Annotated in this window: 65 protein-coding genes (1 of these 65 running past the window's edge); 5 read left to right on the top strand and 60 right to left on the bottom strand. The window is 38.3% G+C overall.

Going from position 1 to position 57,671, the window contains the following annotated elements; translation table 11 throughout:
- A protein-coding gene (locus I592_RS20635) for a hypothetical protein (RefSeq protein WP_010782450.1) crosses the window boundary here: on the top strand, nt 1–300 show its 3' portion. The gene continues 171 nt to the left of window position 1, outside the view; only the last 300 of its 471 coding nucleotides appear in the window; its start codon lies off the left edge, out of view; the stop codon is at nt 298–300.
- Between the two features lie 455 nt (nt 301–755).
- Here the strand turns inward: I592_RS20635 and I592_RS20630 are convergent, their stop codons facing one another.
- From I592_RS20630 to I592_RS21535, 7 genes are all read right to left on the bottom strand, one after another.
- Nucleotides 756–1,334, bottom strand: a complete 579-nt coding sequence (locus tag I592_RS20630) for a recombinase family protein (RefSeq protein WP_010782451.1) — start codon at nt 1,332–1,334, stop codon at nt 756–758.
- A gap of 15 nt (nt 1,335–1,349) precedes the next feature.
- On the bottom strand, nt 1,350–1,700 hold the full coding sequence (locus tag I592_RS20625; RefSeq protein ID WP_257007185.1) for a BRCT domain-containing protein: 351 nt from the start codon (nt 1,698–1,700) through the stop codon (nt 1,350–1,352).
- 73 nt (nt 1,701–1,773) lie between these two features.
- On the bottom strand, nt 1,774–2,169 hold the full coding sequence (locus I592_RS20620) for a Spx/MgsR family RNA polymerase-binding regulatory protein (RefSeq protein ID WP_244265234.1): 396 nt from the start codon (nt 2,167–2,169) through the stop codon (nt 1,774–1,776).
- Between the two features lie 273 nt (nt 2,170–2,442).
- Nucleotides 2,443–2,742, bottom strand: a complete 300-nt coding sequence (locus tag I592_RS20615) for a hypothetical protein (RefSeq protein WP_010782454.1) — start codon at nt 2,740–2,742, stop codon at nt 2,443–2,445.
- Nucleotides 2,743–2,763: 21 nt separating this feature from the next.
- A complete protein-coding gene (locus I592_RS20610) occupies nt 2,764–2,943 on the bottom strand; it encodes a hypothetical protein (protein ID WP_010782455.1) in 180 nt (59 codons plus the stop codon).
- A gap of 326 nt (nt 2,944–3,269) precedes the next feature.
- Nucleotides 3,270–4,472 (bottom strand): AbiH family protein, encoded by a 1,203-nt coding sequence (locus I592_RS20605; RefSeq protein ID WP_010782456.1) that lies wholly within the window; start codon nt 4,470–4,472, stop codon nt 3,270–3,272.
- Nucleotides 4,473–4,565: 93 nt separating this feature from the next.
- Nucleotides 4,566–4,727 (bottom strand): hypothetical protein, encoded by a 162-nt coding sequence (locus I592_RS21535; RefSeq protein ID WP_010782457.1) that lies wholly within the window; start codon nt 4,725–4,727, stop codon nt 4,566–4,568.
- A gap of 146 nt (nt 4,728–4,873) precedes the next feature.
- On the opposite strand from I592_RS21535, the gene I592_RS20600 reads away from it, so the two are divergent.
- From I592_RS20600 to I592_RS20590, 3 genes are read left to right on the top strand one after another with little or no spacing between them, the layout of a single operon-like run.
- Nucleotides 4,874–6,241 (top strand): Y-family DNA polymerase, encoded by a 1,368-nt coding sequence (locus I592_RS20600; protein WP_010782458.1) that lies wholly within the window; start codon nt 4,874–4,876, stop codon nt 6,239–6,241.
- Nucleotides 6,234–6,764, top strand: coding sequence for a hypothetical protein (locus tag I592_RS20595; protein WP_010782459.1), 531 nt, complete (start codon nt 6,234–6,236; stop codon nt 6,762–6,764). The genes I592_RS20600 and I592_RS20595 overlap by 8 nt, the downstream gene beginning before the upstream one ends.
- Nucleotides 6,733–6,933 (top strand): hypothetical protein, encoded by a 201-nt coding sequence (locus tag I592_RS20590; protein ID WP_010782460.1) that lies wholly within the window; start codon nt 6,733–6,735, stop codon nt 6,931–6,933. Before I592_RS20595 ends, I592_RS20590 begins: the two co-directional genes overlap by 32 nt.
- Before the next feature lie 293 nt (nt 6,934–7,226).
- On the opposite strand, the gene I592_RS20585 is transcribed toward I592_RS20590, so the two are convergent.
- From I592_RS20585 to I592_RS20345, 47 genes are all read right to left on the bottom strand, one after another.
- Entirely contained in the window at nt 7,227–7,433 is a 207-nt protein-coding gene (locus I592_RS20585; RefSeq protein WP_010782461.1) for a hypothetical protein, read from the bottom strand.
- Nucleotides 7,434–7,465: 32 nt separating this feature from the next.
- Nucleotides 7,466–7,642 (bottom strand): hypothetical protein, encoded by a 177-nt coding sequence (locus I592_RS21530; protein ID WP_010782462.1) that lies wholly within the window; start codon nt 7,640–7,642, stop codon nt 7,466–7,468.
- A gap of 259 nt (nt 7,643–7,901) precedes the next feature.
- A complete protein-coding gene (locus I592_RS20575; protein WP_010782464.1) occupies nt 7,902–8,171 on the bottom strand; it encodes a hypothetical protein in 270 nt (89 codons plus the stop codon).
- Between the two features lie 503 nt (nt 8,172–8,674).
- Nucleotides 8,675–9,049, bottom strand: coding sequence for a hypothetical protein (locus tag I592_RS20565; protein ID WP_010782466.1), 375 nt, complete (start codon nt 9,047–9,049; stop codon nt 8,675–8,677).
- Nucleotides 9,050–9,069: 20 nt separating this feature from the next.
- On the bottom strand, nt 9,070–9,870 hold the full coding sequence (locus I592_RS20560; RefSeq protein ID WP_010782467.1) for a DNA adenine methylase: 801 nt from the start codon (nt 9,868–9,870) through the stop codon (nt 9,070–9,072).
- Between the two features lie 14 nt (nt 9,871–9,884).
- The gene (locus I592_RS20555; protein WP_010782468.1) at nt 9,885–10,310 is read right to left on the bottom strand and encodes a hypothetical protein; all 426 of its coding nucleotides are present in this window, start codon (nt 10,308–10,310) and stop codon (nt 9,885–9,887) included.
- Nucleotides 10,303–10,695, bottom strand: a complete 393-nt coding sequence (locus tag I592_RS20550) for a hypothetical protein (RefSeq protein WP_010782469.1) — start codon at nt 10,693–10,695, stop codon at nt 10,303–10,305. Before I592_RS20550 ends, I592_RS20555 begins: the two co-directional genes overlap by 8 nt.
- Before the next feature lie 3 nt (nt 10,696–10,698).
- The gene (locus tag I592_RS20545; RefSeq protein WP_010782470.1) at nt 10,699–10,968 is read right to left on the bottom strand and encodes a hypothetical protein; all 270 of its coding nucleotides are present in this window, start codon (nt 10,966–10,968) and stop codon (nt 10,699–10,701) included.
- A gap of 60 nt (nt 10,969–11,028) precedes the next feature.
- The gene (locus I592_RS20540; RefSeq protein WP_425268441.1) at nt 11,029–15,528 is read right to left on the bottom strand and encodes an SNF2-related protein; all 4,500 of its coding nucleotides are present in this window, start codon (nt 15,526–15,528) and stop codon (nt 11,029–11,031) included.
- 1,148 nt (nt 15,529–16,676) lie between these two features.
- Complete coding sequence (locus I592_RS22320; protein ID WP_425268440.1) at nt 16,677–16,985, bottom strand: TnpV protein; 309 nt, start codon at nt 16,983–16,985, stop codon at nt 16,677–16,679.
- Between the two features lie 832 nt (nt 16,986–17,817).
- Complete coding sequence (locus tag I592_RS20535; protein WP_244265233.1) at nt 17,818–19,452, bottom strand: DUF3991 domain-containing protein; 1,635 nt, start codon at nt 19,450–19,452, stop codon at nt 17,818–17,820.
- Between the two features lie 12 nt (nt 19,453–19,464).
- A complete protein-coding gene (locus I592_RS20530; RefSeq protein ID WP_010782473.1) occupies nt 19,465–19,899 on the bottom strand; it encodes a hypothetical protein in 435 nt (144 codons plus the stop codon).
- A 65-nt stretch (nt 19,900–19,964) separates the two neighbouring features.
- Complete coding sequence (locus I592_RS20525) at nt 19,965–21,275, bottom strand: hypothetical protein (RefSeq protein WP_010782474.1); 1,311 nt, start codon at nt 21,273–21,275, stop codon at nt 19,965–19,967.
- A 103-nt stretch (nt 21,276–21,378) separates the two neighbouring features.
- On the bottom strand, nt 21,379–21,834 hold the full coding sequence (locus I592_RS20520) for a type II toxin-antitoxin system HicB family antitoxin (protein WP_010782475.1): 456 nt from the start codon (nt 21,832–21,834) through the stop codon (nt 21,379–21,381).
- A gap of 36 nt (nt 21,835–21,870) precedes the next feature.
- Entirely contained in the window at nt 21,871–22,053 is a 183-nt protein-coding gene (locus I592_RS20515; protein WP_010782476.1) for a type II toxin-antitoxin system HicA family toxin, read from the bottom strand.
- Between the two features lie 69 nt (nt 22,054–22,122).
- A complete protein-coding gene (gene mobP2 / locus I592_RS20510) occupies nt 22,123–23,355 on the bottom strand; it encodes a MobP2 family relaxase (protein ID WP_010782477.1) in 1,233 nt (410 codons plus the stop codon).
- Complete coding sequence (locus I592_RS20505) at nt 23,352–23,870, bottom strand: hypothetical protein (protein ID WP_010782478.1); 519 nt, start codon at nt 23,868–23,870, stop codon at nt 23,352–23,354. The genes mobP2 and I592_RS20505 overlap by 4 nt, the downstream gene beginning before the upstream one ends.
- Nucleotides 23,851–24,123, bottom strand: coding sequence for a ribbon-helix-helix domain-containing protein (locus tag I592_RS20500; RefSeq protein ID WP_010782479.1), 273 nt, complete (start codon nt 24,121–24,123; stop codon nt 23,851–23,853). The genes I592_RS20505 and I592_RS20500 overlap by 20 nt, the downstream gene beginning before the upstream one ends.
- A gap of 412 nt (nt 24,124–24,535) precedes the next feature.
- Complete coding sequence (locus I592_RS20495; RefSeq protein ID WP_010782480.1) at nt 24,536–25,336, bottom strand: hypothetical protein; 801 nt, start codon at nt 25,334–25,336, stop codon at nt 24,536–24,538.
- Nucleotides 25,337–25,344: 8 nt separating this feature from the next.
- Nucleotides 25,345–25,710 carry a thioredoxin family protein gene (locus tag I592_RS20490; RefSeq protein WP_010782481.1) on the bottom strand — a complete coding sequence of 122 codons (366 nt, stop codon included), beginning with the start codon at nt 25,708–25,710 and terminating at the stop codon, nt 25,345–25,347.
- A 23-nt stretch (nt 25,711–25,733) separates the two neighbouring features.
- Nucleotides 25,734–26,342 (bottom strand): hypothetical protein, encoded by a 609-nt coding sequence (locus tag I592_RS20485; protein ID WP_044927079.1) that lies wholly within the window; start codon nt 26,340–26,342, stop codon nt 25,734–25,736.
- A gap of 5 nt (nt 26,343–26,347) precedes the next feature.
- Complete coding sequence (locus I592_RS20480; RefSeq protein WP_010782483.1) at nt 26,348–28,051, bottom strand: NlpC/P60 family protein; 1,704 nt, start codon at nt 28,049–28,051, stop codon at nt 26,348–26,350.
- Nucleotides 28,051–29,973 carry a VirB4 family type IV secretion system protein gene (locus I592_RS20475; RefSeq protein ID WP_010782484.1) on the bottom strand — a complete coding sequence of 641 codons (1,923 nt, stop codon included), beginning with the start codon at nt 29,971–29,973 and terminating at the stop codon, nt 28,051–28,053. The genes I592_RS20480 and I592_RS20475 overlap by 1 nt, the downstream gene beginning before the upstream one ends.
- Nucleotides 29,951–30,550: a hypothetical protein gene (locus tag I592_RS20470; RefSeq protein ID WP_010782485.1), complete on the bottom strand. Its 600-nt coding sequence runs from the start codon at nt 30,548–30,550 to the stop codon at nt 29,951–29,953. Before I592_RS20470 ends, I592_RS20475 begins: the two co-directional genes overlap by 23 nt.
- On the bottom strand, nt 30,540–30,842 hold the full coding sequence (locus I592_RS20465) for a hypothetical protein (protein ID WP_010782486.1): 303 nt from the start codon (nt 30,840–30,842) through the stop codon (nt 30,540–30,542). Before I592_RS20465 ends, I592_RS20470 begins: the two co-directional genes overlap by 11 nt.
- Nucleotides 30,843–30,861: 19 nt before the next feature.
- Nucleotides 30,862–32,718, bottom strand: coding sequence for a pLS20_p028 family conjugation system transmembrane protein (locus I592_RS20460; RefSeq protein ID WP_010782487.1), 1,857 nt, complete (start codon nt 32,716–32,718; stop codon nt 30,862–30,864).
- A gap of 33 nt (nt 32,719–32,751) precedes the next feature.
- Nucleotides 32,752–35,007, bottom strand: a complete 2,256-nt coding sequence (locus tag I592_RS20455) for a VirD4-like conjugal transfer protein, CD1115 family (protein ID WP_010782488.1) — start codon at nt 35,005–35,007, stop codon at nt 32,752–32,754.
- Between the two features lie 383 nt (nt 35,008–35,390).
- Nucleotides 35,391–36,383 carry a hypothetical protein gene (locus tag I592_RS20445; protein WP_010782490.1) on the bottom strand — a complete coding sequence of 331 codons (993 nt, stop codon included), beginning with the start codon at nt 36,381–36,383 and terminating at the stop codon, nt 35,391–35,393.
- A gap of 684 nt (nt 36,384–37,067) precedes the next feature.
- Nucleotides 37,068–37,496, bottom strand: a complete 429-nt coding sequence (locus I592_RS20430) for a hypothetical protein (RefSeq protein WP_010782492.1) — start codon at nt 37,494–37,496, stop codon at nt 37,068–37,070.
- Between the two features lie 52 nt (nt 37,497–37,548).
- On the bottom strand, nt 37,549–38,469 hold the full coding sequence (dcm, locus tag I592_RS20425; protein WP_010782493.1) for a DNA (cytosine-5-)-methyltransferase: 921 nt from the start codon (nt 38,467–38,469) through the stop codon (nt 37,549–37,551).
- 236 nt (nt 38,470–38,705) lie between these two features.
- Nucleotides 38,706–39,194: a hypothetical protein gene (locus I592_RS20420; protein ID WP_010782494.1), complete on the bottom strand. Its 489-nt coding sequence runs from the start codon at nt 39,192–39,194 to the stop codon at nt 38,706–38,708.
- A 373-nt stretch (nt 39,195–39,567) separates the two neighbouring features.
- A complete protein-coding gene (locus I592_RS20415; RefSeq protein ID WP_010782495.1) occupies nt 39,568–40,284 on the bottom strand; it encodes a hypothetical protein in 717 nt (238 codons plus the stop codon).
- Nucleotides 40,285–40,295: 11 nt separating this feature from the next.
- Nucleotides 40,296–41,741, bottom strand: a complete 1,446-nt coding sequence (locus I592_RS20410; RefSeq protein ID WP_010782496.1) for a hypothetical protein — start codon at nt 41,739–41,741, stop codon at nt 40,296–40,298.
- Nucleotides 41,734–42,870 carry a hypothetical protein gene (locus I592_RS20405; RefSeq protein WP_010782497.1) on the bottom strand — a complete coding sequence of 379 codons (1,137 nt, stop codon included), beginning with the start codon at nt 42,868–42,870 and terminating at the stop codon, nt 41,734–41,736. Before I592_RS20405 ends, I592_RS20410 begins: the two co-directional genes overlap by 8 nt.
- Nucleotides 42,871–42,891: 21 nt before the next feature.
- Nucleotides 42,892–43,104: a hypothetical protein gene (locus I592_RS20400; RefSeq protein ID WP_010782498.1), complete on the bottom strand. Its 213-nt coding sequence runs from the start codon at nt 43,102–43,104 to the stop codon at nt 42,892–42,894.
- Nucleotides 43,105–43,106: 2 nt separating this feature from the next.
- Complete coding sequence (locus tag I592_RS20395; protein ID WP_010782499.1) at nt 43,107–43,307, bottom strand: hypothetical protein; 201 nt, start codon at nt 43,305–43,307, stop codon at nt 43,107–43,109.
- Nucleotides 43,308–43,320: 13 nt separating this feature from the next.
- The gene (locus I592_RS20390) at nt 43,321–44,217 is read right to left on the bottom strand and encodes a hypothetical protein (RefSeq protein WP_010782500.1); all 897 of its coding nucleotides are present in this window, start codon (nt 44,215–44,217) and stop codon (nt 43,321–43,323) included.
- A gap of 83 nt (nt 44,218–44,300) precedes the next feature.
- Nucleotides 44,301–44,522, bottom strand: coding sequence for a hypothetical protein (locus I592_RS20385; protein ID WP_010782501.1), 222 nt, complete (start codon nt 44,520–44,522; stop codon nt 44,301–44,303).
- A gap of 163 nt (nt 44,523–44,685) precedes the next feature.
- The gene (locus I592_RS20380) at nt 44,686–46,089 is read right to left on the bottom strand and encodes a peptidoglycan DD-metalloendopeptidase family protein (RefSeq protein ID WP_010782502.1); all 1,404 of its coding nucleotides are present in this window, start codon (nt 46,087–46,089) and stop codon (nt 44,686–44,688) included.
- A 13-nt stretch (nt 46,090–46,102) separates the two neighbouring features.
- Nucleotides 46,103–46,240 carry a hypothetical protein gene (locus I592_RS21825; RefSeq protein ID WP_167540801.1) on the bottom strand — a complete coding sequence of 46 codons (138 nt, stop codon included), beginning with the start codon at nt 46,238–46,240 and terminating at the stop codon, nt 46,103–46,105.
- Nucleotides 46,233–46,592, bottom strand: a complete 360-nt coding sequence (locus tag I592_RS20375) for an ArsC/Spx/MgsR family protein (protein ID WP_010782503.1) — start codon at nt 46,590–46,592, stop codon at nt 46,233–46,235. The genes I592_RS21825 and I592_RS20375 overlap by 8 nt, the downstream gene beginning before the upstream one ends.
- 14 nt (nt 46,593–46,606) lie before the next feature.
- A complete protein-coding gene (locus I592_RS20370) occupies nt 46,607–46,807 on the bottom strand; it encodes a helix-turn-helix domain-containing protein (protein ID WP_010782504.1) in 201 nt (66 codons plus the stop codon).
- Between the two features lie 25 nt (nt 46,808–46,832).
- Nucleotides 46,833–47,036 carry a helix-turn-helix domain-containing protein gene (locus I592_RS20365; RefSeq protein ID WP_016250229.1) on the bottom strand — a complete coding sequence of 68 codons (204 nt, stop codon included), beginning with the start codon at nt 47,034–47,036 and terminating at the stop codon, nt 46,833–46,835.
- Between the two features lie 21 nt (nt 47,037–47,057).
- A complete protein-coding gene (locus I592_RS20360) occupies nt 47,058–48,020 on the bottom strand; it encodes a class A sortase (RefSeq protein WP_016250228.1) in 963 nt (320 codons plus the stop codon).
- A gap of 74 nt (nt 48,021–48,094) precedes the next feature.
- On the bottom strand, nt 48,095–51,358 hold the full coding sequence (locus I592_RS20355; RefSeq protein ID WP_016250227.1) for a VaFE repeat-containing surface-anchored protein: 3,264 nt from the start codon (nt 51,356–51,358) through the stop codon (nt 48,095–48,097).
- A gap of 175 nt (nt 51,359–51,533) precedes the next feature.
- Entirely contained in the window at nt 51,534–52,259 is a 726-nt protein-coding gene (locus tag I592_RS20350; RefSeq protein WP_016250226.1) for a hypothetical protein, read from the bottom strand.
- A 23-nt stretch (nt 52,260–52,282) separates the two neighbouring features.
- Entirely contained in the window at nt 52,283–53,647 is a 1,365-nt protein-coding gene (locus I592_RS20345; RefSeq protein WP_010782408.1) for a C39 family peptidase, read from the bottom strand.
- A 222-nt stretch (nt 53,648–53,869) separates the two neighbouring features.
- On the opposite strand from I592_RS20345, the gene I592_RS20340 reads away from it, so the two are divergent.
- Nucleotides 53,870–54,088 carry a ribbon-helix-helix domain-containing protein gene (locus I592_RS20340; RefSeq protein ID WP_010782407.1) on the top strand — a complete coding sequence of 73 codons (219 nt, stop codon included), beginning with the start codon at nt 53,870–53,872 and terminating at the stop codon, nt 54,086–54,088.
- 209 nt (nt 54,089–54,297) lie between these two features.
- On the opposite strand, the gene I592_RS21820 is transcribed toward I592_RS20340, so the two are convergent.
- The 6 genes from I592_RS21820 to I592_RS20305 all read right to left on the bottom strand — a co-directional run bounded on the left by I592_RS21820 (nt 54,298) and on the right by I592_RS20305 (nt 57,057).
- On the bottom strand, nt 54,298–54,471 hold the full coding sequence (locus I592_RS21820; protein WP_010782405.1) for a hypothetical protein: 174 nt from the start codon (nt 54,469–54,471) through the stop codon (nt 54,298–54,300).
- Between the two features lie 35 nt (nt 54,472–54,506).
- On the bottom strand, nt 54,507–54,716 hold the full coding sequence (locus I592_RS20330; protein ID WP_010782404.1) for a hypothetical protein: 210 nt from the start codon (nt 54,714–54,716) through the stop codon (nt 54,507–54,509).
- 98 nt (nt 54,717–54,814) lie between these two features.
- Nucleotides 54,815–55,105 (bottom strand): hypothetical protein, encoded by a 291-nt coding sequence (locus I592_RS20325; protein ID WP_010782403.1) that lies wholly within the window; start codon nt 55,103–55,105, stop codon nt 54,815–54,817.
- An 88-nt stretch (nt 55,106–55,193) separates the two neighbouring features.
- Nucleotides 55,194–55,511 carry a hypothetical protein gene (locus tag I592_RS20320; protein ID WP_016250225.1) on the bottom strand — a complete coding sequence of 106 codons (318 nt, stop codon included), beginning with the start codon at nt 55,509–55,511 and terminating at the stop codon, nt 55,194–55,196.
- Between the two features lie 181 nt (nt 55,512–55,692).
- The gene (locus I592_RS20315) at nt 55,693–56,166 is read right to left on the bottom strand and encodes a hypothetical protein (RefSeq protein ID WP_010782388.1); all 474 of its coding nucleotides are present in this window, start codon (nt 56,164–56,166) and stop codon (nt 55,693–55,695) included.
- A 630-nt stretch (nt 56,167–56,796) separates the two neighbouring features.
- Entirely contained in the window at nt 56,797–57,057 is a 261-nt protein-coding gene (locus I592_RS20305; protein ID WP_010782390.1) for a hypothetical protein, read from the bottom strand.
- Between the last annotated feature and the right edge of the window lie 614 nt (nt 57,058–57,671).

The following is a 57,671-nucleotide window of genomic DNA, read 5'->3' as shown; positions in this document are numbered from 1 at the left end:
CAAGCTCAAAAGTTTGGTTTAACGGCTGCAAAAGAAAGTGATTCAGTTGAAAGTATCAACAAGACTTACAAGCTAAATGAGTTTACTGTGAGGAAGCTAGATAGTCTGATTCATAAGGATAATAAAAATACCAAAAAGCTTGCAGGAACTAAGGGATTTCTTTCAGATTTTCTAGAGAATGCAATTTGGCAACACTTCTATCAACTAGGGCTAATTGATGAAGACGAAGCCAACGAACACATTAAGGATTACGGAAAGTACCCTCTTAATGTAGAGAACTTTAAAAATATAAAAAAATAAGTTATACGACTAAAAGTAATATATTGCATTTCTTTTAGTCGTATTTAATATTTCTAAAAATATTACTTTATATTTTTTAGATCGTAAAACTACTAATAGAATACAATAAGAAATAGAATGGTACCATATTACTAATGTAATAGTAATATACTACATGTCTATTATGATCCTTTTATATTACGTATTGTATTAGAAAGGTGTACAATGAATCGTCAAAAACGAAAAGTAAATATCGCAAGTGAGATTAGTTGTATACCATAGGTATTTAGCTTATACATTTATTGGATATAAAGAAAAGCAGCAACCCAAAAATAAATTTGGTTGCTGCTTTATTAGGCTCTACTTTACTACGAGCGCATATTTTCTAGCATTGTAGATATTTTAAAATGTAGTTCTACTTAACTCTAGTTTTCTTTGAAGCTTCAATCGTTGTTCTTTCTCACTCTTGTTCACTATCAATTATCCCCTGGTTGTCTTCTCATTTTTTTAATTCTGTAGAGTGTACTCCGACTAAAACCGGTTCTTTCTTCTACGTCCTTGTAATTCATGCCTTGCTGCATAAGCTCGTAGGCATGTTGCTTAGGGCCCGTCAGCGTTGCCTTCGGTCGTCCTTCACGATAGTTTGGATTGTTCTTCTTCGCAAAGGCTTTGCCTTCTTGTGTACGCTCAACGATCATATCGCGCTCCATTTCTGCTACGCTCAAGAGCGTTCGAACGATCATGCGTCCCATAGGAGTATTTTCGATCGTTCCTAGATTTAACACTTTAATGGTAATATCGTCATCGAGCAGCGGTTCAATAATTTCCAACGCTTCACGAGTATTTCTAGCAAATCGATCTAACTTGGTGACAACGATCATATCGCCTGAACGCAATTTGTCTAACATAGTAGTGAATGCAGGACGATTACTTTTCGTTCCAGTAAATTTATCTGAATAGATGTTTTTCTTTAGCACGCCAAATTCTAGTAACTGCTGCATTTGCTCATTGGTACTTTGAGAAAGGGTAGAGACCCTGGCATATCCATATTGCATTTCAAAAGTCCCTTTCTAATATAAATTGTTTCTAACTTTTTCCAACTGTTCGACAGCGAGCGAAAAAAACTCTTTTTCAGATAGAACAGAAATAGGGTGTCCTTCTGATTGGTATTTTTTGGCTAATGCTTCTTTTTTAGAAAGAGCGTCCGTCTCAAAAAGGGTCTGGTGGTGAACACCGACGACAAGAATATCTGTTTTTTTGGTGACGGCATGTTGCACGTCGCCATTTAGAATAGAAACTAAATGTTGCGCTTTTTCTCTAGTCATCGTTTGTAAGGTACCTGTGAAAACAATTTTCTTTTGAAAGAGTAAATTTGTTTCAGAGGGGAGGGGAGACCCTAGATTTTCGCCCAAAATAATCACCACTTTTTGACATTAGTTTCTGACACGATGTTAAAGCTAGTATAAAGCGTTTTAGGTATCGTGTCAAAAACTATTAAGTTTTTGACACGTATCGGAACTCATTTCTTTTTTTGTATCGCACGTCTTTAGGAATTAGTGTATAAACTTGATCTTTGTCATAGCCTATATAAAGTTTTTCTCCTCTAATTACAAACGGTCTTTTTATTAGGGAGGGATTTTTTACCATTAGTGCAACTAATTGTTTCACGCTAAGCGGCTCAATATCCGATTCAGTTAGGTTCAATTGATTTTTCAATGAACGAGTGCTAAGAATCTCTTCAAAGCCATTTTCTGTAAAACTCAGGATGTTCAATAGTTCTTTCTCTGATAAAGGTACTTCATCAATATAGCGTTTCTCATAGTTAACCCCTTGTTCATCAAGCCAATTCAATAATTTTTTACAGGATACATGACTTTTTTGTACAAACACTCTCAACAATTTATTTGCCCTCCCTAATTTATAGCTGTTTTGTATTTTTAGAATCCTACTTTATTGATCGTAGTAGCGTCTCCAAATTAAATATTTGTTTGACTATGGTTAGTAGGTGCAAATTGATTATATCGAACACAAGTTTTATCTGAAAGAGTGAAATTAAAAAAAAATTAGATTGTTAATGAAAATGTAATCGTTGGGAGATTAGAAAAAAGAACCTCCGCTCTCCTCGAGCAGTGGCTCTTTCTTGTACCAGCAGTGCTTATCAATTTATTTTAAAAGAGAAAAAATCTCCATAAATTCACTAAAGGTAAATAGCAAGATTCGTTTCGTACCCAGTCGAACTAGAATCATGCCATATTCAAACGTTTCATTCCCCGAAGGAAGATCAATGACGGCGCGCCCCGATTCTGTATTAATTTTACTTTTCTCAATCGAAAATGGAAGACAAAATTTCTGCACTTCTTCCCAATTGTCCCTTACATATAGAATGTAGTCTACATCAACATTGAGCTTACAGGAACCGCTGGGGTGAGAAAGTAGACTTTTTTCTGCTTCACTTAAATTCATAGAACGCCCGCTCCTTTCAGACTACATATATTTTTCAACGAAGTATTTTACAATCTGCTCGAATTCTTGCTCACTTAAATTATCATAATAGCCACCTTTGTAATAAGACAAGCCCATTGTTAAAGATTGTATAGGCGTAAATCCAGAGAATTCAAGCTGGCTCTCCATTAATTTTAAAGCAGCTTGTTGTTCTTCATTCATGGTGTATCCTCTCCTCAAATATTTTTATACCTATATAGTATCAATAATTTTTCAAAAAAACACACCTAACAGTGAAAATACAAGCCTGTCTGCTATAGTATGGAAACGCTGCTTTTCCGTTTAAAAAAACACATTTAAAAGTAACATATTTTTGAAGCTGGAAACTTGATACAAAGGACAGATCATATACCACTTATAGGTATACCCATAGGTAACGTGTATAACTTATTTTGAAATAGGTCGTATAAGGGCATACCGCGCACAGGTGAGAATTGAATAATAGAGTGCCTTATTTTTCAGGCCAATTTCAGGTTATTTAAGTAATATTAAAGCATGGGTGAAACAAGTAGTTTTCTCACACTTAATCTTTTTTCAATTATCAATTTATGAAGCAGATTATCCCCATGATCCTTATTTACCATTGTCTGACCGTATTTTTTAATCAAACGACTAACGTCTAATACTTGTTCTTGTTGGATATTTGGTCGGTAATCATTATAAAAGAAGATGAGCTCTACTCGTGATAAATAAATATCGTAATAATCGAATATTGATTGAAAGTAAGAATAATCTGCTTCACTTAATGAATGACCATAGAAAATTATTTTGTGAATATCCTCTTTATTTGGCAAAATCGTTTGCGTCTGATTAAACCAACTGTCATTTTGTAGTAATTGTCGATATGTTTTTGTAAATCTGTAAGCAACATCCTTAACATTAACTTTGTTTTGATCTATCCCGAGGATAATGTTGTTTTCTTCTAATCGACCGTGAATATTTTGCCATTGAAGATGCTTCACATTTAAAACATTAGACGTAAAAGGTCTAGTATAGTTAAAAGACAGCACACTAAGGCGAACTGGAAATTCAGGGTTGGCTTGTTTTTTTATATTTTCTAAAAGATGTTCTGCATTTTCTTTATAGCAATACATGTCGTGAGGGTCATCTAAACTGTGCAACAAGTATTCGCGAAAATTATTTTCAAACTTCTTTAATTCAGATAATAGGGTGCTCTTTGAAGTTGAAGGATCAGGTAAATTAAATAATGAAGCTACAAATATAATTAATTGTGAATAAAAGTATGATGAATATTTATTTTCTTCATCACGTATCTTATCAATTGTATATTTTGATTCTTTTATTTGTATAAAATTCGGAATTCTTCTTTTTGATTCAGAATTGTATGGCTCATAAACCAAAAAGTCTAATATTCTTGACTCTACATCATTCCATTTATCTGGAATTCCTTCTTTTCCGTAATAGATAATCAAATCCCAAATATTAATTTTTTTTGGTTTTTTATAATCGTTAAAATAATCTTTAGCCTCAGAATAAAGGGAATATCTTTCTCCTCTGTTTTCGCCCGATCGCTCACAAAATAGTACAAAAAATTCTTCGAATTCTTTCTTTAGACGATCCAAATCCAAAGTTAAATCATCACTGAATTTTGAATGGAAATATTGCTCATATTTAGAACGTAAATTACAAGTTAAATCAAAGCCATTGCCTAAAACTAATAGATTCTTCATGTTCAGAAGCTCACTCCTTCATTGTATGCTGTAGTTGATTCTTATATATTTTCTCTAGTAAGTCCACTTTAGTAATCAGGTTCATTTCCTCCTTTACTGGTGAAAGAACGTAGGGAATAATTCGTGAACAAATTCAACACTGTAAAAAGTCAAAAGTTCACGAACTGTCTCAAGTATTTGTCGTTGCAGGTGTGGCTCAATTTGTTCTTGTTTCAATAAACAGGAGACGTGCTGAAGATATTCTTCTTTACTCATACGTATTCACTTCCTAAAGTATCTTTATAGTTATCATATCAGCAATTGCTCATCAAAACATCGTTGTCAGTAAAAATAATTGACTTCTCTAAGAGACCGTGTTTAAATTATACCGAACATACGTTCTTTTGGAAAGGGGTATTTCTATGGATTGGAACGATAATCCACTATTCGACTATGAAAAAGAACCCAGTCGCGATATTTTGTGTATCGATTGTAAAAGCTTTTATAGTTCCGTTGAGTGCGTAGAACGTGGACTAAACCCTTTGACAACTAAATTGGTGGTCATGAGCTATCCCTCGGACAAACCAGACGAGCGGGGCAGTGGCCTGATTTTGGCTTCGTCACCAGCTGCGAAAAAAGCCTATGGAATTTCCAATGTTTCAAGGGCAAGAGATTTACCATTTCCGTATCCAGAGGATCTCATTATTGCAGCACCTAGAATGTCTTACTATATGAAGAAAAACATGGAGATCAATAATATCTATCGAAAGTATGCAGATGAGAACAATCATTCTGTCTTTTCCGTAGACGAATCCTTTCTTGATGTGACTGACTCCTTGAAGTTATATGGCTGTACGACAGCAGACGAACTCGCGCGGTTAATACAAATTGATGTTTGTCGATCCACAGGCATCTACACGACAGTAGGGATAGGGGACAACTGCTGGTTGGCCAAAGCTGCCCTTGATCTCTATAGTAAAGCTAGTCCGAACATGCGGGCGGAAATTCGCTATGAAGACGTTCCTGAAAAATTATGGTCGATTACGGATCTCACGGAATTTTGCGGCATTGCGAAGCGAACCAACAGAAGGCTTCAACAGATGGGCATTCGTACAGCTTATGAGTTGGCACATGCCGATTATTGGCGGCTAAAGACACAACTTGGCGTAATAGGAACCGAGCTTTACGCAAAAGCTTGGGGCATCGATCGAAGCTTTATCGGTCAGAAATACACGCCTAAATCAAAATCGATTGGCAACAGTCAAGTCTTGAATCGAGATTATACTCGTCGAGATGAAATCGAGGTCGTGATTAAGGAAATGGCGGATCAAGTCGGTACACGCTTGCGGCGAGCAGGAGCGAAAACCGAATGTGTTTCTTTATGGATCGGGTACTCGATGGGTTATATCGATCCCAACTATCCTGAAACCCGAGGGTTTCACCAACAAATGAAACTGCCATTGACGAATGCCAGTAAAGAACTTGCAGAAGCGTTGCTGATCCTTTTTGATCGTCATTATCATTTTCAAGATGTCCGTAATATTGGGGTGAATTGTTCCAAGCTCAGTTTTACGAATGCCTTGCAACTGAACCTTTTTCAAGAACCCGAAGAGCAACTCAATAATTTTAAACTTGATTTCGTCGTCGATACGATCCGTAAGAAATATGGCTTCAAATCGATTGTTCATGCTCATAGCTATATGCCTGGTTCAAGAGCGATCGCTCGCTCTACGCTGGTTGGAGGCCACGCAGGGGGTCAATCTGGAATCGAGAGTGATCCGCATGGTTAAACGAACAAAAAAAGAGTTCAAGGACTATAACGACTTTCATGATCGCGAGTTTGGCCTGAAGTGGGGAACTGCCTATGCCTTAGATGATCTCATGAAAGGTGTTCGTGCCAACGAAACTTATGCGTTAAAGACCAACGCTGCACGTCCTCAAATGACTAGAAAACAGATCGACACTGTTTTGTCAGATTCTTTCCTTAGTAATAAAGAAATTATTGTACAACTGAACTTACTGGATGAGTTTGGACGACTTCGTGACGATCTCTCCGGTTTTTTTAAAGGAGAAGCCTATCAAGACTATTTCGTCTTGAATGATCTTCCTGTTTATTGGGAAGATGTGCGTCACGTTGCCTTCAAAGAAACCACCAAATGGTTCGAAGCTGATCCGTTTAAAGAAACGAAGGCACCGAACGTGCCAAATCAAGCAGATAGCTTGCCAACGCTTGAAAAAGATGACTTTTATCAACCTTTTTATGAGGAAGAAGGGGCGAACGATGGACGATATGACCTTGATAAAGATGTATGAGTTGGGGTATCTTTCCCGTGAATTCTTCTTAGAACAACTCCTTGGTTGCGGTCAGCGAACGCTTGCAGCAGAAGGACTTGCGCGTTTTTGCTTTTACATCGAGCGATCAGCCGGCCGGATACCTTATGATTACTACATCATTCCATACAAACAACACCGCCTGCTTTAATATGCAGACGGTGTTGTTTTCTTCTTGCGGAGGGGATACCCCTCTAGCTACTTTTAGATGGATTAAAGTGTTTAGGGGAATAAGAATAGTAAGGATATCAGTTAGTCATAAAACGCATTTGCGATATTAATATTATGCTATTTCTTTTGCATTCTTGATCAATGTTCGGAAATACTTGAAGTATATTGGTTGCCAGGTACAACGATTGTACGGTATTCGTCTGATTATCCCTTACTGCAAAGAAGTAAAGATTCACTATTTATCGCTTAATAGCGAACAACCTTCTTCCATCTTTATGCTTTTTCTTTACGATTTTCCCCATTCCACGTGAAAATCGTTATTGAAGAAATATAGTTGATCTTTCGGGTTTCTATTTCATAGAGCTTTTTCCTAGCTTCGTCTTCATTTTGTGCCTCAACGACTTTTGATTGTCGCAAGTCTGAATTGAGAACTCTGTTTGGATTTTCTTCCACGCTATAGGAAACCATAAATTCTGACATGCCGCTTCTCTCCATTTCTTCTGCTATTCCCGTCACTTGCTGACGATTTCAATTTGATTGATTGGTAGATATTTAACAGTTCCTTTGTTCAAATCCCGTACTTTAACATGTGGCGTACTGCTGATGAACGAGCAATCATTGACACCATGCTGTACGTATTCAACAAATTGAAATTCTTTTCCTGTAACTAAATCCTTTACAATTTTCATGATGTACCTCCGCTGTACCGTCCGATTGTGTAGCTAAATCTTTCTAGTTTTATACGTGATATTCAACTCGACATCAGTAACGAATGATTTTTTACAACAACTACACTCGACTCCGACAGTCACTCCGTTATAACTTATTAGCCCCGTTGTTCCTAGTACCGAACTCTTCCGGTTTGCTGATTTACAATAAGGACAGATAGGTTCGTCTTTAGATTTGACCATTACTTTTCCTCCCTTCTTTTCTACTTGATAGCCCCAATTAACATACTTTTTTGATTTCATTTAAATTGATTTTTTGGAAGTGCCAAGTCTGGCTAAAATCCTTTTGTGACCAACAAACTGTTTTTTGGTCCGGACTTCCTATTTTGACTACCTTGTCAACGCTCTGTGCGTTCTCCCACTTCATTTGGCACACTTGAACCTTTTCTGCAAAGCACTTGATAGCTTTGCTCCTATCGGAAAACACGCCCAATTCCAATCCACTATTTTCTTTTTCTTCTAAGAAAACTAAATAGACCACTTCATCCATGTTATTTCCTCCATTAACCGACTATTTTAGAGTCGAATCATTTACCTTTCTTGTTAGTTATCATTGCAGCAACACTTGCGACAACCGTGAGTATGAAAACACCCATTACAAAATAATACCCAAACATTTATATCAACTCTCTTCTACATAGCCCCAGATCATGCAGATTTTACTTAAACATTCTGCTAACTGGATTTCATTGTCTTTTAAGTCTATCACTTCTTATTTCACGGAAAAGCCTATACGTAAGATTAGCCTGTATAGAAAGAATAGTAGTATTTGCTATGACCCATAATAAAATGGTCCAAAATAAACTAGTAAATCCGGATAAATAATTTAAATATAGACTACGCACAACCACGATTTCCCAATATAACAATACTATGATAATAAGTGTCATAATAATAAAAAGGAGTTGTTTTTCGGAACTTTCTCTATTCTTAGAAATGTCAAAAACCTTTTTCATTGTGATTCACCTTGCCTACTTTCAATAAAAACCATATCTATTTTACTAGTTTTATTGGTGCAGATTCGCTATCATCATTTTGGAAAAGATCTCCTTTGATAGTCTGCTCATCCTCGATTTTGATATTTTTAATCGTACTTTTCACGTCTTCATAATCTTCCATAACAAGTGTAAGAGACGTTTGCTCTTCATTAATTGTATAGGACATTTTTTCAATATCACCATCATCATCAAGTTTTGCTGAACCATCTTCGAAAAACTCAATGTTTCCTCCACCCTTTGGAGTGGACATTTCCCAACGGCCGCTGCCTTCCGTCAACATTTCCTTCAAATCATTTTTTGACCCACATCCTGCAAAAAGAATGACTGAAAGCAATCCTACCAGTGTTATTACGAAATACTTCTTTTTCAATATGATCTCTCCTAATTGTTTTATCCGAAAAGTGACAATTGACTATTTGGTTCAAAGTTACACCAAACGACTTCAGTACGACTAGATTTTCTTTCAGTTGTAATTCCTACCTTTGTTTGCTGCTCAATTCGAGTCCAGCTGCCTAATTCTACCGAATACAATTCGCTATCATATCCAGATAACATAACCGGCCCTGAGTGATTCTTTAAGACCTCCAACAAGCATTCATGATTCTCCAGGGTAAGATCATACTGATAGTGTTTATCTACCAGGGGCGAACTCACGTAAGGCGGATCACAATAGATCAACGTGTCAGCATTATTGTGTTGCTGAATGAGTTGTATTGCATCCATCTTCTCGATTTGGGCATCTTTTAATCGTGCAGCCGCAATTCCGATACGGTTATACATATCGTTCCATTCATAGGTGTTATATGGTCCATTCCATGATATATTTTTTCTAAAACCTGGTATAGAGAAAGTTTTCCCCCCGACCGCGAACCATAACCGAACCATCATTCGTCTGGCATCTTCAAGCATGTCCGACGACTTTTCTTGAGACAATATATACTCCTCACGGGAATAAAGTGTATGCATAATTTGATACTGAAGATCTTCAGGTATGTCTCGCATAGCTTTGAATAAATTCACTAGTCGGCCATCTATATCGTTAATTGTTTCAAGTGTTGCTTTAGGTTTGGTCATAAACACAGCACACGATCCACAAAACGGTTCTAGATAGCTCTTATGAGTTGGCATATTCTCTATGATTAAATCTGCCATTCTCCACTTGCTTCCAGGATAGTTTAATAAACGCTTCATTGTTTCACTCTCCGTTAATCACAAAACATTTCTTTCATTTGATTAAAGTATTTTTCGATAATATTTTTTTCAGGTTCCAATTTATGTTCTAATAGCGCACGATCCAGTCCACCTAATAAGCTTCGATAAGTTAATAGCGTTTTTTCCGCAGATATGCGATCAAAAACAATTTCATAGTGAGTATTTCTAAATAATACAACCGAATCACCGGTACGCATTTTTTGTATTTCAACATTTAATTCAAAGAGATTTCCTGAATGACTGACTAATTTCGAGGGAAATATATAATCTGGCAAGCTAATTGTATAACCGTGTTCTTCTAGTTCGGTAAACAATCCTTTTCTCCAGGCTTCTAACGAATTATATACTTGATGTTTAGTTTGGAAATCAACATGAATTAACGCATTATTTGTCTTTGTTGAGTACGATTCCTTAGTCAATCATTTCGCCTCCTTCTTTTGTTGGACGTATCCAATCAACAATCTGCACTAACTTGTGGTAGAGATAATAGAAAATTCCAAATAGAGCAATCCATCCAATTAGAAAGCGCAAAACGATATAAAAGACTGGCAATATCACTACTACAAAAAACAAAATATGTGGGGCAAAATAGATCAAACTAACAATCCCTACAACTAGTATCAGTCCTAAAAAGAACACAATTGGGATCGCGATATTCCCAGGGAGTTCTGAGAAACGCGCGCCACACCACCCTAAAAAGGAATAAAGAGCTGCTAACATTCCCTTTACCAACTGGAGAAATAACCATGCAACTCCATCTACTAAACCAAAACAACACCTAACAAGTCCTTCAAGTACCATCATTTTTTATTCCTCCTTTAGTTTTTCCTCCTGGTCCGCCAGGTTCTCTAAATAAACCTTCCGAATCTCATCCGCCCTATCAGGTTCATCAGCTGCTAATTCCTTCACTCTCTCAACGATAGTCTTTTGGAAGAGTAAAATATCGGATAATTCTGCATACTTAGTGAGATACATCTTTGCTGTTCTACGATACGTTTTTACCTTTTCTTCTTCTTTGTTCGCTTTTCGATATTTCGAATTCGCTTTCCTTTTTGCTTCTGTTGTCTTATATTCCATTTTGTTTATTCCTCCTCAAAATGATAATACCACGTATACGTGGTATTATCAAGAATAAACTTAACGTTGTTGTTCGACAAGATACGCGTTTGATTGCTCATCTACATGGGTTTTTGAAGAAATTTCAATTGTTGGTCCAGTCATATTGGATTGCTTGTTATCTATACTCGATGACTTATCGCCCATCTCAATCCTTAAATTTATAGCCGTCTGTTGTTTCAGTAATTCACTTAGTTCTTGATCCTGATCGAATGATTTTTGTAACTGTACTGTCGCTTGTTCCATCTTTTTAGTAAGGTCTGCTTGTTCATTTCTAAGATCATTCAATTGATCTGGCAAGCTTTTAAGAACATTTGACATGCGAATAAATGATCCTTTTCCATCTCTTTCAACCGCCACTTCGTAAGCTCCCTGATTTTTCAAGGTTAGTATTACTTGGCCAAATTGAGACTGTGTTGCAGTAATATCGAAACCACAATATTCTCCTAATCGAGTAGTAGTAAAATCTCCAAACTTGCTAGGTAATAGTGCGTTAAAAACGTCTAACGCTTCCTTCTTATCCTCATAAACACGATCATTCAAGACGATAGAAAACTCTTTAGACACCTGTTCTGCTGCAAGCTGATTGTCCTCTGACACATGGTTCAATAACGCCGATAATTCGTCTAACCGCTTTGGATATTCTGTTTCTACCCTTTGATTCAAAGCAATTTGATTTGTTTGCCAGCTACTTTTCAATAATTGAAGATTCATGACTTCTTTATCTACATTCATTTTTTCTAACAACAATGGATTACTAGTAGCTAATGCTTTTGCTTCAGCAGCATTCAATGCCGTTTGATCAATATCATCTGCTGTTCGTGCAATGCTTTTACCAGACATGATTTGATTAATGAATTTCAACTTATTTTCTTGCGTCTGCCAAAGATACGAGTCGAAACTATTTCTCGCTACATATCGATACAACTGTACTTCGGTATTTTCATTCCCCTGCCGAACGATCCGTCCGTCTCGTTGTGTAATGTCACTTGGCCGCCAGGGAACATCTAAATGGTGATCTGCGATAAGCTTATCTTGTATATTCGTACCAGTACCAAGTTTTTCTGTGCTTCCAAAGAGAATACGAACCTCACCTTGTCTGACTTTGTCAAATAATCTTTCTCTTTGGAGATCCGTTTTGGCGGAGTGAATGAAGGCGATTTGTTCATCTGGAATTCCTTTTTCTATAAGCAATCGTTTCATTTCATCATAGACGTTAAATTTACCAGGCTTTGGCGTTCCGCTATCTGAAAACACAATTTGAGTTGATTGGGTTTCTGAATAATCGTTCCAGATCTTATAGACGTTTTCGACACATTTGAAAAGCTTTCCTCCTTCATGTACTGGTGCCTGTTCTTCCAAAAGTCGTGCATCGATGGCCATTAATTTGGCTTCATTGGTAATTTTCAACATATTATCTTCCCTAGGATCTACATTGTTCGTACGGATCTCATCTGCACGATCGGCTAGTTCCATCATTTTTAGTTCCTGGTATTCACTTGGTTCAGATACCACTAACTTTGGTTTGCCATTCTGTACTTCGGGTACAGGTAAATTCAACATATCACTCGTCTGAATATCTGCGACTAAAGAGAATGAACTCATCAATTCCGGTAAATTATGGAACTTAGCAAAGCGACTTTTCATTCTAAATCCGCTACCTTCTGGGTTAATTTCAGGTGCGGTCACGACTTCACCAAAGGTTGATGCCCAACGATCAAAGGTTGTCAAATTCATACGTGCTAGTTCATCCGGTTGTAAATACCGTTCTAACGTATACAATTCACTCATCGAATTAGAGATCGCTGTTCCGGTCGCAAACACAACACCACGGCCTTGATGTTTCTCTAATAAATACTGCGTTTTCATGTACATATCGGTTGCACGTAGACTATTTGAGGTATTTACGCCTGCGACATTGGACATTTTTGTGTACGTATAAAGGTTCTTATAATTGTGCGATTCATCCACAAAAAGAAAATCAACCCCAAGTTCTTCAAACGTTAGGAGTTGATCTTTGTAATCTTCATTTTGCAGGTTCTTCAATCGCTCTTTCAATTTTTTCTCAAAACTAACCATTTGCTTCAAGCTCCAACTTTGGCCAGACTGACTTTTCTCTAGGCTAATCCCTTCTTTCACTTCGTTTAACTCTTTACGTATCACGGCTTCTTTCCGTTCTTTACTCAGTGGAATCTTCTCGAATTGACTATGTCCAATAATCACCGCATCATAATCACCGGTCGCAATTTTAGAAATAAATTTGTGCCGGTTCCTTTTCTCAAAATCTTTTTTTGTTGTCACTAGCACTTTTTTTGCAGGATAAAAACGCAATAGTTCTTGCCCGAACTGTTCTGTTAGGTGATTAGGCACAACATACATTGGTTTTTGAATCAATCCCTGATCCTTCATCATTATGCCAGCACTAATCATGCTTGCAGTTTTTCCTGCACCTACTTCATGAGCCATCAATGCACGTCCATTTTCAACAATTCTAGCTACTACATTCTTTTGATGGGGTCTCAATTCAAAGTCCTGGTTCATTCCCTCAAAAGATAAATAAGAGCCATCATACAAACGTGGTCGAATGCGATTAAATCGATCATTATAGATTTTGAGTAGTTCTTCTGCTCTATTGGGCTCTTTAAATAGCCAGTCTTTAAAAACATGATGGAGCTGTTCTTGTTTCGCTCTGGCCATCATCGTTTCTTTGATGTTTAAAATGGAGTCTGTGACTCTTTCCCCATTAACGTACTTCACTTCTTGATCAAAGATTTGAATCGTTTTTAAGTTCAACGATTTTTCAAGTAGTACAAACCCATTCGCTCGCTCAGTTCCATATTCATTTTCCAACAAAATGGAGTTGTTTCCATACCCTTTCCCTTCTATGTGATAATGATCCGAAAAGCGGTTGTAGACTACATGAACAGTCTCATCATCAATTAGCGGTTTAGGAATATCAAATACTTCCTTTATGAACTGGTGATACATATCTAACGGTAGCCAGCTGGACCCGATATCATAATCGATCTCCGATACTGTTAAATCTTTTGGAATCACTTCTTTTAAAGCCTGAATATTCTTTTCAAATAGCGATTCCTCAGAAACCATCATTTGTGCTAAATATAGTTTTTGTTTTACATCTCCTGAAAGATAAGCGTCCTTCGTTATGTAGGAGGAAAAAATATCTTTCTCATTGTTCAAATAGGTTTCTACATCAACGAAAATATGCGCATCCAATTCTTGAATGATCTTATCGATCTCTATTGAATAGATACGCTGCATATAGTCGAAATTAATCTTTCCATATTTCGATAGACTATGATTCAATGCTTCGATTGCGGTCCCGACTTCTGTGACAGGTTCAATTGGCCGAATCGTAGGCTTTTCAAATATGTCAGCCTTTGAGTAACTGCCATCTTTATTTATTGCTTCAATAGACGACAATAAAGCAGAGCGGTCGTCTTGATAGAATAAACGGGTGTTTGTAGGTGTATTTAAATACCCATACTCCTGGACGAAACGATCATAAGTATCATTTAACTTTTTCAAATGCTCTTGAAACACTTCTGGATCGTAATCGATTTGCTGCTGATAAGAAATGACTTGGCTTACTTGATCTCTTAAACCAATCATGCCAACCATTCTTTTTTTCTTAACGCCCTTTAATTCCTGCTGTACTAGCTGCCCCTGTTCATGCAGGTAAATTTCCCCTCCATGTTCTATGAACGTATATGGCGGTGCATCAACATCTATTGATAAATCTGATTGCTGAGTATCGGGCAAAACATCAGGCAAATTAATTTTCGCAGTGGCTGCTGAAATGAAATAGCCATTCAGCTGTTTCAATTGATTTGAAAGAAGTGGTTGCAAGGCTTGACCCTCTTTTGGTGCTACGGTATAAGTGCCCCCACGAAAGTTCTTGAAAGCAAACGATCCTAAAACAGAACTTGGTCGGCGATCGTAATAAGTATTTATCGTCATAGGCGGTTGTAGTGAACCGTCCTCGCGACGGATACCGGACGGTACTTCTGTTGTCTCAACCCACTCAGGTTTCTTACTGTCTTTTTGTTCCAGTTCTTCTGCAATCGCACGATCTTTCTTTCTAAAGAAAAGAATATCCGTCGTCACTTCAGTCCCTGCAATTTCCTGAAACGTATTATTTGGCAATCTAACCGCTCCAAGTAGATCCGCTTGCGAAGATAATTCTTCCCTAAAATAAGAGTCCTTCTTATCCATTGTTCCTGATGAAGTGATCACAGCAACAATTCCGCCTGAATGTACGAGATCCAGTGAATGCTTGATAAAGTAATCGTGTATATAATATCGATCAAGAGTCTTATTATCGGTAATTCGTTGATCAGCAAACGGCACATTTGATACGACAACATCGAAGCTGCCCTCTAAGAATTTGGTATTTTCAAAACCTGATTCTTCGATATGGACTGTTTGGTGTAGCTGCTTAGATAGTCTCGCTGATAAAGAATCAATTTCAACGCCATACAAAGAAGAGTTTTCTCGCATTTCTTCCGGCATAGCTGAAAAGAAGTTCCCTGAACCCATTGCTGGATCAAGAATTCTTCCTGAAGAAAAGTGAAACCTTTCTAATGTGGAGTAAATTTCCCGAATGACCATAGGATCAGTGTAGTATGCAGTCAGAACGCTTTCCCTAGCACTTTCATATTCTCCGTCAGTAAGCAATTGGCGCAATTCTTCCCGCTCCTCACGATAACTGTCTTTAGAGTCGTCAAAGATAACAGACAGGCCACCCCAACCAACATATTTTGCTAGAACGGTTTGCTCTTCACTATTCGCTAATCGATCCTCAGATTCTAATTGCTTCAGTAAGTTTAACGCAGCAAGATTATCATGTAATTTTTCTTTAGGTGTTGAACCATAGAATCCTTTTGTATCTTCTGGAAAGGTAAAATCTATGCGATCAATAGTTGGAATGTCTTCTTTTCGGGAGACATTTGCTCTTTCAGACCCTACCGGATCACTATAGGAAAAATCAAACAGGTTGATAGTTAGCTCTTCTTGACTAGTCTCATGATCCGTTTTTTTCGAAATCTCCGTCTTTTCAATTGTTTGGTAATACGTTTTTCCATTTTCAAATAGGACATTGACGGGATCTTTTTCATATTCTCCTTTTTCGTTGATTAAATATGATCGACCATTGATTTCTTGATATCGGAAATCATCTGGAAGTTCTGTCCAAGCTGCTGAATCAAACAAGGTAGAATCTTGTTCTAAGCTTTTTGTATCCTCCATTCGAGTAGACATTTTGTTATATTCGGAAGTCTTTTCCTGTTGTTTTTCATCCAAGCGCTCGTGATATGCAATTTTTTCATCTGCAGTTAAATACTTACCTGACGAGACTAATAACTTTATGTGATCGGCAACTTGATTCCAAGACAGATGGATAGCATTCTCATTTTCAGTAAAACGATGACCTATCCTAAAGCCTTTCCCATCAAATTGAATCGTTAATCCTGTGCCTCCACTATTAGACATTCCTCCAGTTCCGTATTCATTTTTCAGAAAATCAACCAATTTTTTAGTGTTCGTTTCTTGAGAAAAATATTCTTGAATTCTTAGTTTCCCCCCTGAAACACCTGAACCAACCTTGAGAACAGCATTAATTTGATTAAATGAAATCTTCGAAGGATTTTCTATTCCATTGGAAGAATCTGCTGTAACACCGTTTCGTGAATCTGTTGCTTCAGTTGATTCAGTTTTCGAGTTCGTTGTAGAAGATCCTTCGGAAGAGTCGGTGCTATCGCCTCCATTTGTTTCAGGTATTCCGTCTGTTCCTTTGTTTGGATCTCTTGTTGTTTTTGATTGAGATAAATCATCAACAGCCCCGTTAGTTTCAGTTCCTGATACAAGGTGGGTCTCTGTTCCTCCAGATACAGTTGTATTGTTTTCTCTGCTGGAGTCAGATCGTGATTTTGTACTAATTTCGCTACTTCTGGATACATCAGACCGTCCTTCTCCTGATAATTCATTTGAAGTATCGGTTCCGTTCGTCTTGGATATTCCTGGTTGATTTGTTTTTGCTGCTGATTGTACTCTTCCAATTTGTCGAGATTGTTGGCCATAGTCTTGCTCCTTCGTAAATTCATTTTTCGTTGCTGCGATAATAGATAGTATATTCCTATTGGTTTTAAGTATTCTTGGCAACGTGGCCACTAATAAATCAGGATTATTTACTAATGGCTCTACACATTCGATGTAGTCCTTCCAGCGTGGGGATTGCCCAAGCTTATGCTGTAACATAAACTCAGACAATTCACCGTAAAAAGGAAAGTCGGATGCATGGTCAGTCGCTAAATCTTCCAGTGCATAGTTTTCTTGTATCCCCTGCCATAGTGGATCATCCTGAGATTCATTGGTCGGAAACGCATTATTTACTACTTTTTGATACTCGTTTTTATCCATTAACCAATTAGGAAAGTTTATCTCTCTCCCTACTGTTTGAGAGACATCAAATAGATTTGAATGATAAAAACGGCCATTCTCCGATTGATGAAGCACTTTAATCGCCTTGGACCCTCGTTTTACTGAGCGTTGGACATTCTTCCATGTTTGGAAATCTGCTAAATAGGTTGCCATTGGATTCTGTCCATATGCGAATAACAAACTATCCATTTCGTATTTGTACAACTGACTGCTATATTCGAGGAACTGTAATATTTCAGGTTCGCTGCTTGTCACGCTCTCGATAATTGTCCGATACATTCCTTTTAAATCCTGGTGTTCTAATCGGCCAGGTTGATTCTCCCAATAATCTGATAAACTCATCGTGTCCTCCTATCTGCCAGCTTCTCTTGCTGAAACTGTCTGTCTTTCTTTTGTTTGATCAATTCCATATTTTTTACGATCTTCTTTATCCACTGCTTGGAAGCCATAGTTCTTCACTAGCATTTCTGCTTCTAGTGGATTATCTGCTTCAAAGAAAGGCTCTCGATTTGGATCAGACAAAGATAGTGCGATATATTTTTTCTTTTCCTCATCACGAATGATTTTCATCTGTTCCTGATCCCTATTATGGTAGATCGAATTGATTATCTGCGCTTCCTGGCCAACTAAGACTTGATAACGCAACGCATCATTCCAGTCCTTAACCAAGACATCGGCAGCGTGATACCCAAAATCACAGTATTCTCTATAATACTGTGTAATTTTTCGTACGATTCCATCGATAGAAGTTGTAGGTAGCTCCTCCTGAACTTTAAATATTTTTTGTAAGTCGTAGGTTTTTGTGTCAATTTCATGGTCAAGCAAAGTTTCAGCAACTCGCTTTGTTTCTTCAGCTAGATCAAACCCTTCCTCAGAATAAAAAGTCTTCACCTTCCACGAATTTGCCATTTTTCCTTCATCGGAAAAGTTAGTGATTGATTTATGGATTGCTGCAAGCATTCGCCAATCGACGCCATAACCGTTACCAACAGCAGTGTATACTTCCAAGTTGCTTTTCGGAATATCCCGATCATGCGGGATCATCTTTTGAAATGAAAATTCTTTTCCGGTAGGATCTACATAGGAAAGCTTCGAGAGATTATCAAAAAAACGCTGCCCCGCAAAGTCATTATCTACACCTAGATAAATGCCTTCATGTGGCAACGCTCCTTTTGATAAGTACATCTGCTCAATAAATTTATAAATCGATTGTTCTTTTAAGCCTTCCATTTCTGCAAGCATACAGTTGTTCAATGTTGGATTCATTGTCCAGTAACTAAGCATGTCTATTGGTGATTCAAACACATACAGACGATCGGGTGTACCCAGCGTTACATTGAATCCATAATTTCCTTCGCTATTTAAAGCGATCCCTTTAAATCTGCCATATTTCTTATATCTCAGCGGGTTATATTCTGTACCAATGACTGACGCACCGACAGCTTTTCCTGTATCTGACCAGGCAAATATCGCTTGCTTATACTTATCCTGGTGAATAAATTTCTTATCATGCAGAGCGTCTACTAATATTCCCGAAAGACTTCGTTCATTCACTAAATAGTTTCTTACTTCCTCAAATGATTGATCATGTTTGAAGTAATAACTAAAAGGCTCTTTCGGTTTCATATCCATCGACGTTTCCGTTAATTGATCGTGTCCTTCTTGCGTTAAGTAATTTAAAGCCTCCATATGACTTTTGTTGAAGAACACACCTAAAAAATCAATTACGTCGCCACTGACAACCTTCCCATCTTCCACTTGTGAATTCCAGTAAAATCTGTTTTTTCTTTTGTCTATCATTAAGCTGTCATGTTCTATACCCTGGGCAAAGTTTCTCATATCAATATAGCCCATTCCCTGTTCATCCATAACAGAGACAATAGAGATTTTTTTTGCTTTTTCTAGTAACTGCTTATAATCACTTTTGCTCATTTTACACCTCCAAAAAAATAAAAAAAGAGGTGAGCTATTTATACTCACCTCCATCAACCTATTCCCCTAGCGGTCTAATTCATGTGAATTAGTTCGGTTGGTTTGTGTATTTGTATTTTTCATGCCAATTTGAACAGTAGGAGCTTCAATCTGCTGAGATTTTTTACTAAATTGGAGATCTTTCCCATTAACTTTAAACGATTCTTCATCAAACGAAATTTCGAAACTTTCCATGACGGTTCCTTTATACACCCGCTCTTCCTCTCCAGACCAATTATCGATCCACTTCACTTCATCCGGCCCAACTACGAGATAATCCTTTTCAAACTCTAGCGTTGACAAAACAAATACCTTTTCATTGTCTTGATGTTTTATATCAAGACGGTCGAAAAAACGATTGTCAGCGATCGATAATTCCGAACTGGGTATTTGATAAAATCCATCTTCTCGTTGGCCAACAGCATTTATTAATTCACCTAATGTATAAGTCTGTTTTTCCATAGATATTCCCTCCAATTTTTTCTTTAATCGATCTTTTATCTATCAACATATTCTGTGCTTGCTACTTACCGAGTTATGTCTTTTGAAGCACTTAATCCACCATTTTCAGCACTGGCATTTCTACGAATTTCAACAACCGGAGCTTCAACCAAACTTTGTTCGTTCGATTGGCTCTTAGCTACTTGGTTTCCTAATTTAGAAATCATTTTCTGCTCAACTTCATTTTTGAATTCAGAGAAACCATCAATACTAAGTTCCCAATGCTTATCTTCAAGATTTTGATGTTCTATGTTTCCATCAAAATGAATTTCATATGAAGAATAACTTTCTCCGTCTGGGGACTCTAGGCAGCCACTCCCATCAGGATATTCAACCCACATCCACCCTTCTGACAAAGCTTCAGCTTGAATCCTATTGGGTGGAGCATCCGGATCGTAACCTGTAAGAGTTTGATCTTCATCCATGAAATCATTGCTAGGATCATCCATTTCGGGTTCTTCAATTATTGAGATTATTTCTCCAACGCTTAGTTTGTTCTCATTATAAATCTTTTGCAACTCATTAACAGGATTAGGGATATTGAATTCATATTTCTCTCCATGCCAGGTATTCATTTCAGGGTTATAACTTAATGTTTCATAGGGCAAGTTGGCATCGTTAAAAACATGGACTGTAGGAACATTCTCAGCTTCACTAAACTCCGAACAATAATTTGCATATGAAAATGGAACATCCTCTACTGCGAAGTCTACCTTATCTAATTCTTTTAAAACTTCCTTTTGAATATCGGGTGGAGTTTTCGTCCATAACTTTTCTTCTTGCGCGAAAGATACAATTTCCGCTACTGATGGGGTAGATTCAAAATTCTTTTCTATATAACCTTTTAGATCACTTTCATAAACAAGTTTGACTCGAGAATCGTTGACTTCAGTTGCTGAATATAACTCAGCATTAAGGTACAGCCCTTCTTTACTAAGAAGCTCAGTCGCATAATCTAGGCTATCATTCGTTTCAGCTGTTTTTGCTTCATAATCAATGATATGCTCATATTGATTTCTAAAGTTAATTCGTTCCATTTCTAAATTGAATAGCTCGGTTCCTACTCCTTCGCTTTTTGCTCTTGGTGCCATAAATGAATTTCCAACAATTTCAGCCTGTCTCTTCAATAGAGACTCTTGTTGCTGTATTTTTGCCATATTCCGCTCGTACTCTTTTGTACTATTCATATTCAACCCATCAGCTTCATAACTCGAAACAAAATCATTCGCGTTCCTTATTTCATCTTCCATTTCTCGGATCTCAGCTCTGTTAAAAAATCTAGAAATAGGGTTTGACATATTTCGCTCATACTTATTCCAAAATTTTTCATCGATCATTTTATTCCCTCCCTAAACGATAAAAAAGAGAAACGATAACATCGTTTCTCCTAAGGTGTCTTTATATCAGTTGTATTGTATTTCCAATCAAATTCAGGATTGACTATACTCCAATTTTTTTCTCAACAATTGCCTCTGTTAGTGTCTTTGAAAAATTCAAATCTAAATCTTTACCAAGTCTGTTTGCCCATTTAGGAATAGTTAGCGTCTTTTTCACAGGGTCATTGCTACCTAGATATTCTGACAAGTCAACACCAACCATAGAGATAAATGACTTTTCTGGATCATATTCATGATTAAAGTCGGGATCGTCTTTAAATGGATTATTTTTATCAAGTGATAAGGAGCTAATCAGCGAAGGTTTCGGGACCTCACGATCATCCTCAATATCATCAGCTAACATAATTCCCAAGTAGTCAGACGCCATTTCCAGTGCTTCCGAAATCGTTGAACCACTCGTACCTCCCGTATTAGGAAAGTCTGGAAAGAAAACAGAAAAACCAGGGTCATAATCTTCACTATTCTCAAAATAAAATAAAGCAGGGTAAGAAACAAGCATCAATCATTCTCCTTTCTTCAATGAAGCACAGCAGAGTTACTTTAACCCTGCTTGCTTCAAAATACCGTTTTCTGTTCCTTTAGGTAATTTCTGAGGAACAATGATCGGTCGGTTCACTCCTGGAAATCTCACTTTAACATGAGAACCTTTGCCACCTTTGACTTTTACGCCACCGTGGTCAAGTAGGAGCTTTACCATTTCATTTTGTGTCATTGGCATGTGCACTATACCTCCTGACAATAATATTATAACACGTGTAGCACGTGCTGTAAATAATTGAGCATCAATTTATCGATCTAATCCTTGATCTAGCTGCTCTCTTTCCCGCATATTTTTCAAATATTCTTGCTGATTCTTCATACTTTGAAAGTCTTTTTTTAACGCCTTTTTGATTTTATTTAAATCGGCGTCTCCTTGTCTAGAAGATTCTTGCACTATTGGAAATTCTCTATTTGAAGTTGAAACATTCATTCTTTGACTTTGTCTTTCTTGGATCTTCTGCTCTTTCATTTCTCTCAATAAAGAGTTCCCTAACAACGTAAACAATTCTTGATTTTTATTCGTCATGAAATCATTTGCCCGTTGATATTCTATCGTTCCTTCTCCGTAGACATTCATATAAAATTGGCTGTTCTCTTTTAGCAAACTTTGTAACTCCTGGTAGTTTGTCTGTTCATACGTTTCGATATACGTCTTAGAAAAACGATCAATCGTAGGGCGAATAGAATCTAAGGCATTCATGTTGTATTTCCATTGGCGCATATCTGACGGTAAATGGGAATAAATTTCACTGTACAGGTATTGCAATTGTGAATCTGGCAATCGTCGCATCTGTCCTTTGTGTCGTCCAATTTGGTTTCGAACAAGTGAGGATATTTGAGCTAAAGGCTGATCTCGATCTAGCAACTGACTCATGATTTGACTCTTGAAACGATCAACACTTTTCTTTGATCGAAATCCTTTTCTCGCTTCATACGTTGACCCATCACGACGGGTAAACGTTCCATATGGACGTGTAGGTTCTGGCTCAACGATTGCTAAATGAACATGGATATGGTGTTTCTCGTTATAATGAATTGCCCCAGTCCAGACCGCACTGTTTTCTAAGTTTTCCAAACGTAATTGTTCCTTCATTGCACTTCGCACAGCATTCATGATCTTTGTTTCATTCAGTACCTCGGTTTTTGGATCATAGAAGTCTTGTTCAATCAACCATCGAGTGTCAAAACTGACAACGTCCTGCCACATGATCGACTCATTCTTCTGCGCCTTTTCAAATAGCCGCTTCACCTCTTTTCGCTCGTCTTTGGTTAATTGGTTCTTATTTTGCGTGAACAGTCCAGAAGACTTTTCGGGATTCTCCATGTACTCATTGAAGCCATCTGTTGGCAACACGTTGTACTTATGAAAGTTTCCTGAACGTATTGCTTCTTCTCGGTCAATGTATTCAATGTATGACTGAAACTGTTTCGCACCTGACTGGACGAATTTCCACTTCGTAAAAATTGCCGCCTTAATCATTCAATAAGACTTTCAGTGACCTTTGGATCAGCAGCACTCTCTTCAAATTTTTCTAAGGCCAACGACTCATTGTTTCTATCTGTTTCCACCTCGGACGATTCCATGCGACTACGTTTTTTCAGTGAGAGTTGCGTATAATAATCTTGGACTTCTCGAGTAGCTTTTTCTACTGGTGGTGTCACCATTTCAGCCATTGGAAGGTAGTCGGTCACATCATTCACATACATAGAATTATTCGCAAGGTGCAACAGCGTCCGAGCACTCTTCTCTGCGTCACCTGCACGTAACAAAGTGAAGTGGGTCTCTTTTTTAAGGTCAGCTAATTGTTTGTCTAATGAGCTTTGTAGGGTCAGAATACTTTCAGCAATTCCCTTGTAGAGTTCATGCTCTCGAAATATTTGCTCCAGCACGACATACAATGGCTTGCCCGAATGCTTTTCCATGTAGGGTTTTAGATACGCCCATCCATAATCTGACTCATCAGCTTCACGAAAGTTAATCTCCGCTTTCTTCATCGATACTCACCCCATGTAGTTCTAAAAATTTATTGATGATTTTTGAATTGTAATTCAGCGACGCAAGCACGTTCTCTGTCACTGACTCGACTAGATTTTCGTATTTTTTGTTCAGTCCTTCGACTTCAATGTACATGACGTGGTGATCCAACAATTGTCGGATGTACTCCTCACGAGACAACGCCGACTTTGCTGCAAGTTCGTCTAGCGAAGCGACTGTTTTTGCAGGTAGATTTCTTACTTTAATATCCATTAGATTGCCCCATTTCTAAATCTAAATATTCAAAACAAAAAATCCGATCGTGATCGGAGAACTTAGAAATCCCCGACTTTGTGAAACAAAGTCAGAGGGATTTTCTAAGAGCATAAGGGAAACCTGCCCCCAAAACATGGGGGAACCCGCAGTGCGGGTTGGTTTTTAGTGACCCCAAGAATCTTTGTGAACCATGCTCGGAGCATGGTCGTTTCTGAGTGATTTCTTAGAACACCATGCCGTCGGCATGGTCAAAAACAGAAAAAATATTAATGACCAGGTTCTCAGCATGGTCGTTTTTCATTACTTTTCTGTAAACCATGTTCAGAGCATGGCCTTTTCTGAGAGTTTTATTAGTTCGCCATGCTTGTAGCATGTTGGAAAAATCAAAGTCTTTCTTCGTTTTCCCAACCTATTTAGTTCTGTTTTCTATAATATTTTGCTTCTGATCCAGTTCTTTTATTTCCTTTTCAACGTCAGCTATTTCTTTCTCAAACGTTGTGATCTGACTCAAATTTTGGTTGATCGTTGATTCGATTTCTTCTTTTTCACTGTCCGTTTTTGTGCTAAGAGAAGCGGTTAACTCCTTGTTTATCTCTTCAATCTTTTTAATATCTCGCTCCTTCTTTTTAACAATTTTCTTGTTCTTTTGAATTTCCTTTTTAACACTATCCAACTCAAATTCTTGTGTAGAATGTTCCAATTCTTTATCAGTCAATGAATGATTAATGAACCCTTTTTCTTCTAAAAAATCTTTCGTGAAATGAAATTTTTGATCGTTCGCGAGATTATCCGGCTTCCGGTCACTTGGGTAAATGGATACTGTGACTTCCTTCCATTTTTCGCCCAATCCATTTACTGAAGCAACGTATAGACGCTCATTTATTCGTTTTATCTTTGTCGAATACTTTTGTTCATCAGTACGATATTGCTTTGCTTTTACCTTCAATTGTTCGAGTACATTCGAACTAGTAACAGGAGAAACAAAGGCGAATGTCAGGCAGTCTTTTGTTTCTGAATAGTCTATATTTACAAGTGTCATTTTTCGTGTATCTAGGGAAACTTCTTCCCCTATCTTAGTTGCAACAGTCGACACTCGTGGTTTTAAAATCAATCGACTTCCAAACAAAAGCCCGAACACGCAAGCAATAATTAAAACCAACTTTTTATATTTCTTGCGTTCATTTTTTCTCAAATTCACTTTGTTTGCCAACTAGGTTTTCACCTCGATTCGTTTAGAATTGTACCTATTTTTTTCTGATCTGTTCCTTCATATTTTTGACTCTTGTGTACAATCGTAGGAACGCTTTTCACGTCATAAATTTTGATATACTTTCTGTTTTCTTCCTGGTTTAAATTAACGAAAATCATATCCTTATGACGGACATCATGCCAAAATAGTTGGTTAAATATCTTTTGGCAATCTGGACAGTCGTCTTTGTAAAATACAATTTTCTTCTGTTCACCCCGATCAAGAACAACGACTCGCTGATCCTTTTCCTTTTGATCAATGATTGTTCGTATTCCTGTGTAAAGAGAGACAGAAACCAACACGATTACCATTATTACCTTGATTCTGTTTTTCATCTATTTACGATCCTTCTATTCCATTACGGCGACTTAACGCTGCCAAGATTCTCTATCGAAACAAATTTTTGCGTCAGCTGATTGAATGTAACCTTGTACAAATTCGTTCCCATCTGTTTCTCACTCTCAGCAATCGAAATACTGTAATCTGTCCAAACTAATGCGCGAACTTCCTTCTCATCTGACGACAATAAATACACTTCAGGTGTCTTTTCCAGTTTTGAAATTGTTGTAACTGTTGCAGCGCCTTTATCCGCATCTTTTGGGAAAATCCCTTCAAGCGCGGAGGCATCTGCAACCTCAGCTGCACGTTTTTTTCGTTCGAGTATGCTATCTTGTTCTTTGCTTGTGTCGTATTCAGAAACAGCAGAAAACAATTTATTTGTTGCGGTCAACAACCGATCATTTGCTAAACCATTTTTTTCTTTGTACAAAGAATCATATTCCTTTGTCAGCTGATCGATTTGGCCAGTTAACTCTTCTTTTTCTTTTTTTTGCTGTGAAATAGTTGTTTCTAGCGCGTTAATTTTGTTGTCATTTTTTTGTCTATCTTTGTTCCAGGTAAACGCAAAAATAAATATTACTACGCCAAATAGTAGCGCTATTTTAGCAGTCATTGATGATAGTCTCATTCTGTTTACTGCCCCTTTCCTTGAATAAAATCGACTTGCGAAACAGTCTCTTTACTGATGACACGCCATGATCGTGTACCCGATCCAATGTTCACCACATTCGTCTCACTTATCAAAATACTACCGTCTGGATTCACGTATTCCACGACCGCGATATGCCCGTATGGTGGCGTAGATCCTGCGAGTCCACCATAGAAACTAGCCGCCCATCCAACTTCTGGTTTTCCTTTTATTACTGTATACCCTCGAGCCTTCGCTGACGCTCCCCACGAGCCGCCATTCCCGCCGTCACCGGAGAACCACTCAATATTTTTTCCAAGTTGCGCCATGCGATTATAAGCACCGTGTGTACACTGTCCAAATGGGTAGTTGTTCCCTGCATAGTTGTTATTATCAGGTGGTGGTAAAGTCAGTTTTCCTTTGTATTCTGCGGGAACATCTAACGTTGGTGCAGAGTTTTGACCAACGATTTGACCTGAAGTATCTGGTGTATCCGTAGTCGAAACTTCACAGTTCGAATCTGTTGAATCGTTGCCTTCTGAGTCTTCTCCTAAACCGTCTAAAGTACCAAACCAGTGATCTCCTCGTAACGGAACTTCTTGGCATACCTGCCCTGGTTGTGGTTCTTCGATCATCTTATTATCACCTGCGTAGATTGCTACGTGGTGCGAGCTTCCTTTCGCCCCCCAAAATACAAGATCGCCACGTTGTGCCTGATCTTTGCTGATTTCCTTTACAAAGGTTGACTGTGTCTCAGATGTCTCAGGGAGTTCAATTCCGACACGTTTATAAACGAGCAACGTTAGACCCGAACAGTCCATTCCTGTCTCCCAATTTCGACCACCCCATACATAGGGAATCCCTAGCCGACTCTTTGCTAATTCGATGATTTTTGCTCTCTTTCCAGAGTCCATATCATTAGAATCATTTCGTTTATCAGCGATTGTCCCAGAGCCTACACTTGGTAGACCGCCAGCCTTGTATGGTGACGTTCCATGTTGGGCGATTGCTTCTTGATCGAGCCATTGATACTTCTTACCTAGCGTATTGTAGGTACTTTGAAGTTTCATTAAGTAACTTGGATCAGTTGCCCATCCGCCGTTAAATATTGCTGTCAATGCAGCTGCGCCATCTGTGTTGTTTATTGCACCAGTGTAGAGTGTTTGGTGCGCCATAAACTCAGCTTTTCCTACAATTCCTGCACTGTAACTTTTAAACCAGGTGTAGGCTCCGCCTGTATTATCACCAACGTTTGTTCCTGGTTTTGTTCCAGTTATATCAACCGAATCGTCACCGAACGTTGCAAGCGTCACAGGGAAATCGCCTTTTTTGGATGTTTTCACGCCACCCATGTTATGGGCTTGCCAGAACGAAGTTCCCGATGGATTTGTAAAGTTAAACCCATTCTCTACCATTGTCTGTGAGATACTAGCGGAAGGTAAAAAACCACCTGCTTTCCACGCCAGAACATACGCATCTTTATGTTGCTTGACAAATTCATCTACAGAACTCGGTACAGCTCCACCTTCTTCTGGTGCGACGGTATTAAATGATGAAGACTCCGGCTCACATTCTGATTGATTACTTCCCACAAGCATCATAATCATTGAAACAATGATTATGAATGCCATGAGTAGCCCTACAAAGTTAGAGAACAAAAAAGGCAAAAGAAACTTTTTAGCAAGTAGTTTTTTCGCCCATTTTTTCATTATGCACCTCCATTAAACAACGCTAGTTCTTCATCTGTTACTTGGAAAGTCATTTGTAAGTTCTGATCACCAGAGATACTTAAAATTCCTTGAGACCCGCCTATCTCTTTACTAGTTTGAAATTGCGGGATCATGTTGTATTCTGTCTCCGTGAATACGTCTCCGAATATCTTACGCAGGAAGTTGATCGAAGTAATATCTTGCTTCAGTAAAATTTTATACTGCGTCAAACCAAATATTTCCCTTAGTTTATTCGCTGCTTCTACGGTGTCTTTATCTTGTGCGTTGTCTGCATTTGGAAACATTCTTTCGACACGTTGAGTAGCAAGCGCTAATCCGATGAACAGCTTCCGTGCTTCGGACATAAGTGTCACAAACCATTTAGCTGCATAAGCTTTTTCAATGTTCAGCATGTTGTGGCACTCATCAACGATAATCAGACAACGAATAATATCCCACCAGTTTTTTTGTTTGCGATCATACATCATCTTTTGTTCTTTTCCGATTCGATTGACGTTCCCCATAATATTGTTTAATGCCAGGAACAATTGACAGTCAAAATGCTCGGCACTTTGAGAAGAAATTCCCGCAATATCAAAAAAGACGATCTGCTGATCGCCTAAGTCGGGTACGCTTGTTTTTCCATTGAAAATACGTGAGAACTGTTTCGTAAGTGGTTTTATTGTGATCTTGATTTTTTGAAGATATGCAACAAGATCCTCGTCGATCGTTGGAGTGATCTTTTCCAAGTAATTATAAAAATCTCCGACAGTCGGATACTCCTCATTTGATAGATCCGTGATGTCGATACTCTCGTCTTCTTGCCAAATCCCATAGTCAATATAGAAATCCCAAACAATGTCAGTAAAGACACTTACAAGCTCAGAGTCGGCTTTTTTATTCAGGATTTGGAACAAAATTCCCAACATAGAAATATGTTGGGAGAACGAACCGCGTATATCCACTTCGTGTGAGTCTTCCGTTAGTTGTTGAGATACTAATGGATAGACCTGGAACATATTTAACACACCCGCGCTGCCATCTAAAGGAATAGATACCCCTCCGTATTCTTTGACAATATCGTAAAATTCCCCTGATTTATCAAAGCCGCGAATATAGTTCCCTTTCGACGCGTTATCACGAAGTAACTTCTTTAGAACCGTAGACTTACCTGATCCCATATCACCAGCTAAAAAGAGATTGTAGTATAAGCGTTTGGCCGTCTTAGTAAACATGTCCCAGTAGACGGTCCCACCAGTACGAGTAAACCCATAATAAAATCCCATTTCGTCAGACAATGACGTTTGATTGTGCGCAAATCCAAGTCCTAATGCTTCTGCCTGAATATCCATTCCTTCTCGTCGATTTCTCAACCGCCGCTGCTCATTGAGTGGTAAAAATAGTGATTGCCATTCTTCTTTTTGCTCTCCGAGCAAAACAGTTCCTACGTATCCTTCCGATTCAATGTTCTTTAGAATATCGTTTACTTGTTTTTCTAAACTATCAATCGTCGGTTGCGTAACATACATGCGGATCAAGCACTTTTTTATTTGTTCCCCCTGGCTTTTCATTGACGAGTTCAGCATTCTTAAAATATTGATTTCATCATCCAAATCGTCTTGCTCTGTGACCGTTGCTTTTTTCTTCCGTACTTGTAATTCTTCGATCGAATCACTGACCTCTTTTTTGTAGGGAACATCTGTATCGATCATGGTATCAATTGTTGTAATCACATTTTCTGTTGCAGTAATATCCATCATCCAAAATTCGGTCATGATTGTTGGCGTCGCAATTAAATGAATGGTTGTGCGATAGCCGTCGCCAAAACGGATATAGAAATCGTCTTTGAAAGAGATACCCCCTCTTGGCTGCGTTTGGTAGATGAATTGTAAATCTGTGTCAGTCGTTTTCTTCGCTGCCATAAAGTTCCATTCCTCCTGAATTGTTTAATAAATTAAAAATCTGTTCAACGTGATCTCGCTCAAGAATCGTTTGTTGAAACAGCCCTCTAAACCGATTCATAAACTGAAGCCGATCAGATAATTCTTTTTTTGTATTTCCAAACAAACACAGATAAGAAGCGGATTTTTTATACTGCTTTTCAATATATTTCAATTTTTCCAGTTCTGATTGAAGAATCCGCATCTGGTGAAGTTCTGACGCTTGATCTCGTTTATATCGGACATATTCTTGCTGTTTTTGATTCTGTTCTGGAAAGTTCATAAATATTTCTTTAACTGAATAGGCATATTGTTTGTGAAAACTCCAATAGCTTTCTGTCACTCGATCGACCTCAGCTTCATCAAGAAGTTCTAAATCATATTTTTTAGGGTCTAAAATAACGCAGTAGATATCCTTCCCGCGAACACGAAGTTTAACGAATTGGTCTTCAAAGCCGGCCACTGGATAAACTTTCGTCAGTCGAGAAATTTCTTTTGTGACACCTCTCGACTTTTTCTTCTTTTCTTGCTTCTTTCTTTCTACTGAATCAAAGTTCATCTGTCTCCTCCTTTGACTTCGGCATAGCTGGATATGTTCGATTGTCTTTAAAGAACAACTGTATAACTACCTGGTACGTTTTTTTATTTGGAACGTCGCTAGGTGATAGTAGAAAATACAGCGATATTGGATAGGCAAGCACATACACAACTTCTAAGATTTCTGGTACTAAAAATTTTGTTAAAAAGCCGACGATTGCGCTGCCCATGATAATTAGAACATCTGCTAAGTCTAACTTTCCTTGTTTGATTTCCGTCACCGCTTCTTTGGGTCTGGCCACTTCTCTACGCATGGCGTACCTCCTTGCCTATTTAATCTCTGAACTTGCTATCAATTCGCTTAGTAGTCGCTTTTGATACGTCATAAACTTTACGTGTTCGAGTTGCCGTTTCACCAGAATATAGTCGTTTCGCAGTGTCTGCATAAAGATTTACTGCTTTGTCTCCCAATGATTCTGTATCAATTGGGCGTGGTGCCTGGTCTTTTAGTAAATTATTTTTTGCCTCTTGAACATTTTTTGGCAATTGATCCCCCGATACTTTTGGAACAGGTGGATGTTGCGGTTGGCCTTCTAAAGCTTTCCTTGCTTTTGAAGCGCTGGAAACGTCTGATAGTGGTTTTGTGGGTGAGATACCTTGTTTTGCCAGATCAGCTTTATTTTTCTCTGCCTGATCTCCCAAATTAGCCAGGGGTGGTAATGGTTTCGGCATGTCTGTAGCGGCTTTATTCTCAGGTATATTTTGATCACTTGGCGATTCCCCTGGTGATCGCCCAGGTAATGAGTGGTCATTTCCAGAAGGCGTACCTGATCCCTGTGGAGACGTGTTTGGTGTACTAGGCGTTTTTGTCGACGGCGATCCGTTTCCTCCGCCGCCTTTGTTCCCTTTTCCACCTTCTGGTGGTAGTGGTGATTTTCCATCAGGTGATTTTGGTTTGAAGCCATCAAGTGCCCCTTTGATCGCACCGCCCGTGTAACCACCAATACGTGCAGCACGTCGGCCTGCACCCGCAATTTTAGAAGGCATGGATTGAATCGCTGATTTTGCTCCTTGAGTCATACTCTTACCGGCCATAATCCCTTGTGACGCAGCAATCACTGACCGTCCTACGCTAGAAAGTCCTGCATCGTAACCAAACATTTGTTCAATAAAATTAGGTCCATCTATCACCAGACCCGCTCCCGCTGCTACAGCGATCGGCTTTACCCAACTTGACATTTTTGAGCTCGCAACAAAAGCACTCCATAGGTCAAAGAAATTAATAAGAAGAACCATAAAAAACATGACAATGAATGTATCTCGAATTTTAGTTACTAGTTGTTTATTTCGTTGACCATCTTTTATATCTGTGAGTGATATTCCCATGGTGACTACATACAATAACCCGACCTCATTCATTAAGCGAGCAGACTTATAAATTACGAAAGCATAAACAATGCCCTTCGTAATCAATTCGATGATTATCAGAAATGGATGCCAGTCGTAGCGGTAATACGCAGGATCACCGATTTTCCAAAAGCTTTTCATTTTTCCTTCTTCATATTTTTCACCGACTTTGACAAGTTTTTTCTCTAGCAGTTTCTTCCCATCGTCTGATAATGGAGAATCGCTAAAAAACCATCCGCTCGTATCAACTTTTTCAGTAATATCTAGTAATTCAACATCAATTTTTTCTTTGATGTCATTTTGAACTTCGGCCGACTTCCAACCATTTTTATCAACTTTATAAAGATCAGTGATGTTAGCTTTAAACACTTCCGTACTTGCGGTACTTTTCCCTTCGGAAAGTGATTTCACCCCACCACTAGTCAATGCAGAAAATTCACTCATTCCCCAGGGCAATAAAAAAAGGATCGTGAACGCCAATACCATATTATTTAGTATTTTGTCCCGATCCAGTTTTCTATTAATAATTAGTTGTAACCCAAAATAAGCAATCGCGAGTGATCCTAACGCATAAAAAACTGGTCGATAATCACTAATTAGTTTTTGTACTGGTGCATATTCAAAAAAATTGATTAGTTGAAAAACCTCTCTTGCACCACCAGAAATGAAATCAACTGCGCTTCCTAAAATCACCATAAATCCGTAGCTAATTGCTCGAAGAATGTCCCAAAAAATATTCGCGACGTGCAATAGATCTTTGAATTTTATTAACTTTTCTACCATGTAGGCTTAACACCTTCTTTCTGAGTTGCCGTCCTAACCATTGATGTCAACTACTCCTTGATGCTCGATAAACATTTTACGCAATGTAGGACGTTTTTCGGTATGGCAGAACACTTTCAATTCTTCCAAGGAAGTCAATTCTTTTAGTCGCTCTTTTTCGCGAGTCGTCAATTTGTCCAAATAGGCCGCATGCATGAACTTATTAAAGCTGACAGATCCCATCTGTTCCGAAAGTGTTTGATTTGTCTTTGACTCTAGCAAAACACTATCCATTGATTGTAAGGTTTCTTTCAATTGTTCTTCCTCCTGTCTATTCTCTTTTTCTGAGTGTGGATGCTGCGTCTGTTCTAAATCGTGTTCATCTACACGAACACGATCCCATTTGACAATGTAATCAACTAAATTTATTTCTTTCTTGCCTTTGACGGTCAAATCCATTTCATCTAAATTTTCTTTCCCGTCAAATCGAGGGAGCAAGTATTCATAATGAAATTTCATATCTGTTCCCATTTCTATACTTGCAAATATGGGATAAGGTTTGATCTTTCTGCCTTTTAAATCTCGACGCATCTTCGTTCTGTCAAGCACCCATTCTCCTTCTTGCAAATCGCGCAGCTCGTTCGCATTCAAGAGTTCTCGGCCTTCTTCTCGTTCGCCGTACGATTTATCCATACTTAAAGGATCTCCATGCCGATCACCAGTAACAATCGTTTTACTTCCAAGCTTTTTCGAGAAATAGTCTGCGTCTTCGTATTCATCAGACATGATATATATTTGATTCCCGCAGGCTCCAGTAATCGCTTTACTCATTTTCTCACCATATTTATCGTCCATCTGAGCGTACGATTGAACGATCAAGTGATAAACTAAGTTCCTGGCGAGACCTACGTTCATCGATCGACTCAAGCCATCGATTGCTGGTATGTTGGCCGCTTCTTCCAACCAGTAGCGAACACGGCGCTTAGTTCCTTTACCTGTTAGCGTCGCTCTTTCTGCTAATACCTCGTTTACCTGAGAGAGAAAGGTCGAAATGATACTATAGTTACTATCATTCCAGTCGGGATAGACAATAAATAAAGCTATGGGCTTTTCCCCATAGCCTAAATCTTCTAAATTAAAATCACTATCCAAGGTTAATTTGGCAATAGCATCATAAGTATAGTTTTTTAATTTTGCCATTGTTCCTGTAAATATACCGCTTCGAGTAATTCCTTGCGAAAACTTGATAGTCCCATATTGTTTTCTGGCCACACTCGTTACTGGTAATTGTTCAAAGAATTCATCAAGTGCCGTATTTCCTTTTTCGTCTGGATAGGCTCCTAATTCCTCTAGCATACTTGTCACAGCATACATATTGATAATATGCGTTTTCTCCGATTCTATACCGATTTCACAAATAGCAAGGATCAGTGCATTTAAGAGCGATATACTTGCTTCTTCCCACATAGGTTCCTTTGCGTTTGGATTATGATACAAACTATAGGATAGGCTATTGGCAAGCATTTGAGCTTTCGTTGTATCGCCACGCATATAGGCTTGCTTAACCAAATCCAATGGATTATAGTGAATACCGTTTGTGGGATCAACTAAGTTAAGACAATAGACATCATAGCCAAATCTGACAAATTCCGCTTTCGTGTTTTTCAACATGTCACCTTTTAAATCATTGACAATAACGGAGTCTTTTTCCTTTGCTCGCATAATCAGATCCAGTGAAGGATAAGAAAACAGTGAGGTTTTCCCCGATTGTGTTCCTCCTACAGTGAAAGAGTTTGTATTTTTTGTATCAATGAACACATAGTCCATGGATTTTTTAAAGCGGCCGAATCCTTTTTCAACAGTTACACTGGCCACTGGAATCCCTGACTTCCCTGGGTATTCTTTATCGTCTAGTGCAACCATTTTGTATTGCCTTTTCAGTTGAGCGATTGTGGTAAATTCTTCCGATCCTTTTGTTAAATGGTTCAAATCTCGATAAGATATTCTCATTTTATATAGTCGTAAGAGTATGAACACGATCACTACCCCAATAATTCCCATATAGGCTAAACGTAGCCACAATAAGGGAAGCTTTGGAAACTGAAACCATGTCGAGCTGACTTGAAACGGTGGCGCTCCTCCATATTCAGTGTAATATCTGATCCTGCTAAGAATCCCTTGCATTGAAGCAATGCCATTAACCAAAAAATTAACTAATAGTACAGCAATTGTAAAAAATATCACGCCAACAATTCCTAAAACAGCAGGATGAGCTAAAATGGTTTTCCATTGTTTTATTTCTTTATTCACTACACGCCGTCCTTTCGTCGAATCAACCAACCTTTCACTTGATATTTAACTGGTTGAAATTCTTGTAACATGACACATATACAAAACAAGCAAATAGTGATATACATTATCTTTTGATCGGATATAAAACTATTTACGCATAGTACGAATAGACATATCGAAAACACCAAATATGATAGTTGACTTATTAACGAAAACGAATCTGCCGACTCAGCAAGGCAAATAACTAAAGATACGAGAATTGCTATTATAAGCATGAGAGATCCTCCTTTCAAAAAAGATAAAAAAAATAAGCCTACTTTACTGTCATCGATTCTTTTCTGAGATCTGACAGCTTCAGATAAGCTAATTTGTTTCATTTATTCTTAATATGGTAGTTAAAATCACTTGATGTCGTGGATCTTTCTCTCCACAGCAACATCATGCATAGATTGAATTTCTTGCAGTTTTTCTTCCCACTCACTAGTTTCAGTGGATTGTTTAGTAATTGTTTCAACTTCTTTTTGAGCTTTTAGTTTCAATGTTTCCAAGTCTATTACTCTATTACCGCTTGTTAATAGATCCCGAAATATCCCTTTGTATTGTTCTATTTTTTCAAAGAAAGGTTTCTCATCAGCTAAATAAAGCTCGAAAGCACTCGGTTGTTTCATAATGTTGAATATTCCGGCAATAGTAACTAGATCATTATTCACTCTCACGTTTGAACTGAACAACTTCTTGAAGTCATTCGCTTCATGATAGGGACATTCAGTGATATTTAGAAGAAACCAATCAACACTAGAACCAATATCAAAGAATAGATCCAGTGAATCTGTGAAATGTAGCGAATTCTCTCCCAACATTTTTAAAAAGATGTTGCACTCATTCAATAATGAATGAAATTCTAAATATTGCTGCTTGGGATAAATACTGTTTATCATTTTCTTTCTATACTTAAACGTTTTTTTTAACCAATAGTGAAGTTCTTTGGACGTAGTTGCTTCCGAGGTATGACTCTTTTCCTTGTTTATCGAGTCCTCGTAAATGTACATGTCTGGTTTCAACAAGAATTCTCTAAAACTTTTTATTGTTTGTTCTAATTCCCTGTAATGATCTTCAAACTTACAGCTTGTACTTATTCCTCGAATATTTTGACGAGCACCTTTACTAACCAAATTATTCAGGTAGGATTTCAAACTATAAAAATACTGATAAAATTTTGTTTTGAATAGTAAATCATTTTCAATATAAAAATGACTGCTATATCTAAAATCCTCTGACAACAAAAGAGCGGGCTTGGCATCGAAGCTCAACAGAGTAATCCCACTGAAATTGATTTCTGGTCTAACCGTCGGTATTACTGGCTTTACATAGTATTGTTTTGTCGAAAAAGCCACAAATACTCTCCTTTCCAATTTTTGAACAAATACAGTTTGGTGAGCTATTTCCACCATCTTTGCTATTACTCATGATTGTATATTTCAGTTTTAATGTAGTTTTTGAAACTCTTCTTTTAATTTTTTATCTACCTTCAGTTTCATTCTTCTACTTGCTAAATAGATAAGAATATCGACAAGCATAAACCAAACTAACCAGTTGATATTGATGGTTTTAACAAGTCGAGTGAAAAATATACATACTGCTGTTAGAGCTATTAGTACGATCACATACATGAAATAATAAGTAGTCTTTGAAATACAACTCCACATTTTTTTCCTTGCTAAAAATTCTTCTTTGCTAATTGAAATCACCAACCATTCATTTAACTATTTACGCTCAATGCAATAGATCTATGCAATTTCCTCCATTTGCGTTATGTGTTCAGCTTATTAACGGAATATGACTTTGAATACGTACATCCCAAGATGACCAAAGAGTATAAATAGAGCAGGTTGAAATAGTGTCAAAACTATCATTGATATCCAAATAGTCTTATCTTGGGAAGAGCCTTTCCTCTTTGCTAAAAGTTCTACCGCTTTTCTGCCACAGCCTTGTATCTGAAAACAAATATAGAAACATACAGGTAGCAAACAAAGTAAATATGCCCACTGTAAAAGTAAAATTATCATCCTTTCACCTCTTTAATGAAATACTCTTTCCCAACTTATAAAAGTAAATTCCAATCCGAAATATGCTATCGTTGCAGCAAAACCTAAGATTATAAATAGTAGGAAAACAATACTCCACTTCTTTACTCCTACTTTGTTTGCTCTTTTAATTGTCTTAAAAGTTCCAAATTCCACATAATGTAGGAACTCTATGCGGACTATCAGATATACTATTCCCATGAAAAAGAAATTAAATAAGAGGTTTTCCCATTGACTGAATTCCTTAGTGGACGTTTTAATAAAATTCTTGAATAGTAAAAATAACGTTCCAGTACTAAAACCAACTCTTATCGAATCATAAATGTCATTTGAATAATCTTCCTGATCATTGTCATCTTCCTTGCTTTCACTATCTTTGAGTTGTATTGTCTCTTGCAACTCACGATAATCTCGTTTTCGCATTCGTAATTCCACCTTTACTGACTAGATATCTTTTCCTCCACAATATCCTCCGTTAGAGTAGTATTTCAAAAATACTCTCAAAAATATTTACTGGTATGCTGTTACCAGCTTGTTTGTACATTGGCATTCTAAAGCGTCCGTTTCTTTCGACTGTTGAAGCTGCTGCAGAATAGTCGTCATCCGAATAACCTTGAAGTCTCCAACACTCTTGTTCCGTTAGATACCGGAAGCGCCCAGCCCCACAATCAATTATTTGTGCTGGTGTCCGATCTTGTCGTGTTGTGATAGTGTATGCAAAATCTTTGATCACTGTCGCTCGCTTTATTCCAGTCTTCCCGATAACCGATAAGACACTAGGTTGTGTGACATCGTAAACTCGACTTACCTCGTCATTTTTTAAAAGAAACTCTCGAATATCTCGCATTGGTGTCCGATTTAAAGTACTAAAATTAAACAGCGGTTGATCTAACATTGAAATTGTAAAAACTCGTTGCCTTGCTTGAGGGATTCCGAAATCTCTTGCGTCTAGCAATTCAAAAGAGTTGGAATATCCTAGCTTTTCCATTTCATCCAGATAGCGGTTAAAATTCTTTCTCATGCGCTTCTCGGTAACTGCCTTAACGTTTTCCCAAATCACTACTCGTGGTCGCCACATCCCCATGTCTTGAATGATACGTAACGTTTCCCACATTAAACTTGATCTAGTTTCGGAACCTTCGTCAGCTCCTTTCTGGTGCCCTGCAATAGAAATATCTTGGCAAGGGCTACCATGTATGAGGATATCTGGTTTCAAATTCCAATTAACTACTGATTGGACTCTATTTTCATGATCGTTAGCAAAAATAGCATTGTAACTATCGACTGCTTTTTGATCGATTTCAACATAATCAATTGATTTTGTTGGTATTCCCATATTTCTGAGAGCGATTCGAGGGCTTCCTATCCCTCCAAAAAGTTCTAATATTTGAAGCAAAGTTTTCCCTCCATTTCCTCTGTGATAGCCCCATCTAGCGGAACTACCCTGTATTTCATTGACTACTTATTTGGTTAAAAGAAAATAAACGAGGGTGGCCACAAAACAAATCGATAATGCTAAACAACAGATTAATAAGAATGCCTTTAACCAAATTGGTGATTTCCTCCACTAGCTGACATTTCTTATTAATTTGCGTTTAAGGTATTTCGCAACTACTTAGAAGATTTATCTCACTAATCGTTATCGACAAATTTATTAACTCTGTGCAAGCATTCGTCTAATATCTTTGTGAAGACCAACAACTCACTAAAGTTATTAGTGAACACTTTTGGTATATCTACTTCATATCTGACAAATTCAAGTCCTTTGATTTTTTTTATTTGTAAACTAAACGGTGTTCCATAAAAAATATCTATCATTTTCTTTAACGCAGGCAGCTGGTTAATAAATATTCCATCTCGATCTTTTGAAACAGCAAACATTTTGTTGTAATAGATCGTAATATCGACACATCCTAATGTACATAAAACTTCTGGATCAATCCATAAAGTGTACCCCGCCCCTACCGACCATAGGTCTATATAATCATTAATTATTTTATTTGATGGTCTGTATTCTATAATGTCATATTCGTCTACTTCTTCCCAGCGATCTTCTATATCTTTTTTGTATACTTTAAGCCTTTTACAAAATTCTTTTTCTATCCTTCTGATTTCTAACACTTCCTTCTACTTTCTAAATATAAATCATCTAGTTCTTCGTAATCCATTGCTGCTTGTAAAGCTTGGTATTCGTCGAATCTTTCTTCCCCTCTATCACAACATTCTTCGCAATTGACAGAACTAATTTCATATTTCACATTTGTAAAATCAACCTGGGCAACGGCCATTATTCAACAAAAAATTCTCTAACTGTTGAATTACTTGAGCTGCTGTCTTCGAATCTCCACACCTTCGATTCAAGTAGTTATAACTATCTATTTGGATAGCTTTTCTTAAAAGAGTCACTTCATCAAATGCTTGAATTATGCTTAAAATGATGGGAGTCACTTCCTTTCTTTTACAACGACTTCAATCAAATATCTATTGCTGATTTTTAACTCTTCCCATACGCTACCTTTTTCGGGAATATCTGATTGTTTTCGACCTTAAAATGAAATGGCGTATAACGGATACGATAGCAAGCAACGAATTTCCCGCCATACGATTCCTCAAGCCAAGTCCCACCACTACCCAATTTGTACGTTTTTACAGTCTCTTTTTCTCCAAATTGATAGATTAGATAGCTTTTCCATTCGTCAGGCAGCTTCCATGTATCACCTTTTAACGAAAGAGCAGTTTCTGATAGGGGAAATATCTCCAGCTTTAATTTTCGATCTGCTACCGCCGATAAACGGCGAAGTAAAAAATAGCACAACAAGTTACCTAATAATTGTTCGAGTTGATTCATTGATACATATTCAGTTTCTATGAACCCTAAGTAAAATACTCCACCCAATAATACGTACATAACGAAATAGAGCTTTACTTTTATTAGTAGATAATTCTTTGTAAATTCTCCCGAAATAAATTTAGTCCCAAAAAAGAAAAGTTGAGCGATAATAATCATGCCCGCAACAAAGTGGAACAACGTTGAGAGTAAAACCGTTGTCTCAGTTCCCTCCAAAAAAACTAGTTTCACATTGTCTCCGACTAAATTCCATCCTTTTATAGCCATATGTAATAGTGAAATCAAGAGCGCAAGATAAAGAAATCCTTGCGCACACTTTCTAGCCAAAAGAATGGAAAATTCTCGTTTAATTGAATTTTCCATCAGTTTCTCCTTTATTTAGTTATTTGCTGTGTTTCATTTGTTTGTTGCACAGGGGTGCTAGATACAGGCTGTTGAACAGATTCTGCGGGAGGCTCTTGGCTTGCAGGAGTTGGAAGAGACTGATAATCGTCAACAACCGCCGCTACATTCTCGCTCGTTGTATCTACAGCTTCCTTCACCTCTTGAACCGTTGTTTCAGCGTCGCTTACAGCTTGCTGAGAAGTCTCGCCATCCATTTTGTTGAATTGTTCTGTTACGTCATTATTCGTCTGCGTTAACTCATTTGATGCTGTTTCAGCTGCGTTCACTTCACTGGCAACATTTTCTGCGACCTTGGGCTTGTCGTTTGCTGTAGAAACTGCGGTAGTGATCTCATTTTTTGCTTGGGCAACTTCTTTTTGTGTCCCATTGTTAAAATCTGCTTTCTTATTTTCAAACTCATCACTCGTGGATTTAGCAGAAGCGACTGTATTCTCCATGTCCCCAACAGCTGTATTCGTCTGTTGTTGTACCTGCTGAATCTCAGTTACCTTCTGTCCAAGTTTTTCATAGGTTTCCTTATACAGTTCATAATTAATTGGCAAGACCGTTCCATCAACCTCGATTAATTGTTTAATCTCAGCCGACAACGCATTGTATTCCAATATTAAGGCAGCTACTTTATCAAGATCACGTTGAATATCTTCGGCACTTTTTTCTGTCGCTTCTTTGATGGTTGCAAGCTGTTCCAATTCCTCAGCTACTTTTCTGATGTCAGAATTTAAATTATCTGCCTTTTCCTTTGCAGCATTTAATTCATTTTTTGATTTTTCCGTAAGTTCTGCCGTATTATCCGGTTCTACCGGTGGTTTTGGGGGATCAATCGGTTTTTCCGGCTTCTCTACAGGAGGGTCTACAGGTTTGACTGGCGGTGTAGGTTCTATTGGAGATTCCGGTCCAACAATCACTGGCGCTTCTACTTCTTTATCTGTTCCTGGAAGCTTAGGTAACCTATCGTCAGTTCCTAATTTTTCGCTAGGTTTCGTTTCTCTAGGAATTTCTGCCGCCTCAGCAACATTTCTCTTTGATAGACGAGCTTCAACTTTCTGCTCCTGTTCGTCAATGGCTACTGCTAATTTGTTTAACATTGGTGTTTTTGATTTTTTTATTTCCTTTCCGAACACTCGCGAATCTTCACTGTCGTCTTCTCCAACAATTACTGCAAGCACTTTATCTGTAGTTGTCTTCTCTTTCTTTTTTTCATTCTCTGACTCACCTGTTACCTGTTTTTCCCAAGCTTGTTTCTTTTTATCTTTTTTGGGAGTCGTTTCACTTTGTGCTGTTTTTGGTGGTTCTGTCTTGTCCGCATTGTTCAAACCATAGGTGATTGCTCCTCCAAAAAGAGCCAATGAAAAAAGACCGATCAAAACAAATTTTTTATTTTTTTTAAGTAAATCCAACCGATTGTCTTCACTCATTTTCGATTCCTCCTAATTGTTTTAGATTTTCTTCCCACATTTTGTAGTTCTCGTCTGCTTCTTTTCTCTCGCTATCCGACAATTCTTTATTGTTCCGATCTGATTGGTACTTGTTCAGTAAATTAACGATACTTTTCGTCACTTTTATATCTTCTGTTAGTTCTGTATCTTTGATAGTAGAATTTATTTTTTCTGCTGCTTCAACATCCTTTTTCTTTAATAACTGATATGCTTCAACTTTCTTCTGTGTATTGATCTGTTCAGTCAACGTTTCATTTTGGATCTCTTTATTAATGATTTCTGCTTCCGTCACCTTCTCCTGTTTCAAATAAGCGTATCCCCGCATGGCTTGAACCGTTTCATTCAGTTTTACGTCTTTCATGGAAGTCACCTTCTCCCAGTTTTCTTCTAAGAAATTGAGATAAAAATCGGCTAGTTTCGATTTTTCTTTACTAGATAGTTCTTCAAGAACTTCTCTGTTTTTATCTATATATAAAGTTTCTACCAATACACCCTCCTTCTCTGGATACTGTTCATACGCTTCTAGGTATTCTCTTTTCTTGAGTAACATTTCATAACTATCTGATTGATCCGCTGTGCTCGTCGAACCATTGAGCCAAATAAAAGACAATGAGCCGATAGTTAGTAACAATAACGAAACAACTATCGGCAATTTAGCCCTTTTAAGTAATAAAAAAAAGCCTTGTTTAGATACAGGCCATTGAATAGGTTGATTTTCTTTTTTTTCCTTTGGTTGTCTTTTAATACCTTCATAAGATTCTATCTCGATCTGCTTAGTTGGCGTTCGTTCTTCCTTCAATGCGTGATTGATTTTTTGGAGGAGTTCTCTTTTTTCTTCCGGACTTTCATCGGGAAAATTCGCCTCTAACAGCTGTTCAATTAACAAAATTATATTATTTGTTTGATCTTCTCCAGCTTCAAAATCACTTCGGAATATTCGATTTTTCTTATCCTCATAAATTTCAATGTAAAAAATATTCTTTTGCTTTGTTTCTGGCAATGCACAAAGCTCTTTCAACTTAGTATCGGCTTCAGTAATCGAATAATTTTTACCGGAAGAAAGCAGACCATTCAGACGTTTTTTATCTGTTTGAAAACGAACGTACATGCGTTCTCCTCCTTCAATCCATTATTTGAAGAACTGAATAATCATCTCCGCACCACCACAAATCAATAAACCAACAATGATGTTTTTGATACCGTCTTGTGCTTCTTCTAATTTTTGCCGGTTTTTAGTCATATAGTAGAAACCCATTTGACACAACATTAATGCGGCATATCCTCCCGATAAACCTTGAGCAAATCTCATAATGATTGAGATTTTTGATAAGATAAATTCCATTGTTATCCCCCTACAACTTTTTGAGTATTGTTGTTTCGTTTTTGATAAAATTTCAACGCATCGTGAATCGTTGTTTCATTTTCTGTAATTGCTTGGTCATATTTTTCGGCCAACCATTCATCAAAATCGCCACCATTCACTTCAACTAACAGCTTAGCCATACTTCTCTTTTTGGCTAGTTCCTTTTGACTAATTTTCCCCATACTTTTCTCCTTTCTACACGTGGTAATCGATTTTATACTTCTGTTTACTTTGTGACTTTTTCTTTCTTTTGCTTGGGGTTTTTATTTCTTTGGGCGTCACTTTTTTATACTCAATTCCCGCAAACGGAGTCAGTTTTCTTAATTCTTCGTAATAACTCTGAGCATCTACTTTTTTTACCCACATTCTTTTGACTCCGTACCCTTCCCACAAGTATCCAAGCTCTGATAACCCGTAGCGATACTCGTACCCATTTTCAATGCCAATATAATAGTAAGATAAAAATGTTGGCGATATTATTGGACGGATCAAGAAGTTATCCCTTTTAGAAAATGGCAGCAACTCAGACAATTCTTGCTCAGCTGCTTGTTGCGTTGGAAATTCTTTTTGCCAGGTCTGACTCACCGTAAACCAATAAAATTCTCTGGAACGTAAGCGATCCTTAAAAGAACGACCATCTTTAACAATCAACATCCGTTTCTCCATATCAGGTATCACAGGTACTTCCCAATCGAGTGGCTCACCAAAATAACTAATCATACGGCGCTTGTCCGCTGTATCAAACTGATCAGTAATATCAGAAAGTTGTAAGAGTTTTAATCCCACAGCCGTTAAATAGAGCTCTAACATGATTTCATAGAAACTCTTGTCATGACCAGAATCTCCGTATACTTCGTATTCGACATGATGCGAAATTTCATGTATACACGTGATCAGTAAAAAACGCGATTCTCGTGATAAATTAAATACCTCAATCATGCGTTCTCTGCGAATATAATGCGCATGCTTACTTTTTAACTCCTTTGGGCGGATACGAATAAAGTAACTCAAATAATGCTTATACTCGTTTGGATAGGTGTATTTTAAGATTGTATCAATCGTGCCCTTAATCAACGCTTCATCCTTACTCATTGTTTCACCTCCTTAGCCCCTTACGCTGAGCACTCTTTTATTTTTTATTGACCTCTTTATCAAATTTACTCGCTATTTGGTTGTCATTTGTTTCCACGATTTCGCAATTTTTCAACGAATCGATCCACTTCTGGATCATAAATATTGTGGCATTCATCAACTATTAGTCGCCCTGCTCTAATATCTTTCCCTGGCTTTCCTAGGACATCTACATTTGACTGTCTATGAAGAAATTCATTCTTGGGATCAACAAAAACTATATCTCCTTCCAATCTATTCAAATAAAGCGGACCGATATCTCTCATTTTTTATCTTCCCTCCTTTAAAGTAGCTTGATCGCATTAGCGTGTGAGTCATGCCTTAGCAAAGACGAGAGTTCGTCTTAACGAACGGGAACTTTCTTTGAACGTAAAAAAAGCACTCAACATTTTTTCGTTAAGTGCCTGACTCTTTCCTATTGTGTTAATTTTAGTTTCCAAATAGAACCGTTTGCGGATCAACAAGCATGTTTTGAGACAAACTGCGGTCCTTGCAAACCTCCAAGTGTAAATGAGCGCCGGTACTATTACCCGTGCTGCCAACATAACCGATGGTTTGCCCTTGTTCCACTTTATCGCCCACTTTAACGGCGTATTGTTGTTGATGCGCATAGAGTGTCGTTGAACCGTCGTTGTGTTCGATCACAACGTAATTGCCCCACGAGTCGTGGTATTCCGCTTTTAGAACAGTTCCCGCTTTACTGGCATGAATGGGTTCGCCTTGTGCCGCCGCAAAGTCCAGTCCACGGTGAAACTCTCCACCACGATTGCCATAAGGACTCGAGATCGTGTAATTGTCTACGGGTACTTTGTAACCGTTCATGCTTACAGATGCGCCTTGCACTTCTTTGTCATACTGAACGAGATCGTAGGTTTCAATTAAGCCATTCAGTTTTTGATTGTAACTGGTATCGGTTGCGTATTTACCAGTAAGGAACTTCGTTGCTTCCTGATACGTTTTTGCATTGGACTTCCAAACACCTGAATAATAGTTTGAATTGCCTGAGATACCTTCCTTGATTAGTTTCGCATAATCCGTCAAGCTATCTTCATAGTTTTCATAGACACGGAATCCCGCTTGTGTCGCGTATAGATTCCCGTTTCCGAAATCTTCTTCGGTTGCCATTGAGACTGATTTTCCATTGTGCGTCCCTTTAATGCCAAACAGATTGTAGTTTGGCGCTTGGGCTAAACCACTTTGACCACTGGCAGACTCTAAGATCGCTTGTGCGATCATGACAGACGCATAGAGATCATGCTCTTTTCCGATTTTGCGTGCAGGCTCACCAATCTTCCGAATGAAGCTCTCCACGGATTCATCTTTTTCGAAGTGGATCGCCCCGTCTTGTGTGACGGTACTAGATGGAACCGTCTGTGACAAGTCCGCTGTTGCGCTTTGATCGACTTGCGTTTTCGGTGTCGGTGCTTCTTGTGGCGTTTGTGGTGCCTCCGGTGTCGGTTGGCTCACTGGTGGTGCGGGTGTTTCTTTTGGCTTTTCTTGTTCCTTTGGTACGTCCTTCTTTGGTTCTTCCTTTTTCGGTGGTTCTGATTGGCTAGGTGCCGTTGATTCCGAAGGCTTTGTCGTACTGCTTGAAGGTGGCGTCTCACTGCTTGGTGTCGTACTGCTTTCACTCGACGGTGTCGTCGATGATTCACTGCTCGATGACGAACTCGATGTCGTGGTCTCTGTTGTTTCGCTACTTTCCGTTGCTTGATGGACTTGTTCAGTCGCTTCTTTTCCTTGTGTTTCCTCCGCAAAGGTGTGGGTCGGGATCATTAAAAACGTCTGCAAGGACAATAACAAAGCAGACGCGATTCTTGAAAATTTCTTCATCCAATTATTCCTCCTATTCGATTCCATCGTTTATTTTATCCTTATGTTTCCCTGCAATCAATAGCACCATCAAAAGAACGCCTATATTGACTCCTGCCGCAAAAGCGATTACCATACCAACGATACTTTCTCTCCTTCCATTGTTAACCAATCCTTGTGAGTAGTCTTTGTTGCCGAGGAATGAAACATCGAATTTCATCCTCATGGAAGCCAATTCTGAGTTTCTTTCCATCAAACAAAATCGGACTTTTCAAAGGTTGCGGGTCTGCGATCAATCGGTCAATGGCTAGGCTTAAAGGGAGATCGTCAAAGTTCACTTGCGTAGTTCGCTTCAATAAGTCACTTAACCCATTGTCCGTAAAGGACAACAATCCTTTCATTTCTTGTTTCGTCAGGACGTCTGTTTTCAATCGTACCTCGATGAATTCGACGTCGTGGTCATTCAACCACTTCACGACTTTTCGTGACGATGAATTGCTTTCCGTATAAATTTTTAAGGGCACTCCTTTTCCTCCTTCTAAAAATCAACAGGTCGAATAGCGTCTGTCGTGACGCCCAATATTTTCGTGATTTCGCACACTCGATCGTAGCTTGGACTGTGCGTTTCGCCTGCTTTAATTCTTCGTATACTCTCTTTCCCCGCGGGGGATAATTTTTTGTGAAGTTCTTCTTCGGTCATCTTTTTTTCAATCAAAATCTGCTCGATTTTTTCCCACATACAGTTGTTCCTTTCCTTTGATGTTTTATACATCAATTCTAAAGTCTTCCGTAGGCACACCCAGCGCATCGGCAATTTGGCAAATCAATTTGTATCTTGGGTGTTTGGTTTCACCGTTTTTCAATCGATAAATACTTGTTTTATGGATGCCTATTACCTGCACCAGCCGATAAGCTGTAACTTGTTTCTCTTTCATTACTGCTTCAATATTTGTCCAAATTTGTGTCACATGATTCTTCCTCTCATTCCATTACTTACCAAACGTCGCTAGCTTCAAAAGTACCGACAATAGAACTAGATAACCTGTAGAAAGTAGGATCGGTGACTGACTCACTGTCGCAAAAGCCGAAATGCACGCGCGCTGAATCGTTGAATAAATTGGTTTGTTTCGTTTGTTTGTTTTCGATTCTTGATTCTGATTGGCTTTACTTGTTTCAGTAGGTTTTTCCGTTGATTTATTTTCTTTTGGCTGTTCTATTGGTTTAACCGCCCGTTCTTCAACCAAGCCTAAACCAAGCTTCACCTCTGTGCTCGCTTGATCTGCTGGATAGCTTTTATGAAATACTCCCTGAACGATTGCACGATTGGCTGTATATAAACCCCCTTCACAACGTATCAGCGTCAAAAGAGCATCCTCGTTGCTTTTGGGCACTTCTAGTAACTCCCCTCGTGATTGGTTGACAACTTCGTTTTTCGTTGCCACATATTCATACACACGAGTAAAGTCTGTCGCGTAAAACACTTGATTTAAGGCTGTTTTAGGCAAGTTCCCTAAAGCACCACCGCCTTGTACAAGGTTGTGTGCCAAGCCTACATAATTTCCTTTTCCTAATTGTTGATTTGGGTAATAAGTGCCTACACCTACCATCAGATTTTGATTCGCCATTCCTGCTAATAGTTTGGTTTGAATCCCTGCACTTGGAATATAGAGTGCGCCGATTCCCCACTGGTTCACGATTTTTTCATACTGTAATTGTGCGTCCGCAAACGCTTCGGGAGTCACTGGTTTGATTTGATCGGTCGTGTATGTCGCTTCTTTTGATTTTTGTTGCGTTCGTTTCTGACTTGTTTTTTTGGGTTCAATTCGGTGTGTCATCTGTTCCGCATTGCGATCAGCCTGCTTCAATAAACAGTAGCCATAATAACTCCCACACGCTAAAACAATCCCAAAAACAAGCCATAAAATAGGTAGAGCTTCCACTGCTTTTTTCACAATACCCTCCTGTTCAACATCAGACACATAATAGTGTCTAAGCATCCGATAACGGACGCTTAGACAAAAAAATATTATTGTTGTTCGTGACGTTTTTTCTTCATAGAAACAAAAATAGCACCTGCCGCAATCACTAGAACAAGGATGATCCATACGAATGGATTTCCTAATGTTCCGCTTGTTTGTGGTAGTGTGCCTACTGTTTTAGATGAAGTTGGTGTCGCTGGTGTAACTGGTTTAATAATGGTGATTGTTTGGCCTTTATCGTTGATGTCTTTGTGTTCAACAATCTTTTCACCTTTTGATGTGGTTTCTTCAAAGGCAACCAATGAGAACTTGCTGTCTTTTCCGAACAATTGTTGAACGGCTACATCTTCGATGGTCACGGTTACTGTACCAGTTGATTCTTTTGGTGTGAATTTGATCGTTGATGTTAATTCTTTGCCGTCAATCATGACTGGTTTTTTCGTGCGTGCGTCCATCCAAGTCACTTTTTGTTCGTACTCAACACCTGGCGTCAAATCTTCGAAAGCCACTTCGTCAGTTAATGTGATTTTGCCGTCTGTTGTGACTTCGGTTTTCCCGTTTACTAACGCTTTTGTACCAATCTTAGGATTGCGAACTTTTCCTGTTTGTTTCTCGTTCTTGATGTCCTTCTCGTGAGCGATTGGTGTGTCGTTGTGTGACAATTTTTCATAAGCAACCATGATTTTTCCTTTAGCTGCTGACAAGTTCGTTACGAAAGGAACGTCTACAGAACCCGTTAATAACTCAACGTCTACCAATGGTGTGTATTCTGTTGATTCTTCGGTTTCTTCTGCCGGAGTTTCTGTATCTGTTCCTTGTTCTGTTGCGTCAGTTGCTTTCACTTCGGGTTTGTTTTCTGGTTTCGTTGTTTCAGATTCTTTGCTATCTGTTTCTTCTTTTTCTTTATCCGACTCTTTTTCTGCTTCTTCTTTTGCAAGGTTTTCGTAGTATTCTTTTGCATTGATCTTAGAGGTTACTTTTCCGTCTTTGCCTGCGACAACCGTTAACGTACCTGTCACGGGTTTTCCGCTTGGATCAGTAAATTCTTTTCCAGTTTCACGGTGCATCATAGCTAAATCAAAGACGTATGTTTCACCTGCAATCAAGTTTTTGTAGAAGACACGGTCAAATCCTTTGACTTGTTTCAGTGGGTCCGTTAGTTTCGTTTCTTTGTTGTTTTGATCGAAGAAGAACAATTCTGTGTGGATTTCTGGTTTCACAATTTGAATGGCTTCTGCTTCATTTTTCAAATCGTCATGACGGGCGACTTCTTCCCATTCCTTCGTCGAAGGATTGTAGTATTCTAATACGTTCGTGAAGACGCCTTTCTTGCCGTGCATGTTTGTTGCATCAAAATCTAGGTTGATGGCTTTCACAAATTTTGCTTGTTTGGCTTCAAATTCAGTGACTTGTTTTAGCGATTTTTCACCTAATTGTTGACCTGTGCCAAATTCTACAAAATCAGTCGTCAAACGTAATTGCGCATTGGCTGGTGCTTGGTGTGCTTCGATCATCACTTGATCGACCAACTTTTGACCTTTTGATGGGTTGATAAATTGTTGACCAGCGGTGTTGCTTGCTTGAGAATCCATACCAAAGTTCAGTGTTGGGTTGTTCACGTTGATGGTGTTTTCACCTGATTTAACAGTGATTGAACCTTTTGATTTCTCAGGATCAATGTAATGCCCTTTGATCGTGGCGATTTCTTCCCAATCTACTTTCGTTCCAGCTTTCAAGCCTTTAACAGCTAGTGTTCCATCTTTAGCAGAAACGGCTTCATGCGTTTTTCCGTCATAAGTAAGGTTGAATTTAGCGTCTTCGATTTTATTCCCTTTGTCATCTGTTTTCACTAACGTTAGGTTCGCAAAACGAGGGTTGGTAACTTTGATTGTATTTGTGCCCTCTTTAAGAGTCACTGATCCTTTAGATGTAGCAGGGTCAATGTAGTGACCAGCAGGCGCTTTTGTTTCTTCATATTGTACGACCGTTCCCACGTTGTAATCAGGGGTTGATAATTCACCATTGACATTCGTGGTTGCTTTAGTCGTCTTGTCATTGGCAGCCAACTTAAACTCTGCACCAGCAATCGCTTTCCCCGTATCATCAACTTTTTTGAGTAACAGTTTGCCTTCTTTTTGGACTTTAATATTTAATCTAGTAATATTTGGGTCTTTAATTGCTGCGTGAAGTAATTCCTGAGAGTATGGATGACGGTAGACTAATGTTGCACCTTCATAAGATTTAGGTACATTGTAAATTAATTGGACGTTCCCGTCATTTACATCCCCATTCGCTTTGATAACCAATGTATTACCATCAATTGAGACATTCATTTTCGTATTATTTGTTGAAACTTTATAAGCCCATAAAGAGCTATTCGTATCATCAATTCGAATAGTTTCACCTTTTTTGAGTGTAAAACTCTTATTATCAAAACTTGGTTTAGTCAAAAATGAATTGATTTTTCTGTTTGTTTCTTTGATCCATGCTTCAAAACCAACTTGGCTGACACGTCCTGAAGGGTCTTTGATATTACTTGTAGATACACCTGTTCCCATATTTTGGATATGGTGTTCTGTATAGAAAGCATTCTCTACAGAAGGCTGCGTCTCATACCCCCAATAAGCAATCAAACTAGCGATAACTAAATTTTGTTGATTCAATTCTTCGGTAGTATAGCCACCATTTTCACCAAAGTTTAACGGATTACCGGGAGCTACACACCAAAGCAAACCGCCTGATGCGTCACGTTTAGCATAAAATCCCGTTTCATGTATACCATTTGAGTAGTCCCATGAAACAGTCGGAATGGAGTAGTTTTGATCGACAAAGATACTCACCCCTGCATAAGGAACGATTGATAAAGCTCGTTTAGCACGAGTTGACTGAGAACGCAATTCTTGTACTTTATCCAAAAATTCCGACCAGTTCTCACGCACACTTTCGTTAGTAGCTGACAAGAATTGACCATCCGTTGTCATGTAATAGCCGTAGTCTTTTAGAACTTTGGCTAACTGTTCATTTACATCTTTTTCTTTTTCAACTTTTGGACTGTCATTCGAATTTTGACTTTCGCCGATTTCTGGCTTGTCAACATCTTGTTCTCCACTAATAGTGGTACTCTCAGTCAGTTCTTTTGATTGAGAAGACTTTGTTTCTTTTGATTCTTTTTCTTCCTTATTCTCTGCGACAGTGCTTGAAAATTCAGTCTTAGTTACCTCTTCCGCAAACACTTGAACACTGGGTGCTAGTTGTCCGCTTAAAGTGAACAGTAACATTAGAGAAGCCGCAATTTTTTTTAATCGGTTCATATATTTTTCTCCTTTCGAAATAAAAAAAGATGGAAATCTTATTTTTCCATCTTGGTGATACACTCCCCTTATGGTGATCGTATGCAAATATTTTTTTGCATAGGTTATCCCTCCTGACGACAAAAAAAGACCAAGAATTATTTTTCTTGGTCTTGAACAGTTAAATTATAGTTGGTTATTCTGCATAAAGTGAAACTGAATATTTTTTACTTCCATCTGAATAGAATATTGTGATTACAACATATCTACTATAAGGTGAACCTTCTTTCAAACATTCGTCCTCGCCGTAAGTTGATGCTTCCATATTCGTATTAAATACTTTTCCTGTATTTCCCACAGAGCCACTAACAATCGTAGGTTCTTTAGGTTTCGTCGGCTCAGTTGGTTTCGGTGGTGTTGGTGCTTGATCTTTACCTGAATAAAATGCAACACCTTCATATCTCCATCCCTTAGAAACTAGATTGTTCTTTTCAGATGCTAGTGTCGTAAAATGATGAGCACCTGAGCGAGCATTCGGATTGTACAAGCGATATACAGGTGTCGATCCGCCCGATTTCCAAGACTCCCCTTCATATCTCCATCCCTTAGATTTCAACATGTTTACTTCATTGGTGTTGACGGTATAATGATGATCTCCCCCGCGGTTTGGGTTAAACATCCGATAGACAGGCGTGCCTTTACTTGGTGCTTCCCATGCCGTGCCTTCGTTGCGCCACCCTGCGCGAACCACGAATGGAATTTCGTTCCCATTTTGGGTATACAAGTGTTCTCCCGTGTTTGGGTTATACGCACGATACAACGTTGATGCTTCAACGTCTGTTGTACTTGCTAAGGCTACGCCCCCAACTCCTAATAAGATACCTAAACCAACAACTACTTTACCTAACATATTCTTTTTCATTTTTTATGCTCTCCTTTTTTAATTTACTGTATTGTTAGTGCTCGTCCGTCTCGCTCGGCATTGAATTGACCCATTGTTACCCAAGCTCTTGCACCGCGATCATATAACATGTTTTTACCGCCGCTGCCTGCGCCTGCATTAGCTGAATAATACAACGGATCATAAACTAAGAATTTTCCGTTATTGTACCCAGCGATCACCTTACAATGGTTTCTGTTTTTATCCGAGTTCTTTTGATAAGACGAAAAGCCATAATAGAGAACGGGTTGACCATTCAACACGCGATTAATAATTTGTACCGTATTTGATCCTGAAATATCCACCGTATTTCCGCCATAAGTTTTCCCGTAAGCTGCTAAGGCATTCGGTTTGATGACCCAACCGAAACCAGCACCCGTATAGACGTTTCCTTTTTGTCCGTTCGGATTACTTGGATACATTGGCAAACGATCTTGCATCGTTCTAAGATTTGGTCGGATGTTTTTTGATCCAAGGATCATAGCTAATGAAGCAGAGGCACATCCCCACGGTGCTTTAACAGGTGTGTATTGGCTAACGTACGGTACACTGTTAATGATGTTTGTTGATTTAGCGGGAACTGCGCCACCAGTGACTGACCAAGAAACGCCTTCGTATCTCCACCCACGTCTAACTAAATCATTTTTTTCAGATTCTAATAACGTGTAATGATGGCTGCCTGCGTCACGAGCATTTGGATTAAACACACGGTAAACTTTCTGTCCGCCATTTGGCACTTTCCAAGCAACGCCTTCATAACGCCACCCTGCGCGTTTGATCTTGTCGATCTCTTTTGAATCTTTAGTGTAAAAGTGCTCGCCTGAGTTCGGATTATAGGCACGGTATAAATTACTGCCGCTGCCGTCGATCTGCATGCTAATGCCTTCATAAACCCAGCCAAGTGACATTAGATTGTCTTTTTCACCACCGTTTAATGTATGCAGGTGTTCCCCTGAATTCGGATTATACACACGATAAACGGGTTTTAATGTCGCTGCTGCATAGGCTTCAACAGGTAGTGACGCACTTTTCGCGTCTTCTTCCGCAATTTCATTTGTTTCTGGATCAGGAACCATTACTTCCTGTTCAGGAACAGCTAATTTGGCGGGATTTAGGTTCGTCACGTCTGGACTGTCTGGCTGTTCTGCCTTGTCCTGACTCGTTTCTTCCTCATGACTTGTTTCCGTTTGTGGTGTCTCTGTTTGACTCACTTCTAGCTTGTTTGCTTGTGCTGTTTCGGATGTACTTGTTTCTGTTTGAACCGTCTGAGACGATTGTTGCAACGCACTTTCAGCTTGAACGATCCCTCCGAGTCCTAGTGGAACCGTTAATAAACCAACGACTAATAATTTCCAACACTTCTTTTTCATTGTTTCCCTCTTTCTTGAGTTAGTAGTTTTATAATTGTCATTATACAGTAAATCTTAATGTATAAATGACTTTTATTCAGTATAAATCACTTTTTTGAAGGACAAGTATTTTGTTGGCTTCTAAAAGTGGCGTCACTTTATATTAATAATATACCATTTACTCTTTTGTATTGCAATAGAAGTAGCGTCACTTTATAATGTTTCTTGAAAGGACTGAACACCATGCCGATTAATCGTGAGAAAACCGATCGAATACCTGTAACATTTCCTAAAGATTTGACAAAAGAAGTAGATGCGTACACTTCCCTTAAAAAAGATATTAAGACAAGATCAAAAGCCATTCGACTACTTGTTCAAAAAGGACTTGAAGTTGAATATCAAGCTTCCCCGCTACTTAAAGAGGAAATTCAACAAATCCTAGATAGTCAAGAAAACGATTAAGACATTGTTCTTAATCGTTTTTTGCTTTCAAATAAAATAGTCCAATGATTCCAGTAGATACGAGTGATAACTTCGTACAAAACAACGCTTCTTTGTGACAATCACCCAGTTTATAGGTAATGTACGTCAATACAAAACATAGCACTGTGATAAGCAGCCCCTTATTGAAATCGGACTTTAATTCTTGCGCGCTCAAACAATCGAAGTTTTCACTGTCCGAATGCTTTTTCGACTTCATAAGCATGATGGATCACTTCCTCCAATACGTGACAAGGGTAAACCTTGGTTTTTGATTTCTTCTGTTTCTGCTTAATTAGATAATCTAATTGTACGAGTGTTTCCTCAGTTAGTGCATATTTTTTTCGTTTTTTATCGGTAGTCAAGGTGTCCCCTACTTTCTAGTAGGGTGTCCCCTCGTTTATTGACTGAAAAAGCTTCGAATAACGATTTTGTTTTTCACTTCAATACTGGAAACAATGTTGTGGCTATGTTGATCCGAAGGGTATTGCTGACTAACAATTGTTAATGCCTTGTATGAATTTTCAGCCAATACGTTAGATACAGCAACTTGCTTCCATTCTGGTGACACCCTCTTTAATTCTTTTGTTTCGATGATATACAACTTCATACATTCCACTCTTTCTATAGAAAAAATAGCAATCCTCATTTTAATAGTAGGTGTCATGAGAAAACAATGATAGACGAAAATCCTAAAAGGTCAATCAGTCACCCTGAGTGGTCTATTCTTTTTATCGTTGAGTACAAATCCATTACTATAAAAGAATATTCAGATTTTACCCATCCTGAAAATTCAGCGAAAGATTTAAAACTCTCCTTTTGCCTCTGTCCATTTTTACCAATAGATAATAAAGGATCAAAGGAGAATCCTCTATAAGCGCCTACTTGCTCTTCATTTTTCATTTTTAGATACTTTTTCATCTCGTCTTCTTTCAGAAAATAAACGGTATCACCAATTTTGGTATCTAAATGATATTGATTTACTGCGTACAAGATCATCCTGTTCTCCTTTCAATATCCATGTTATCCCATTCTGTTGATTGATTCTTTTTGGGATCAAAACAAAAAATGTGCCTTTCTTATTCTTTTAATTGACTAAAAATTCTGGTCGAACTAATCGAGAGCCTTTTTTTCTCTCCTTTTCTTCACCTACGAGATAAACCGTTTCGAGTTGACCCTCCGTTGTATACTGGTACTGGACTTCGACAGCGAATTCATGTTTCAATACAGACGCGAAAATGGCTTGTCCGATACTCCCATTCCCGCTATGTGAGACGATTCTAACTTGCTTGTTTTCCGCCCACTGCGTAAATCCTTTGTAAGTACAGACTCGGTTTGTCCCTGTCTGTACGTAGTTTCTGATGAACTTTTTAAAATCGCTGCTATTGGTCAATACTGTTTTCATGTTTTCCTCTCCTTCACTAAAATCTTTCTCAAAAATATGTTCCCTTTTCAGCTAGTTCTCTAAACATAGACACCATTAGACTCAAACCAGACAAATTGCAGATTAGCAAATATTCATTTTCAAACAGATTGAATTTTTTTGATCCGTTAGTCTCTGATTTTTTTATTCATAGCCATATTATTTACTTGTGATTATTTTTTGCTTTTTGTAGCAACATTTGAGCTAAATAGTCGCCGTTTTTATTTTTAGGATGAGAGATCTCTCCGAAAATAATTTGATTTGGCGAACATTTTAAGACAATACTTGCTGTCCATACTAACTGTTGTTGTTGGTCATGCGGAAGCTTTTTCCATTCATCATCATTCAAAATGACCTTTCTATTTTCCTCTAACGATTCTGATCCTTTTTCATAAAGTTCTTGGCGCTCATTGTCTCTTTCAATCATGATGACGGATGAATCGTCTTCTTGATGAACCAACATACTCGTCTGAATCATTACCCATGCGGTAAGTGAGACAAGTACCATCGTGATAATGTTGCATATCGAACCCACACGTTGGTTCCGATTCAGTTGCTGCCAATGAGCCAACGCATAGATGACCAAAAACAACAGAAATAGAAACGCCAAAGCAAACAACCCCCATTGCCCTACCATTTCGTTTCACTCCCTTTTTTTATGCTTTAATTGTTGTGGAGTATAAGATTTTTTTTTATTTCATCGTCTCTTTTTTGGTATCCAACAGAAAGAACTTCGCTCTTTTCGAGCTGATTCAATAGACGATATTCCCTCTTTTTATTCCACTTTTTTTGTTTTCTTCGCAAGAATAAATATTCTTCTAACAAGATTTCTTTTCTCTTACCAGATCGCATGAAAGCGACCAGCTCTCGAACCTCATTCATTTGATCCCCTCACAAATTTTCTTTTGTTTGCAAATTAAAAAATTAGCTAGACACTTTTACGATTAGTGAGAACGCGCCGTTTTTGGCTAACGGACAACCTGTCAAATTTCGACTTCAAGCAGATGATGCAAGCATTAGAAATCCTTCTACAAGCAGATAGTCCCACGGATTTAACATGGAGACGGTTACCTGCGCTGCTTATCTTCGAAAAGCGAAAATGACCACTTCCCAAGAGACGCTAACCTTCTCGGGTACTGTCCTCCTTTTGAGTACCAACGCTGCTAGACAGTCAGATACATGCGTTCTAAAAACGATACTCTTCTTCGATATGCAATTTTCAAGGATCGTACAAGTTAGATTTAACTTGCAAACAGGAAAAAATTTGTTAGAGAAGCACTTTGGCTTTGAATTTTCGAATGCGGCACAAGTCTGCCTTTCGATGTTTTCGTTTAGCGAAGACGACCCCGCCGGGACCGACTGCGGTTCGAATCAACGGATAAAGTCGTATGATGGTTTGTGCCTCTTTGGTTCGACAATTCATAAACAACCCATGATTCATATTGACCCAAATGGATTTATCAAATAGACGGATCGTTGTTGCTTCTTCTTGTAGTTTTTTAAACGAACAAATCTCCAATGCTTCCATGTCATTTCCCTACTTTCGGTTAATTTTTAGCACTGTTGCATCCACGAATTACGAGTTTCTTTGTTAAGAGGCAGTGATTTTTTTAGTTTTTCTCGTGAATGCAACAAGCACTAACTGACCATCTGCTTTGCGCCAGTAGGAAACCGACAACAAAAAGGAGGGAGACTACACCCGTTAGGTATAGTCTCCCTCCCTCAATACTCGCTATGGCAAACACAAACACACTGAGTTTTCCCCTATATATCCAAAAATCATTGGGACGGATCACTCGATCCTTTTGTACACAAAAACACAAATAAATGGGTTAAAGCATACGCAAAAATATGGTATGATTATGTCGTTGCTTAATTGCAACGGTATAAGGCAGTGGCTACCCGTCTCAGGCGACGGCAACTTTCAGTTCGCTTTGATCCACCAAAGGAGGTCGAAGACCTTTGGAGGAGAGAACTGAGAGCGGCTGCTGTCTTTGCTTTTTGTCGGCTTCCTACCGACGCAAAACAGATATATATTCAGTCTTACTTTATTGTTTCGTAAAGATAAAAAACTTACGTTCTCTAACGTATTTCTCAGAATTAGAGTAACACATCAGTCAAAAATAGCAACTCTTTTTTTTT

It is taken from the genome of Enterococcus gilvus ATCC BAA-350 (assembly GCF_000407545.1).
Taxonomy (GTDB): Bacteria; Bacillota; Bacilli; order Lactobacillales; family Enterococcaceae; genus Enterococcus_A; species Enterococcus_A gilvus.
The sequence above is the reverse complement of the archived record's forward strand: the minus strand, read 5'-3'. Positions and strand labels throughout refer to the sequence as shown.

Coding starts and splice junctions, on each gene's coding strand:
- I592_RS20630 (WP_010782451.1), bottom strand. CDS start 1,334: ATGCAATATGGATATGCCAGGGTCTCTACCCTTTCTCAAAGTACCAAT.
- I592_RS20615 (WP_010782454.1), bottom strand. CDS start 2,742: ATGAATTTAAGTGAAGCAGAAAAAAGTCTACTTTCTCACCCCAGCGGT.
- I592_RS20610 (WP_010782455.1), bottom strand. CDS start 2,943: ATGAATGAAGAACAACAAGCTGCTTTAAAATTAATGGAGAGCCAGCTT.
- I592_RS20605 (WP_010782456.1), bottom strand. CDS start 4,472: ATGAAGAATCTATTAGTTTTAGGCAATGGCTTTGATTTAACTTGTAAT.
- I592_RS21535 (WP_010782457.1), bottom strand. CDS start 4,727: ATGAGTAAAGAAGAATATCTTCAGCACGTCTCCTGTTTATTGAAACAA.
- I592_RS20600 (WP_010782458.1), top strand. CDS start 4,874: ATGGATTGGAACGATAATCCACTATTCGACTATGAAAAAGAACCCAGT.
- I592_RS20595 (WP_010782459.1), top strand. CDS start 6,234: ATGGTTAAACGAACAAAAAAAGAGTTCAAGGACTATAACGACTTTCAT.
- I592_RS20590 (WP_010782460.1), top strand. CDS start 6,733: ATGGACGATATGACCTTGATAAAGATGTATGAGTTGGGGTATCTTTCC.
- I592_RS20585 (WP_010782461.1), bottom strand. CDS start 7,433: ATGTCAGAATTTATGGTTTCCTATAGCGTGGAAGAAAATCCAAACAGA.
- I592_RS21530 (WP_010782462.1), bottom strand. CDS start 7,642: ATGAAAATTGTAAAGGATTTAGTTACAGGAAAAGAATTTCAATTTGTT.
- I592_RS20575 (WP_010782464.1), bottom strand. CDS start 8,171: ATGGATGAAGTGGTCTATTTAGTTTTCTTAGAAGAAAAAGAAAATAGT.
- I592_RS20560 (WP_010782467.1), bottom strand. CDS start 9,870: ATGAAGCGTTTATTAAACTATCCTGGAAGCAAGTGGAGAATGGCAGAT.
- I592_RS20550 (WP_010782469.1), bottom strand. CDS start 10,695: ATGATGGTACTTGAAGGACTTGTTAGGTGTTGTTTTGGTTTAGTAGAT.
- I592_RS20545 (WP_010782470.1), bottom strand. CDS start 10,968: ATGGAATATAAGACAACAGAAGCAAAAAGGAAAGCGAATTCGAAATAT.
- I592_RS20540 (WP_425268441.1), bottom strand. CDS start 15,528: ATGCGAGAAAACTCTTCTTTGTATGGCGTTGAAATTGATTCTTTATCA.
- I592_RS22320 (WP_425268440.1), bottom strand. CDS start 16,985: ATGTATCCAGAAGTAGCGAAATTAGTACAAAATCACGATCTGACTCCA.
- I592_RS20535 (WP_244265233.1), bottom strand. CDS start 19,452: ATGGAGGTGAGTATAAATAGCTCACCTCTTTTTTTATTTTTTTGGAGG.
- I592_RS20530 (WP_010782473.1), bottom strand. CDS start 19,899: ATGGAAAAACAGACTTATACATTAGGTGAATTAATAAATGCTGTTGGC.
- I592_RS20525 (WP_010782474.1), bottom strand. CDS start 21,275: ATGATCGATGAAAAATTTTGGAATAAGTATGAGCGAAATATGTCAAAC.
- I592_RS20520 (WP_010782475.1), bottom strand. CDS start 21,834: ATGCTTGTTTCTTACCCTGCTTTATTTTATTTTGAGAATAGTGAAGAT.
- I592_RS20515 (WP_010782476.1), bottom strand. CDS start 22,053: ATGCCAATGACACAAAATGAAATGGTAAAGCTCCTACTTGACCACGGT.
- mobP2 (WP_010782477.1), bottom strand. CDS start 23,355: ATGATTAAGGCGGCAATTTTTACGAAGTGGAAATTCGTCCAGTCAGGT.
- I592_RS20505 (WP_010782478.1), bottom strand. CDS start 23,870: ATGAAGAAAGCGGAGATTAACTTTCGTGAAGCTGATGAGTCAGATTAT.
- I592_RS20500 (WP_010782479.1), bottom strand. CDS start 24,123: ATGGATATTAAAGTAAGAAATCTACCTGCAAAAACAGTCGCTTCGCTA.
- I592_RS20490 (WP_010782481.1), bottom strand. CDS start 25,710: ATGAAAAACAGAATCAAGGTAATAATGGTAATCGTGTTGGTTTCTGTC.
- I592_RS20485 (WP_044927079.1), bottom strand. CDS start 26,342: ATGAGACTATCATCAATGACTGCTAAAATAGCGCTACTATTTGGCGTA.
- I592_RS20480 (WP_010782483.1), bottom strand. CDS start 28,051: ATGAAAAAATGGGCGAAAAAACTACTTGCTAAAAAGTTTCTTTTGCCT.
- I592_RS20475 (WP_010782484.1), bottom strand. CDS start 29,973: ATGGCAGCGAAGAAAACGACTGACACAGATTTACAATTCATCTACCAA.
- I592_RS20470 (WP_010782485.1), bottom strand. CDS start 30,550: ATGAACTTTGATTCAGTAGAAAGAAAGAAGCAAGAAAAGAAGAAAAAG.
- I592_RS20465 (WP_010782486.1), bottom strand. CDS start 30,842: ATGCGTAGAGAAGTGGCCAGACCCAAAGAAGCGGTGACGGAAATCAAA.
- I592_RS20460 (WP_010782487.1), bottom strand. CDS start 32,718: ATGGTAGAAAAGTTAATAAAATTCAAAGATCTATTGCACGTCGCGAAT.
- I592_RS20430 (WP_010782492.1), bottom strand. CDS start 37,496: ATGCGAAAACGAGATTATCGTGAGTTGCAAGAGACAATACAACTCAAA.
- I592_RS20415 (WP_010782495.1), bottom strand. CDS start 40,284: ATGGAAAATTCAATTAAACGAGAATTTTCCATTCTTTTGGCTAGAAAG.
- I592_RS20410 (WP_010782496.1), bottom strand. CDS start 41,741: ATGAGTGAAGACAATCGGTTGGATTTACTTAAAAAAAATAAAAAATTT.
- I592_RS20405 (WP_010782497.1), bottom strand. CDS start 42,870: ATGTACGTTCGTTTTCAAACAGATAAAAAACGTCTGAATGGTCTGCTT.
- I592_RS20400 (WP_010782498.1), bottom strand. CDS start 43,104: ATGGAATTTATCTTATCAAAAATCTCAATCATTATGAGATTTGCTCAA.
- I592_RS20395 (WP_010782499.1), bottom strand. CDS start 43,307: ATGGGGAAAATTAGTCAAAAGGAACTAGCCAAAAAGAGAAGTATGGCT.
- I592_RS20390 (WP_010782500.1), bottom strand. CDS start 44,217: ATGAGTAAGGATGAAGCGTTGATTAAGGGCACGATTGATACAATCTTA.
- I592_RS20385 (WP_010782501.1), bottom strand. CDS start 44,522: ATGAGAGATATCGGTCCGCTTTATTTGAATAGATTGGAAGGAGATATA.
- I592_RS20380 (WP_010782502.1), bottom strand. CDS start 46,089: ATGAAGAAATTTTCAAGAATCGCGTCTGCTTTGTTATTGTCCTTGCAG.
- I592_RS20370 (WP_010782504.1), bottom strand. CDS start 46,807: ATGTGGGAAAAAATCGAGCAGATTTTGATTGAAAAAAAGATGACCGAA.
- I592_RS20355 (WP_016250227.1), bottom strand. CDS start 51,358: ATGAACCGATTAAAAAAAATTGCGGCTTCTCTAATGTTACTGTTCACT.
- I592_RS20350 (WP_016250226.1), bottom strand. CDS start 52,259: ATGAAAAAGAATATGTTAGGTAAAGTAGTTGTTGGTTTAGGTATCTTA.
- I592_RS20345 (WP_010782408.1), bottom strand. CDS start 53,647: ATGAAAAAGAAGTGTTGGAAATTATTAGTCGTTGGTTTATTAACGGTT.
- I592_RS20340 (WP_010782407.1), top strand. CDS start 53,870: ATGCCGATTAATCGTGAGAAAACCGATCGAATACCTGTAACATTTCCT.
- I592_RS20330 (WP_010782404.1), bottom strand. CDS start 54,716: ATGAAGTTGTATATCATCGAAACAAAAGAATTAAAGAGGGTGTCACCA.
- I592_RS20325 (WP_010782403.1), bottom strand. CDS start 55,105: ATGATCTTGTACGCAGTAAATCAATATCATTTAGATACCAAAATTGGT.
- I592_RS20320 (WP_016250225.1), bottom strand. CDS start 55,511: ATGAAAACAGTATTGACCAATAGCAGCGATTTTAAAAAGTTCATCAGA.
- I592_RS20315 (WP_010782388.1), bottom strand. CDS start 56,166: ATGGTAGGGCAATGGGGGTTGTTTGCTTTGGCGTTTCTATTTCTGTTG.
- I592_RS20305 (WP_010782390.1), bottom strand. CDS start 57,057: ATGGAAGCATTGGAGATTTGTTCGTTTAAAAAACTACAAGAAGAAGCA.